Below are 57,671 nucleotides of genomic sequence, written 5' to 3' on the forward strand. Positions count from 1 at the left end.
GTTTTTGGCAGAATAAACACGGTGAGTACGGCATGGCCGCGCGCAAGACGTTGATCGATGATCTGCGTGATGAAATTCAAGCAGAAGGAGGCAGCGTGCTGTTGCTGTCTGGTGGTGATATTAATACCGGCGTTCCTGAATCTGATTTACAAGACGCTGAACCAGATTTCAAAGGCATGAGTAAGATTGGCTACGACGCGATGGCGCTAGGCAATCACGAATTTGATAATCCGCTAGATGTGCTATTCAAACAGCAAGATTGGGCTAACTTCCCAATGCTGTCAGCCAACATCTACGACAAAAAAACGGGCAAGCGTTTATTCCAACCTTACGCGATGTTCAATAAGCAAGGCATTAAAATTGCGGTTATTGGTCTGACAACAGAAGATACCGCGAAGTTGGGAAATCCTGAGTTTATCGGTCAAGTGGACTTCCGCGACCCGAAAGCGGAAGCGAAAGAGCTGATTGCAGAACTGAAAAAAACAGAAAATCCGGATCTGATTTTCGCTGTTACGCACATGGGTCACTACGAAAATGGCAACCGTGGCATCAATGCGCCGGGTGATGTAGCTTTGGCGCGTTACCTTAATGAAGGCGATTTGGACATGATTGTGGGTGGTCACTCACAAGAGCCCGTTTGTATGGAAGGTCCTAACGTTATCAAAAATAACTTTAAACCGGGTGATGAGTGTCAGCCAGACCAACAAAACGGTACTTACATTGTTCAGGCGCATGAGTGGGGTAAATATGTTGGCCGTGCCGATTACGAATTCCGTAACGGCGAACTATCAATGGTGAGCTACGATCTTATTCCGGTAAACTTGAAGAAAAAAATCAATGTGGATGGTCAATCACAACGTGTGTTTGTTCAAGATGAAATTACTCAAGACAAAGCGATGTTGGACTTCCTTCGTCCTTTCCAAGAAAAAGGCCAAAGCCAGCTGAATGTGAAAATTGCGGAATCAAACGGTAAGCTAGAGGGTGACCGTGATGTCGTGCGATTCCAACAGACGAATCTAGGTCGTTTAATTGCAACGGCTCATATGGAACGTGCAAAAGCTGATTTCGCAGTGATGAACTCAGGTGGTGTGCGTGATTCTATTGAAGCTGGTGAAATCACATACAAAGATGTGCTGACCGTGCAGCCATTTGGCAACATGGTTTCTTACGTCGATATGTCTGGCCAAGAAGTCTTGGATTACCTAAATATTGTTGCAACCAAGCCAGTTGATTCAGGTGCTTACGCGCAGTTTGCGGGTATCTCTATGCGTATTGAAAATGACAAAGTCACCAATGTATTTATCGGTAACAAGCAACTGCGTTTAGATGGTCGCTACCGCTTCACAGTACCAAGTTACAACGCTTCTGGTGGCGATGGTTACCCTAAAATTGATACGCACCCTGGCTACGTCAACACAGGTTTTACCGATGCAGAAGTCTTGAAAGACTATCTAGAAAGCCATAGCCCAATTGACGTTAACGAATACGCACCTTCTGGTGAGGTGATGTACCAAACAAACAATGTGGTCAATCAATAGAGTTTGATTGCGAAAAAGCGTTTGACTCAAACTCGCTGATATCATTAACTAAAAGCGCAGCTCCCATTGATGGGGGCTGCGTTTTTTATTTTTATAAGGAGAATCTTGATGACTCCGGCCATTAATCTTGCGAAAAAGAAAAAAGTTCCTCACACCATTCACCAGTATGAACATGACCCGAGAGCAGACAGCTATGGGTTAGAAGCGGCTGAAGTGTTGGGGCAAGATCCTAAAAAAGTATTCAAAACCCTGTTGTTTTGCCTTAATGGCGAGCCCAAAAACTTGGCAGTAGCCATCATTCCTGTGGATCAAAAACTGAATCTAAAATTGGTAGCCAAAGCAGCAAAGGGTAAAAAAGCCGACATGGCAGATCCAGACATCGCCCAAAAGACAACGGGTTATGTAGTTGGCGGCATTAGTCCACTTGGACAAAAGAAAGCGTTGCCAACCTTTCTACATGAAAGTGCAAAAGAACAAGAGACGATTTGTGTGAGCGCGGGTAAACGAGGCTTAGAAATTGAGCTTGCTCCGCAAGATCTTGTGGCTTTGACCAGAGGGCAGTTTGCCCCATTATGCTTGTAAGCCAGCTTGGGTTGAATGACCAACAAAGAAAAAGGACGCGAAAGCGTCCTTTATTGTTATTTTTTGAGGCTTAATGTGCCACTAGTGCGTTTTGCCGGTTTACTTGTCGTATTCGGATTGACGTAATGCTGCTTCGGTTTGCTCGGTGTTTGAGGCTTGTTTTGCGGTCTGCCATGCTCACCTTGTGGCTTCGCGCGTTCACCTTGAGGTTTCGCTTTGTAATGCTCTTTCGCAGGGCGTGAGCTTTCATCATCACGTTGACGGCGCTTTTGCTGGCCTTTTTTAGAGTTAGGTGCATGACGGAACTCGTCAGCGTTATTACCACGGAAGGTGCGCGTTTTTTGATTGCGACGAGCAGTCGAACCTTGGTTCTCTTCACGGCTATCAAACAGTTTCGCATCAGTCGCTTTACGAATATTACGACCTCGAGAATCTGTCTTTGACGCTTCCTCGGTACCAACTGAGCCATCGCACATTGCTAAAATTTCTGCGACTTCGTCATCGGTTAGGTAACGCCATTTACCATTTGGAATGCCATCTAGAGAGATGTTCATGATGCGTACGCGGCGAAGTTTAAATACTTCGTAGCCGAGTGCTTCACACATACGGCGTATCTGACGGTTTAGGCCTTGCGTCAAAACAATACGGAAAGAGAACTTGGTTTCTTTCGTAACTTTACAAGGGAGCGTTACGGTATCGAGGATTCGAACACCACTCGACATCTGTTTTAGGAATTCGTCCGTAATCGGCTTGTCGACACGCACCACGTATTCTTTTTCGTGGTTGTTACCAGCGCGCAGAATCTTGTTCACAATGTCGCCATCGTTAGTCAAGAAGATCAAACCATCCGAAGGTTTATCGAGTCGACCAATTGGGAAAATACGCTTTTTGTGACCGATGAAATCGACGATATTGCCGGGGATATCACGCTCAGTCGTACAGGTGATGCCTGTTGGCTTGTTGAGGGCGATATAAATCGGCTTTTCTTTTGAAGCGACAGGCTTGCCATCAACACAAACGTCGTCACCAGGTAGTACTTTAGTGCCCATTTCTGGCTGTTTGCCGTTAATGGTCACTCGACCTTCTTCGATCAGTTTATCGGCAGCGCGACGTGAGCAAAAGCCCGTTTCGCTGATGAATTTATTTAAGCGTTTCGCGTTGTCTTGTGACATATCGGTCTCCTAACGTTTCACAACGGCGGTGAATTTGATGACCCTTCCCGCGAGTGGGAAGGGGAAATAAGGTCGGGCATTCTAGCACCGAGGAGAAACTTAACCTAACCGTTTTTGATGACGTTCGCGGTTTTCTAGTTTCTTGTCTGCGCTTTTTCTTAGCAATACATAAACAGCACCACTGCCACCGTGAAAGCGTTGTGCACTGTGCACGCATTGCACTTCTTTTATTTGTTGTAACCAACTGCTGACGAAGCTTTTCATTAATGCTGGTGGATTCGAACGTTCTCCACGGCCGTGCACAATCACAACAGTACGAATATCCATGGAGATACATTGCTTTAAGAACTTCACTACTTCATCACGCGCTTCTTTCAGCGTTTTACGATGCAAGTCTAAACGGGCTTGGATAGGGTACTTGCCAAGGCGAAGTTTGCGAAATACACCATCTTGAACACCATCTCGTTTGAACTCGACGAAGTCATCGGGTTTGAGCATTTCTGCATGATCGAGAGAAAGGTATTCTGGGTCATCTTCGGTGAGCCAAATCGCTGCTTCGCGTTTGGCAATATGTGCATCAGTCACTTGGTGGACTTTTTTGTGTTCAGCAGTGTCTTGGTTGATTGGCTTAACATCGCCCATCATCTGTTGAAACAGTTCAAAATCGTCATCGTGAGACATAGTGGCAATCTCATAAGAACAGGATAGGTAGATAGGATTATATCAACGAGATGTGGCAGAAGATCAAATAAAAAACCGGAGCAGGCAAGTAACCGGCTCCGGTGCAAAGCGTTTCTAGAGCTAAGCGAGATCTAGTGAGGAGATTTGTCGTTCATGATCTTATAGATGAAGAAACCGCCGTAAAACAGCATCAGACCAAATGCCCCAAAGATTACTATCATTGACGATAGACCCACTGCATTACCAAATAGGAGATCAAGCCAAAAGTCCATATGTTTCCTCCAAGATATTCCCGACAGGCATAAAACTAAATGGCGGTGTTTTTTTGCACACTGATCTGGATCAATTATGTTGCTAAGGTTAATAAACTGTGTTTTATTGTGGGTTATCAATCACATTTTACGTGCTAGTGTTCAGTTATTCATCAAACGAATTAAGACATTACGTTTTTTTGCAAAAAGCACTTGCGTCTCCGATCAGAATCCGTAATATACGCATCGTTGACGGGGACAAGACCCCAGTTAAACATCTCGGTGAATAGCGCAGCTTGGTAGCGCATCTGGTTTGGGACCAGAGGGTCGGGGGTTCGAATCCCTCTTCACCGACCATTTTTAGAAAGCCTGCTCAATGAGCAGGCTTTCGTCGTTCTAGCGCTAGCAATTTTAGAGGTCAATGGTATAGAGCTAAATAGGGTTTGCCTGAAGTTAGAACATAGCTCTTCATCGACCATATTAAGAAAAAGGCTCTACAGAAATGTAGAGCCTTTTTCGCATGTGTAATGATGGTTTTGGCTGGGTTTTAAATATTGCACTTTGCTTTGCGTGTTTTACCAAGCGGGGTAATTTCAAATCCCCGTTGTGCGAGCAAATCGATAAGGTTGTCTTTCCCCACCAGATGCAGACTTCCAACCACAACGGTGTAGCGACCTGACTTTTTAGGCAGCACACTGCCAGTATCGAGTTTTTTCGCCCAATCACGGTTACGAGAATATAAGAACGCTTCGTTAAAATCTGCCGTCGCTTTGTCTGTTAAAGATGCCTCTTCCAGCATACTGCCATCACCACTTTTCCAGCTTTCTATCAAACACTGTACCAGCTTGTCACCACCTTCGTATTCGTCTATCGAGGACTGCAGCATTTCTTGCCCACCATTTGGCTGACCAGCAATAAGATCGATTTGAAACTGCACCGATTCTAACGAGAGGACTGGCAGGTGCTTTTTCTCAGCTAAACCAATTAGATGCATGTCTACACCTTTGTCCGATACGTAGCCAAGCTTATTGACTAGCGCGAGTTGGATGGTCAGAGCTGCGGTCCAAGGTGGCGCATTGAGAAGTTGCGCTTCTGCCATGCCTAGATCTTTGGCGATGTTCACTAACAGTTGGCGTTGAGTTTTGTCGAGTACGTCTTTAGAGAGAATCGAACTCACTGGGTACACCACACCTTCAGAGCTTCTTACATCGGCCTCAATAATTAAGCCCGAGCTTTGTTCCAAAAACTTAGTGATGTTTTTCGGAAGTGGATACATGCTTTTATCACCGACATGTACGGAGCCGATAATCATGTATTCCGTGTCGCCTTTTTTAGCTCGCCAGTGTTGAGGCTCAGCGTAGGACGAAAAGGAGGTAAAGATAACAATAAGAGATGACATCAGTGTCATTAGGCGAAACATAGTTTTTATCCTCGGCTGAATCTTATGGTGAGACTCTGATTTCAGCATCTACAACTCACGGGGGATATTACTTTATACCCAAATAAAGCTTAGACACCAGAGCTCACTTTAAAACTATTTTTTGCAACGATTGGATAGACCAACCAATCGACAAAAACGTCATTTCAAACAGTATTGACGAGTTTTGACACGATAAAAATGAGATTGACTTCACGAAAGCTAAATTGGTGAGTTTGTTATTAATGGTTCACAAAATAATCAGATGTGATCCGAATCCTACAAAGTCATACCAAATCAATTGGAATCGGTGATTTAGATCGCAACAAACTCGTCAAAATAAGTTGTTCGATTTTGACGTTGGTTGTAAGTGTATGAAATAAATACGTTTATATTTTTTCTTGGTGAGTGGAGTTTGAGCTGGATCACTTCTTACTTTTATTTATTTTACGCTTAGAAATAACTGCTTGTATGTTGAATGACATTGTTGAGCACCACAGATTTGGGTGCTTTTAAATTGCGTAATTGTCGTTTTGAACCACTGACTTTTTGGGGAAAGTAAGATGTTGAAACCTAGTTTGATTGCTGCTTCTGTTATTGCAACACTAGCAGGTTGTTCTGCTCTGCAAAGCTCTGAGCAACAAGTTGTAAATTCACTGGCTGATAACCTTGATATCCAGTATCAAGTGCTCACTAACCATGGTGCTAATGAGGGGCTGGCATGTCAGGATTTGGGCGCTGAGTGGGCATCTTGTAACAAGGTCAACATGACGCTAGTAAACCAAGGCGAAGCAGTTAACTCAAAAGATTGGGCGATCTACTTTCACAGCATTCGTTTGATCCTAGATGTCGACAATGAACAGTTTAAAATCTCTCGCGTAACGGGTGATCTACACAAACTTGAACCAACTGATAAGTTTGATGGTTTTGCAGCGGGTGAAGAGGTGGTTCTTCCTCTGATCGGTGAATACTGGCAGCTTTTTGAAACAGACTTTATGCCGGGTGCATTTGTTGCAGCGCCAAACGCTGAACCTAAAATGATCGCTTCTCTCAATACTGAAGATGTGGCTTCTTTTGTCACTGGTCTTGAGGGTAATAACCTAAAACGTACACCAGATGACAACAACATCTTTGCCAGTGCGGTATCGCGTTTCGAGAAGAACGACGACTTAGTTAAACAAGACGTCTCCACGACGTTGTTACCAACGCCAATGCACGTTGAGGCGGGCAAAGGCAAAGTCGATATTACAGAAGGTATTGCGCTGCCTAAAGACGTATTTGATGCGGCTCAGTTCGCAGCGATTCAAGATCGTGCAGAAGTGGTAGGTGTGGATGTTCGTGGTGATCTTCCTGTAAGCATCACTGTTGTTCCTGCAGACTTCACCGGTGAATTAGCAAAATCGGGTGCTTACGAAATGAGCATCAACGGCGACGGTATCGCGATTAAAGCATTTGATAAAGTGGGTGCTTTCTACGCGGTACAATCTATCTTTGGCCTGGTAGATAGCCAAAATGCTGATTCTCTACCACAACTGTCCATCCAAGACGCACCACGTTTTGACTACCGTGGCGTGATGGTGGATGTGGCTCGTAACTTCCACTCTAAAGATGCCATCCTTGCAACGCTAGACCAAATGGCGGCGTACAAGATGAACAAACTGCACCTTCACCTAACGGATGATGAGGGTTGGCGTCTTGAAATTCCGGGTCTGCCAGAGCTGACTGAAGTAGGTTCTAACCGCTGTTTTGACCTTGAAGAAAAAAGTTGCTTGTTGCCACAACTAGGTTCTGGCTTAACTTCTGACAACTTCGGTTCAGGTTACTTCAGCAAAGCAGATTACGTGGAAATCCTAAAGTATGCGAAAGCACGTAACATCGAAGTAATTCCTGAAATTGATATGCCAGCACACGCTCGAGCAGCAGTTATCTCAATGGAAGCACGTTACAACCGCCTAATCGAAGAAGGTAAAGAAGCGGAAGCGAACGAGTACCGTCTGATGGATCCTCAAGATACATCGAACGTAACAACGGTTCAGTTCTACAACAAGCAGAGCTTTATCAACCCATGTATGGAATCTTCCACTCGCTTCGTAGATAAAGTGATTTCAGAAGTGGCAGCAATGCACACGGAAGCAGGCGCGCCGCTAACAACATGGCACTTTGGTGGTGATGAAGCGAAGAACATTAAGTTAGGTGCGGGTTTCCAAGACGTTAACGCGCAAGACAAAGTTAGCTGGAAGGGCACGATTGATCTGTCGAAACAAGACAAGCCATTCGCGCAGTCTCCACAATGTCAGACGCTAATCGCAGACGGTACAGTAAGCGACTTTGGTCACCTTCCAAGTCATTTTGCAGAACAAGTGTCGAAGATCGTAGCAGAGAAGGGCATTCCAAGCTTCCAAGCATGGCAAGATGGCTTGAAGTACAGCGAAGGTGAGAAGGCATTTGCAACAGAAAACACACGCGTTAACTTCTGGGACGTTCTGTACTGGGGCGGTACTTCATCAGTGTACGAGTGGTCTAAGAAAGGTTACGACGTGATCGTTTCTAACCCAGATTACGTGTACATGGACATGCCATACGAAGTAGACCCGAAAGAGCGTGGTTACTACTGGGCAACGCGTGCAACAGATACTCGTAAGATGTTCGGTTTTGCACCAGAGAACATGCCTCAGAACGCGGAAACCTCAGTTGACCGCGATGGCAATGGCTTTACTGGTAAAGGTGAAATCGCAGCGAAACCTTTCTACGGTCTATCTGCACAGCTTTGGTCTGAAACCGTACGTAACGATGAACAGTTCGAGTACATGGTATTCCCTCGCGTACTTGCTGCGGCAGAGCGTGCATGGCACCGTGCTGAGTGGGAAAACGACTACAAAGTGGGTGTTGAATACTCGCAAAACTCGAACCTAGTAAACAAAGCCGCGCTAAACCAAGACTACAACCGCTTTGCAAACGTGCTTGGTCAACGTGAACTGGCTAAGTTAGAGAAATCTGGTATCGACTACCGCCTGCCTGTACCAGGTGCGAAAGTAGAAGATGGCAAGCTAGCAATGAACGTTCAGTTTCCTGGCGTGAAGCTTCAATACTCTCTAGACGGCAAAAACTGGCTGAATTACGCAGACAATGCTCGTCCAAATGTGAAAGGTGAAGTGTTCATCCGATCTGTATCGGCAACAGGTGAGAAAACAAGTCGTGTGACTAGCGTAAAATAATACGATTCTTGTAAGTTAATTTTTGGCAAAGCCTCAACGTATGTTGAGGCTTTCTTTATTTTTAAGGGAAATTAAGTGTGATCGAAGTCTTAATATTTTGCATTGATAAATAAGTTTTGGTGTTAAAGATAGAAATTAAATGTGAAGTGAGTCGGGTTATTTCGCCATTTATTAAATCGTTAGTTGTTTATGATCACATTTTATTTTTTTGACGAATTTTTATAAATCAACGCAAGTGTCTGTAATTACCAGTGTTTTTATTATGGTTATAGAGTCGGGTTTGAACGAGATCACTTTTTAAACGGATTTATTTTCCATTGCGAATTAATTATTTCAGTATGGCCACCGCCACGGAGGCACATTCCAAGGCTTGCGATGATCGGGAAAAGAAGCCCATGGAACCATCGCATAACGTGAATAATTAAAGGCAGTAATTATGAAAAACATCTTTGCACTGAGTGCTCTTTCACTCGCTTTCGCTTCTAGCGCTTTTGCTGGTTCTTCTTACGTAACGGGTAACGTTCAATTCCACGATGATGGTCGAATTCATGGCTCTGACGTGACGTCTACCCTTGAAGCTGGTCATACTTTTGATAACCAATTTGGTGGCTTTACGGTTTACACTGAGTTTGATGGTATTCAACTGGGTAAGTTGGAAACTGAAAATGGCGGTGCAGGTAATACGACTCCTGCAATTACCGTGGGTGGTGAGCAGTCATTCAACATTACCGATCATCTATGGGTTGCGGCGGGTTACCAACATCTGTTTTCTGCCGGTGAGAACGTGCAATATCGTCCACTGGTTAAGATCGGCTACAACTTCGATAACGGCATCTCATTAAGTAACCGTACTCGTGCTCACATCGACGCGACAGACGCAGATGCGGATACAGATTACCGCATGGATAACCGCATCGGTTACGTGATGAATGAAGATGTGACGCTGAGCTACAACAACGTTTACATGATTGAAGCAGAAACTATGGATCACGAGTTCCGTGCGACATGGACGCGTAAAGGTGTTCAGCCTTACTTTGAATTACGCTCTCAAGCTCATGGCGCAGAAAACGCGAGTGGCGACAGCCTAGTGAATAACGCTTTTGTATTTGGTGCTTCTTACGGCTTCTAATTTTATATTTGTCTTAACTGTCCATTAAGAAAAAGCCCAGCAATTGGTTTGCTGGGCTTTCTTATTACTTGTCGTTACCTTCGTGGCGGCGGTATTCGAAAACTTGGCCTTTTTCGTTAAAGGCGTAGACTGTGTAGCTGTCTTTTTTGTCGCCATATTCCATACCCGGAGAGCCCATTGGCATACCTGGTACAGTTAAACCTTTCGCATTACGTGGTGGATTTTCTAAGAACGCTTTAATGTCTTCGGCTGGAATGTGACCTTCGAACACATAGCCGTTGATCTCTGCCGTGTGGCAAGAGTAAAGCTGTTCGTTCTTGATGCCTAGATCGCGTTTGATGGCGTTCATGTCATCGTGCAATTTTTCTTCGACCGTAAAGCCGTTCTCTTCCATGTGTTTTGTCCATTCTCCACAACAGCCACAGTATGGCGATTTGTGGTTAATGACATCGGCTGCCAATACGTTGGCGGACACGGTCGTAAGCATTGCAAAGGTCAATAGTTTCAACTTCATAATACCCTCAAAAAGAAGTGGTTATTTTACTGAAAACAGTCGTAGTCGATTTGCATTACTAACGACAGTAATTGAAGACAGTGCCATTGCCGCTCCTGCGACAACAGGACTGAGCAAAAATCCAAATGCTGGGTAAAGCACGCCAGCGGCAACTGGAATACCCAACGAGTTGTAAACAAAGGCACCAAATAGGTTTTGCTTCATATTTTTAAGTGTAGCGCGAGACAGTTCAATCGCATGTACTACCGCCATTGGTGATGTGTTCAGGATGGTCATTTGCGAACTTTCAATGGCGACATCACTGCCGCTACCCATGGCAATACCAAGGTTGGCTAACGCGAGAGCAGGGGCGTCGTTAATGCCATCCCCCACCATTGCCACGACATGTCCTTGAGATTGAAGTTGCTCAATGTGCTGAGCTTTCTCATCTGGCATTACTTGGGCGATCACTTCATCAATACCAAGTTCTTGGCCGATAGCATTGGCAACGTGTTGGTTATCACCCGTCAGCATTACCGTTTTGATGCCTTGCGATTTTAATGCAGAGAGCGCTTGTTTCGCATCTGATTTGATCGGGTCGGCAATGGCAATCAGACCGATCAGTTCGCCGTTCAATGCCACAGCTACCGGAGTCCACGCATTTTGTGCGCATTCATCGATGTCTGGTTTCAGTGCGCTGGTCTCAACGTTTTCTGCTTGCATGAACTGCAGCGAACCAATAAGCAGCGGTTTATCTTGATACATCGCTAAAATGCCGCGTCCGCGAACGTTCTCAAACTTGTCTAATGAGACGTCTTTTGCGTTGTGTTGTTTGGCATAATCACACACCGCTTTTGCCAGTGGGTGCTCAGACTGACGCTCTGCCGCATACGCTAAAGCTAATAGTTCTTCTTGGCTGGTGGCGTGAGTAAACACTTGCTGAACGCTCGGTTTTCCTTGGGTAAGTGTGCCCGTTTTGTCGAATACAACCGTGTCGACTTTGCTTGCCAATTGCAGAGCATCGGCGTCTTTGATCAAAATGCCGAGTTCTGCGGCTTTACCCACTCCCACCGTGACAGAAAGTGGGGTTGCTAAGCCTAGAGCACAAGGGCAGGCGATGATCAGTACCGTTGTGGTGACCACAAGCATATAACTCGCTTTTGGCTCTGGGCCAACGGCAAACCAAACGATCGCGGCCAGTATTGCTATACCAACAACGACAGGGACAAACACCGATGAAATCTGGTCTGCCAATTTCGCGATGGCAGGCTTACTGCTTTGCGCTGTGCGCACCATGCGGATGATACGAGCCAGCATGGTATTTGCGCCAATGCCCGTTGCCTCAATGATTAAGGCTCCATCTGTGTTCAAAGTACCTGCGGAGACTTGAGCCTCTTGCGCTTTTAATACAGGAACAGGTTCACCAGTGAGCATAGATTCATCAATGTACGATTCACCTTGAATCACAACGCCATCAACAGGCACTTTCTCGCCTGGTTTGATACGCAGTTTCATGCCTAACGTGATTTGCTCAACCGTTATTTGTTGGTCGCCTTGTTCCGTGATTACCGTAGCTTGCTGAGGTTGTAAGTTAATCAACGCTTGTAAGGAACGCGTTGTGTTCGCCTTAGCTTTAGCTTCTATATAGTGACCAAGTGAAATCAAACCAATGATCATCGCGCTGGCTTCAAAATAGACATGACGAGAAGCCATTGGGAACCAGTCAGGAAAAATCACCACCAGCATCGAGTAAAACCATGCCGCACCCGTACCGAGTGCAACCAAGGTATCCATCGTTGCGCGTTTGTGAGTGGCCGCTAACCAAGCGTTACTGAAGAAGTGTTTACCCGCCGTGGCAAGAAGGAGCAAACATACGATACCGATCGCGCCCCAAGCCAATTGGTCGTTGGTGTTGCGAATCATCATATTACCGCCAGCAACGCCCCAAATCATTAAAGGGGCACCGACGACAAGGCCAGCAATAGCATCCAGTTTGAAGCGTTTTTGCTGCTGACGTTGTTGCTGCGCTTGTTTTTCTTGCTGGGTTGCGGCGTCTTGTAGAATTTCACCCTGATACCCGGCTTGTTTAACCGATTCTAAAATCTCGGCGTGCAAGTCGTCAGAATCGTTATCGACAAAGACCAACGCACTTTGCTCAGCCAGGTTGACTTGTGCTTTTTCAACGCCTTGGACTTGAGTCAGCGCTTTTTCAACAGAGGCAACACAGCTGGCACACGTCATCCCTTGAATCAGCATTTGTAATTGTGTCGCGCCTGCTGGTGGTAGCTCTTCAATTTTAACTTCAGGCTCACCGTGATGCTGCTGCTCAACTTGAGTTGGCGTTTCTGCCTTTTGGGGAGCTGATACATTTGTTTCTGTATTTGCTTCTGTGATCACTTCGGCACTTGCGCTATAGCCTAAGCTTGCCACCAAATCGATGACTTGCTCTTGTGTCAGCAGAGTATGAATGCGTAAGTGCGTTGTCGAAGCTTCGAAAGAGACAACATCTTGATTGGACTCCAATAAAGAAGAGAGTTTTTTAACGCAGCCACCGCAGCTTAGCCCCGATAGTTGGAGCTCATAATGGGTGCCAGCTTGGTAACCAAGGGATTCAATTGAGGCGACCACGTCAGATAAAGACGCATCCGTCTTTAATTCTACAGAGGTCGGAGACAAATTGATGATTTCAACATCGTGATTAGCGTGTAACGCTTTCTCTACTTTCCTTGCACAACCCATGCAGTTGAGCCCCGATAACGGTACAACGAACTGGTTCATAAACTTGTCCTCAATAATAGCGATGTAAAGAGCTTAAACCTTACATCAAGGGGAAGGTCAAGCATTTCATTGGCGAAACAATTTCGTCAAAACTGTCAGTAAAGCTCCGTTTCTTCCTCTGTTGTGTTGCGAGTGATCTCAAGGTTTTTTCTCTCCGAATATAAAGTTCCGTTAAAACTCCTAAAACATGAATGAAGTCGCTCACGAATTTGAAGCTTTTCTTATGTCAGAACAGCGTAAAAACTCACTTTTGACGTTTTTATGTTTTTATTTATCTATATAAGTGGTTGAAAAATAAGGATTGATATTGTTTTTGATCTTCTCATTTTGAACTTGCTCAGATTGCTGCTGGGAAAGTTTTTTACTGCGAAAAAAGTTTGTCATATTTGCCCCGTCCAAACATTGTTTCAAGTTCCTGCAATGTCCTAGTTAGCGAATTTGAAAATGGAAAAAACTAAAAATATAGGGGTTAAAAATGTCTTACCTAAAGAAAAGCCTACTTGCTACGGCAATCACAGGCATGATGTTCAGTGGTGCAGCTCTTGCTGATGGCGCAAACAGCGATGCTGCTAAAGAGTACCTAACAAAAGATTCTTTCTCTTATGAAGTTTACGGGATCATCGCAATGCAGGCCGCGTACCGCGATTACGATTCTGGCAGCAAAGCAACGGATGACGACCTAGGCGGCATGCAGCTAAACAACGAATCTCGTATCGGTTTCCGTGGTAAAAAACAATTTGCTAACTTCGGTCCTACCTTTATTTGGCAAATCGAAGGTGGTTACGTAGACCCTAGCTTTGGTGGCGAGGGTGCTGGTCTTGGTGAGCGTGATACATTCGTCGGTTTTGAAAGTGCTTCTTGGGGTCAAGTTCGTCTAGGTCGTGTTTTGACACCTATGTACGAGTTGGTTGACTGGCCAGCATCTAACCCAGGTCTAGGCGATGTTTACGACTGGGGTGGTGCAATCGGTGGTGCTAAGTACCAAGACCGTCAATCAAACACCATTCGTTGGGACTCTCCAATGTACGCAGACAAGTTCTCTCTAGATATCGCAGCGGGTGCTGGTGATAAAGCGGGTCTAGGTGCTGGTGATGATTACTGGGGCGGCATCGCGGCTCACTACAAGTTAGGTCCACTACAATTGGATGCTGCTTACGAAGGTAACCGTAACATTGAATCTGAAGGTCAAACTTGGGAAAACAACACGTACCTAGTTGGTGTTCAAGGTTGGTTTGATAACGGTATTTCGTTCTTCGCTCAATACAAATACATGGAAGCGGACGCAAGCAACGGCGTGAACGAGAAGCAAGATGCAATGTCTGCAGGTCTGATGTACACAACAGGTGACTGGCAGTACAAGCTAGGTTACGCAGCGAACTTCGACCTAGAACGTGACGGTAAGACAATTAACGATACAGCAGACGATGTACTATCTGCACAAGTTATGTACTTCGTAGACCCATCTGCAGTGCTTTACGTACGTGCTCGTACTCTAGACTTCGGTGACGGTGCGTCTCAACTAGATAAACCAGCAGAAGCGCGTTGGAAGTCAGCTGACTACGATGAGTTCTCTGTAGGTGTTGAATACTACTTCTAATAAAGAAGCAGCTTAAAGGGCGGAAACGCCCTTTTTGTCTTGATACTTATTCATATAAGCCATTGAAATGACTGGCCTGTAAGTTTCAGTGGCTTATCTAAATTGGTATAAAGTGAGAAACCATGATGAAAAAAACAACGACACTTCTTGGAATTTGCGCAATCCTTTCTGCGCCTGCCTTCGCTGCTCAGTTGACTCTGCAAAAGGAATTAGTGCCTCGCGTTATTAATGGTGAGTTCGTTTACCCTGAGTGGATCTCTGACAACAACAGTATCGAGCTAAAAGACGGTGAAAACCAGTTAGCGGTGACTGTTGGTCAAATTGTGTTTGAAGATGGAAAGCGCCGTAAGTTTGATTCGCAGCCTCTTTTATTAGAGTTTGATGCAGAAAAAGATGCTGAACTTTCTCTGACTTACAAAACCTTCCGAACCATTGAAGAAGCGAAAGCCTTCGAACTCGATCCAAAAGTGATACTAAAGGATAAGAACGGAAAAGAAGTGGATTTCTCTATGGTTCAGCTCCGTAAAGGTGGTTTGCAAGGTTTTCGTGATTACGAGCGAGAAGTGGCCGACTACAACAACGCAATGAACAAACAAGCGACTAAGAGCAGCATCGCGCAATCTCCGGCGGTGACGAAAACATTGAAAGAGTCGTTCAATGAACTCAGCCGTGAAGAGCAACAAGAGTTCATGCAATGGGCGATGCGTAACCTGAAGTAATTTCGTCTCGCGCTTAAACAATAAATAAGAGGGCAGTACCTATATTGGTGCTGCCCTGTTTGTATTTCTGGTGTCAAACCGATTGTAGAATTGACTTACGGTGGTAAAATGTCGCCACTTTTATCCTTGACATCACAACGAGAGCCCTCTCGTTGCTCATTACCCCTAAGGAACTCAAATGACGGTTAAAACTCGTTTTGCTCCTAGCCCAACTGGCTATCTACACGTTGGTGGTGCGCGTACTGCACTTTACTCTTGGCTATACGCTAAAAACCAAGGTGGCGAATTCGTTCTACGTATCGAAGATACAGACCTTGAACGTAACTCTCAGGAAGCCGTTGATGCGATTCTAGAAGGCATGGAATGGCTAGGCTTGGAGTGGGATGAAGGTCCTTACTACCAAACTCAACGTTTTGATCGTTACAACGAAATGGTTGATAAGCTTCTTGCTGAAGACAAAGCGTACAAGTGTTACGCGTCTAAAGAGCTGCTAGATGAAATCCGTGCAGAGCAAGAAGCAAACAAAGAAATGCCTCGTTACGATGCAAACCATCCAAAAATCAAAGCGGCAAACGAAGCGGCAAAAGACGGTGACCCATGTGTTATCCGTTTCCGTAACCCAAAAGAGGGTAGCGTAGTATTCGAAGACCAAATTCGTGGCCGTATCGAAATCCGCAACGATCAAATGGATGACCTAATCATTCGTCGTACAGACGGTTCACCTACTTACAACTTCTGTGTGGTAGTGGATGACTGGGACATGGGTATCACTCACGTTGTTCGTGGCGAAGACCACATCAACAACACGCCTCGTCAAATCAACATCTACGAAGCACTAGGTGCGCCAGTACCAACGTTTGCACACTGTGCAATGATCTTGGGTGATGACGGTGCGAAACTGTCTAAGCGTCATGGTGCAGTATCAGTAATGCAATACCGTGATATGGGTTACCTGCCTGCGGCACTAAACAACTACTTAGTGCGTCTAGGTTGGTCTCATGGCGACCAAGAAATCTTCTCTCAAGAAGAGATGATCAACTTGTTCAGCCTAAACGCAGTATCTAAGTCAGCCTCTGCTTTCAACACGGATAAACTGCAATGGTTGAACAACCACTACATCAAGAACTCAGATCCTGCGTACGTTGCAGAGCATCTACAATGGCATCTAGATCAGCAAAAACTCGACGTAACAAACGGCCCTGCGATCACTGACGTGATCAAGCTAGTCGGTGAGCGTTGTCATACTCTTGTTGAGCTTGCTGAGCAAATTCGTTACTTCTACGAAGATTTCTCTGAGTTTGAAGCGGGCGCAGCGAAGAAGCACCTACGTGGCGTAGCGAAAGAACCTCTAGAAGTAGCACTTGCGAAAGTGGAAGCGATCACAGAGTGGACGACAGAAAATCTACACCAAATGATCGCTGACGTATGTGCAGAGCTTGAAATTGGCATGGGTAAAATCGGTATGCCACTTCGTGTTGCAGTAACAGGCGGCGGTCAATCACCTTCTGTTGATGCTGTAATGGCGTTGATCGGCAAAGAACGTTGTGTTGCTCGCATCAAAATGGCGCTAGAGTTCATTGCTGAGCGTGAAGCAAACGCATAATTAGACTGAATAAATAGTCATTCTAAGCCGCGATATTTGTCGCGGCTTTTTTGTATCTGAAGGTTCACAGCACTATAAAGCTTAATTTTGATAAGGATATAAACAGCTCATTTTGCTTTTTAGTTGTTCAAAAATGGATAAGTTTTTGTAATCCATGCATGCCTAATATGAATGAAAATTGACCGTTCGCATTCAAAATATCTCTCTGATTTATATTTATAAATCCTAAAGTTCCCTAATTATTGTCTCAACATTGAGAAATAAACTTGCTTTAGCTGTCTGGTTTTAAAAAGTGACGCAAACGTTTGCGTGGTCGGTGGGGTGGGTCTTTGAGTGCTCAAGATCACATAATGTAGAACTTTTTGATGACACGAAATTGACAGTTTTGGGATTTGTCTCGTGATTTCTTAGCGTTATAGTTCAACCCGTCAGTGAGAACTCGATAACGATATGCATCACTGCACTGGAAATATACCCAAGTGACTTTCCATAAATTTTTTGCATGTGCATAAAGCGGAAGTTGCTTCGGTATCCACTCAAGGAATGAATAAAAAGAATTGAAATACAACGTCAGTGTTATTAGGCGGCGCATTTCGTCATCGAATTAAAAAAAAGTACTTCTTTAGAGGAATCAATAATGAAAAAACTAGCAGCGGTAATTTCAGCGTCTTTACTTATGGCTTCAGCAGCTCAAGCAGAAGTATACGTGGGCGGTAAAATGGGTAAATCTTGGTTGGAAGATGCTTGTGTAGCAGGTCAATCTTGTGACAAAGATGGCTCAACTCTTGGTGCTTTCGTTGGTTACGAATTCAATGACTACATTGCACTAGAAGCTGGTTTCGACAACGTTGGTGATTTCGATCAAACTTCTTTCGGTGGCCATGTAGAAGCAATCACTCTTGCTCCTAAATTCAGCCTACCAATCACTCAAGACATCGCACTTTACGGTAAAGTTGGTGGTGCTTACGTAATGTTCGACGGTAAAGATGATTACTCTTACCTAGGCGCAGCTGGTGTTGAATTCAACCTAAGCCAAAACGTTACAGCACGTGCGGAATACCAAACAATTACTGACATTAGCAACAACGTAAGCAAAGCAGCTGGTAACTCTGCAACTCTAGGTGTTTCTTTCAAATTCGGCGGCAGCGATGAGCCAGTAGTAGTTGAAGAAGAGCCTGTAGTTGAAGAAGTTGTTGTAGAAGAAGTTGTTGAGCCAGTAGTGGTTACTAAAACTTTCGAAACTCAAACTATCGGCACTGGTAGCTTTGACCTAAACAGCACAACACTTAAACCAGAAAGCGCTTCTAAACTAGACAACCTAGTTGCTTTCCTAAACGAGCACCCACAAGCGAAGGTTGAAGTAGTTGGTTACACAGATACTTCAGGCGCTGCAGCATACAACCAAAAAGTTTCTGAGAAACGTGCTGAGTCTGTAGCAAACGCGCTAGTTGAAAAAGGCATCGATGCATCACGCATCCAAGCTCGCGGTGAAGGTGAAAACAACCCAATCGCATCAAACGATACTCGTGAAGGTCGTCAACAAAACCGTCGTGTAGAAATCGTTGTACCTGAGTTCGAATACCAAGTTCAGCAATAAGCTCCTATCCGACCGTAGAATAGCAGCCTAAAGCTGAATGCCCCGAAGAGTTCGCTCTTCGGGGCTTTTTTTATCTGTTCATTTTGTATCGCTTAATTTGTGAATGGTGGACACAAAAAAGAGAACCGGTTGATGACGGGTTCTCTTTTTGCGTTCGATAGAGGTTCAACTCTCGAAATCATGTTTAGCAGTGAAGCGAAATGTGTCTGAAGCGCTTTTAAGTTGTGTAAGTACGAGAGTGGATTACTTCAGATCGATGCTGTTGAGTCGGCCCATAAAAGTGAGGATTTCTAAGTTCTCTTTGTGGGCTTCTAGTAGTGCCTTTTTCGTTTGCATGTAAGCGGCAAGTTTGCCGTATTTGTTAATCGAACGTACTACCGTCTTGTATTTGTATTCACCCTTATCGTTAAACTCGCGCCACTTCGCAATGTAACAAGTGTCTCGGTTGTCTGGGTTCTCTAGGGTAGGGTTAGGCTTATGAACGATTTTAGGCTCAACGCTGTGCGGCAGACGCGTCATTAAGTACGGGTCTTTTAATAGACGTCGCCAAAACTTGCCCCACATTTCTCTACCCAACTCATTTCTTAGTTTGATGGCTTTCTTCAAGCCCTTTTTCTCTCCAATACGAACAAAGCCCACTGAGCGATGCAAAACAGTATCGTCAGGAGTATGAATGTGGATCTTAAAGGCAGTCTTGCCTTTCGAAATAAAGCGGTGTCCAGTGTTAGTAATTAAATTGCTCTTAGACATAGTGCTAACTAATATTTTTATTAATAGTCGAGAGGGTAAGCAAAACTCATAAATAATTAAAGTAATAAAATACAAAACTGTAAATAGTAACTGTGAAGTAATTAAGGGCGACGGCGAGCGTTTTCAACCCGCATGAGGTTTGACCAGGAGAGGCAATATGCTGCTGGTGGGCGTTTGGATTATCGGGAAGAGAACGTTGTGTGCGGGAAATGAACCCGATAAACGCGTATAAAAAAGCCTTAGCTCAACGGTGAGCTAAGGCTATGATATGGCGCCCCCAGTAGGATTCGAACCTACGACCTGTCCCTTAGGAGGGGACTGCGCTATCCAGCTGTGCCATGAGGGCGTAATACCAATCACAGCAACTATTGGGTTATTGCTACAGGTTAAACAAATTCACAGCCATGCTACTGATTTCTTTAACCCTAGTGCTAACTTGTTAGTTACTTAGACAGGCATAATCAAATAAGATGCGTTGTCTATGATATTCAAAAGTAAGCATATCTCAAGGCTTAATGTGACCTTTTATAAGATCTTGTTCATTACATCGCCAATTTGAACGCTGGACGCTAAATTCGGTTGATCAATCGTCAATTCTGCTTCTTGTTCATAGATGCGGGAGACCGTCAAAGTGATCTCGCTTTGCGACACTTTATTACGCGGTAAACCCTTTTGATCGATGAATGATGCCGTGTGCCACAGTTGCAGTTTGTCACCTTCTTTTACGCCGTGCATGCGGCCCAGATCCATCGTGACGGTGTTGCCAAAAACGGCCACCACTTCCGGTAGGGTAATCTTGCAAGACAGTTCGGACTCGAGGTCTAACATGATGTTGCGGCTGACGCGTAGCATCATTTCGCCATAGGTCGATGCCCAGAAACGTGCACTACGAGTATCCACTTGGCTGGTTTTGGCGAATGGCCAACGCGCGACTTCGCGGTAGGCTTTGTTGAAGACTTCATGGCCTGTCTTGCCATCGAAGACTTTCATCTCTAAAGCAAACTGACGGTTAATGATGTCGTCTTTTAAGAGTTGAGATTCAATCGTTGCCGTTAAGTCAGTGATCACGCCGCCAATAATGTATTGTGCGCCGTTGTCTTGCGCAATCATTTGAGTGCGAGCTGGATAATTGCTGCTGATTGAGTAGTCCGTCGTGCCAACAGAGACGAAGCTGCGCGAGGTTTGATCCAATTGGCGATTAACGACTTTGCTGAAATCGTCACCCACTTGATAGATTTGCCCCATGACTGCTTGTTGGGGGGAGGCAACGTCAATGTTACCGACCAAAATAGTCTTTTTGTATTGATCCGTGTGGCAACCCGTTGCCGATGGATAAATGTCCACTCGGATCTTCATTTCCATTTTACCACCGCGTTTGCGCTCAGATTCCACGAGAATGTAGCGCACCTCATGGTTAGTAAACTGATATTCTTTGCGGTTTTCTTCCAATAGCGGCATCAAATTACTGATGCTGCCAATGTCTGCGCCCGAAAAGTTGACGGCTTTGAATAGAGCGTCTTCCAACGCATGGAGCCTTGCCGCATCTTCAGAAGAAACGATCGTGGCAACGCCTGTCACTTCGTACCAAGACGCCACTGCACGAAATGGCAGAAGCATAACGAAAGTGATTGAAAGTAGGCTAAATAATATTTTTTTCATTGGGTATGACCGTTCGGGTATAAATATTGCTATATCAATTTCAGTGAAGTTTGGTGGCGTTTTCTTAGTTCGACAAACAAAGAAAAGCAAAGACTGTTCCAATATTACCTTTACTCAGCAAGGAATTGTGAAAGAACAGTACCACCCAAGATTATCTGGAGAATCAAACCATGAAAAAGTGGCTTGTCGCCGCATCGATGATGACGCTTTTGACATCGTGCGCGTACTCACCGATTTATAATGGTAAAGAACCGTATTCAGGCAGCCAGTTCATGTTGATGGACAGTCCGCGTCATACGATGGACTTCTTTATTGAGAGCATGACAGAAGATTTGATGGTATCTAACGTTGCCGTTTCTGCACGTACACCAATTGCTATCACATCGTTTGTTGACCTGCAAAACATGGATGCGACCAACTGGTTGGGCAACTCTGTATCTGAAGGGTTTATCCATCAGTTCCAACGTCGCGGTTTTAAAGTCGTCGATTTTAAAACGACAGGATCTATCCAAGTGACGCAGCAAGGCGACTTTGCATTAAGCCGCGATTGGCAAGATTTGGCGCAAGAGCAGCAAATTCAGTATGTGTTAACGGGAACCATGCTTCGTCAAGAAGGTGGCGTATTGGTTAATGCTCGCGTTGTTGGTATGCAAAGCCGTGTTGTGGTTGCCACAGCGCAAGGGTTCTTGCCTGCAGACCGAATCGGCCGTGATTTGGATACGCTAAATAGCATCCGTACCCAAGATGGCGTGTTGATTCGTTCAGACCCAACCATTCGCCAGCCATACACTGTGATTCTCCGTCCATAGGATAGAACCATGAAGAAGTTATTATTTATTATTGCCACCTTGGTGCTTGTGGGATGTCAGCCATTACAACAGATGCGCCAAGATGAAATTTTAGTGGCGGTAGGTTATGCAAGCGTAAGCGAACAAACTGGCCGCACGGTAGAAGAAAAACGTGTGCGCGCGATGCGAGCATCAAAAATTGATGCGTATCGTGAGTTAGCAGAGCAAGTTTACGGCATGCGAGTAAGCGGTCGTGCCGAACTTGAAGATCAGCGTCTTGGCATTGAAAGCACGAGTGGCGCGGTCGATGGCGTGATTCGCGGTGCAGAGGTCGTGCGCAGTTACTTAGTTGAAGACAGTTACGTAACAGAGTTACGTTTGGATATCCGTAAGATGGATAAGCTACGCGATTACGGTGAAGTTCAACAAGTGCCTGAGAAGCGTCAGCAAACTTTGTTCTAAAACCACTTCACTAAACAGATAATCTTTTCGAGCGGCTGATTGGCAACAATTGGTCGCTTTTTTTATGGGTTGATTTGATGGCTTTGCCTAATGAGGAAGGAGAGGCTAGAGCGTTAGGCTTTAATATTGGTGCCTAGCGTTGAAATGGTGTGGGTTTTGCCGCCGGCACTGTAGGTCATACCGATCTTGCCGTGAGTGTGTTGAAGCATGTTATTGAGCTTGTTAAAACTCAATTGAGCACGGCTGAGGGATTCTCCATTCACGCGATTGACTTGTTGACAGTCCAGCACGATGGATTGGATTTGGGCTACAACCTGACTTAGGTGCTCATCTTCGGTAAGTTGATTGACATGCGGGTGAGAGGCAATTCGCTGATCAGTGGTTCTTAGCTGATCAATGAGTGTCATTTTTTGTTTGGCGATGCTTTCGATTTCAGAAGAGACACGCGCAGTAATCGCCTGTGTTTCCTGACGTAAAACAGTAGAAAGTGCCTTAGCATTTTCTAGTTGAAAGTTTACGAGATCGACTAATGCTGCCATAAATACTTACCTTGGGCCTAAGTCAGTTAGCTTTTGCCTTGCAATTCGTTTTCAAACTTGATCATATTGTCGGCCAGTTTTTCTGGGTCAACGCGGTATGAACCGTTTGCGATTGCTTCTTTGATTGCCGCTACTTTCGCACTGTCGTAAGCCGGAGAAGCTGCCATATCCTTTTGGAGTTTGCTGACGGCTTTACTTTGTTGGCTTAGCGATACAGCGTCTTGTTGAGCTGGCGCTTTTTTCGATTCAGTTGCGCTTGATGTCGCACTTGAATCGTTACGTGCAGGCGCGCGACTGGTCGTCGACATCATTTGCCCTGAACGTATATTATCTATACCTGCCATGTTTAACCTTTGCCTTGTATCGTAATACTGGTATCCAGACTATCGACCAACCAAACGATAACTTTAATCATTTTTTGCATTTTTATTGATCAATTTTCACAATGCGGTTGTGCTACCTAAATAAAGGTTAAAAGGTGACGGTAATTTCCGCAATGTCAGTCACTATGCCCTCTATTATACGTTGTGACTTGTCATTTTTCACTCTTACTTGATCGCCCGTGGCTCCATCTTGCAATGCTGTGCCTTGTGTTGTGATCGTCATGCCTGATTTTACGGCCTTTATTGTCACTTTTTCATTACGGCAAACCACGCAAACATCATTGCGCTCAACCACATCACCAAGGCGAACGCTACGTTTTAACTTTGCACCGACCACTTGTTCGAAGCTAGAAAAGCCATCTTTGCGAAAGCGTTGAAGCTCAATCATGGACGTTGTGACATCAGATGCGCTGATGATCTCACCTCGGCCAAGTTGTCGAGTTGCGACGATCATTGGTACTGAAGAGGAGACACGAACAGGGACATACACTTTCCAGTCATCGGCAGGGCATTCTACCAACACATTGATATTGCTGCGGGTGCTGCTGGTGGAAGAGGCCGAGGTGTCGAGTGGTTCAGGGCAGTCTGTTGCCTTGATTCGAGAGTCAATGTCTGCCGCATTCACAGTCAATTCACCTCCGGCTGGCTGCTCTACCGTAGCAAGAATATGTTGTTCTGCTGCCAATTTTATTTGTTCTATCTGATTATCTGTTGCCGAATGAACAAAAAAACTAAACATACTGAGCAAAATGCCGATAGACTTAGCGTACTTTGTAAATAGCGCTCTACATATTGTCATAGTCAATGTTGTCGAAGTTATAGTGAAATACGCCATACTGTCTCCCTGGTATCATGCTTGCCAGTGGTAGAGTATCATTTAAAAACAAAAAGTTTGAGATGGAGATGAGCATATGACGGGGATTCTTGACTCGGTGAATCAGCGTACGCAACTCGTCGGTCAGAACCGATTGGAATTATTGACCTTTCGACTGATGGGGCGACAGCGTTACGGCATCAACGTATTCAAAGTAAAAGAAGTACTTCAGTGCCCTAAGCTGACTTCTATGCCAAATCTACACCCTCTGGTAAAAGGTATTGCTCATATCCGTGGCCATACCGTGTCAGTAATTGATTTGAGCCTGGCAATTGGTGGCCGCCCAACCACCGATATTGATAAATGTTTTGTTGTTATCGCTGAATTTAACCGTACGATCCAAGCATTTTTGGTATCATCGGTTGAGCGTATTATCAACATGCACTGGGAAGCGATTTTGCCGCCGCCAGATGGCGCAGGTAAAGCGCACTACCTAACTGCTGTGACGAATATTGATAACGAACTTGTTGAAATCCTAGACGTGGAAAAAATCCTGGCTGAAATCGCGCCAGTTGATGAAACCATGGATTCAACCATCGGTGAAGAAATCGCACAAGCGGAGCAAGAAAAGCCTATCGTACGTCGTATTCTGATTGCTGATGACTCAACGGTTGCACGTAAGCAAGTTGAGCGCGCGATTACTTCGATTGGTTTCGAGGTCGTATCTGTCAAAGATGGCAAAGAAGCGTACAATAAGTTGCTTGAAATGGCTCAAGAAGGCAGCATTTACGATCAGATTTCTTTGGTGATTTCTGATATCGAAATGCCAGAAATGGATGGCTACACATTAACGGCTGAAATCCGCAGAAATGCAGATTTGAAAGATCTTTATGTTATCCTTCATTCCTCATTAAGTGGCGTTTTCAACCAAGCCATGGTTGAGCGCGTAGGTGCAAACACCTTCATTGCGAAATTTAACCCAGACGAATTGGGTAACGCGGTTAAATCTGCATTAACACAATAAAAGAGACATTAATGACTGCTATTACAATCAGTGATCAAGAGTATCGTGACTTTAGCCGTTTTCTAGAATCGCAATGTGGCATCGTATTAGGCGATAGCAAACAATACCTCGTGCGCAGCCGACTGAGTCCTCTAGTGACTAAGTTCAAGCTTGCGTCGTTGTCTGATTTGCTACGCGATGTTGTTGCTGGCCGCAATCGTGAACTGCGTATTGCTGCTGTGGATGCGATGACGACTAACGAAACATTGTGGTTTCGAGATACTTATCCGTTCACGGTTTTAGCTGACAAACTATTGCCAGAAGTTGCGGCAAATAAACGTCCAATTAAAATTTGGTCTGCGGCCAGTTCATCTGGTCAAGAACCTTATTCAATCGCGATGACAATTCTGGAAACGCAACAGCGTAAGCCAGGTTTGCTGCCAAGTGCTTCCATCACAGCGACGGACATTTCTGCAAGCATGCTCGAAATGTGTCGTGCAGGTGTGTATGACAACCTTGCTTTAGGTCGTGGCCTTTCGCCTGAGCGTCGCCGCACTTTCTTTGAAGATGCAGGCGATGGCCGTATGAAAGTGAAAGACAACGTTAAACGTTTGGTGAACTTCCGTCCTCAAAACTTGATGGATAGTTACGCACTGATGGGTAAATTCGACATCATTTTCTGTCGTAACGTGCTGATTTACTTCTCTCCAGAGATGAAATCTAAAGTGCTTAACCAAATGGCGAGTAGTTTAAACCCTGGTGGTTACCTATTGCTGGGTGCGTCAGAGTCGTTAACCGGTCTGACTGATAAATTTGAAATGGTGCGCTGTAATCCAGGTATCATTTACAAGCTTAAATAGCGGTATCTCTTATTTGAAAACAAAGCCTGACCTCGTGTCAGGCTTTTCTTTTTCTGCATCCTTTCTTTTGTCTACATGAGATGAGCTTTCGAGTTTCCCCTCGCTAATCTGTTGTCGGACTTTGCCCAGTTCCCTCTGCAGGGTGTATCTTTATTCAAGTAAGCGAAGTGATACGACATTCCAGTTACTTTGGCTTGCTTATTGCAATCTAAAACGTCAATAGCTGATAGGTGCTTTAGCGTTTCCGGTTTTTGGCACGCTAATTGCTATTTAGTTATTAATAACGGTCAGTTCTTAATTGTAGAGGCAAACATGGCTATATCTTTTGACAAGGCACTAGGCATCCACCAGCACACGGTGGGCGTACGTGAGCGCAATGCAGAGGTGATTTCCACCAACATCGCGCAAGCAAACACGCCTGGTTACAAAGCAAGAGGTCTAGACTTTGCCAAGGAGTTACAAGCGGCAACATCTGGGGCAAGCATTGGTCTTAGCCGAACAGATGGTCGGCATATTCCTGCCACTACAACGTTGATGGGGGACAAACTGTATCGTCTTCCTACGCAACCAGACACGGGTGATGGCAACACCGTTGACTTGGATTTAGAGCGTAACTTGTTTATGCAAAACCAAATCAGACACCAAGCATCACTCGACTTTCTAGGCGGCAAATTCAAGAACTTAACCAAGGCAATCAAAGGGGATTAATTTAGATGAGCTTATTTAACGTTTTCAATGTGACAGGTTCCGCAATGAGCGCTGAGTCTGTTCGTCTGAATACTACCTCGAGCAACTTGGCGAATGCCGACAGTGTCAGCAGCTCTGCGAAAGACACCTACAAAGCGCGTCATGCTGTATTTGGTGCTGAGTTAAGTAACGCCATGCGTGGCGGTGATACTGTGCCAGTGAAAGTTCTGGGAATTGTAGAAAGTGATAAGCCGCTTAGTGCGGAGTACAACCCTGATCATCCCCTTGCAAACGACGAAGGTTACATCTACAAGCCAAACGTCAATGTAATGGAAGAAATGGCCAACATGATTTCGGCTTCTCGCGCATACCAAACGAATGTGCAGGTTGCTGATTCTAGTAAACAAATGCTGCTGCGTACGCTGCAGATGGGTCAATAAGGATAAGGAGGTAGCGTATGGCCGGAATTAACAACGTTGGTCAAAGCGGCTTGTCCTATATCGACCAGCTTAAAAGTCTTCAAGAGAACAAAAAAGCGGAAGGGAGCACAGGTAAGCAGGACCTAAAACAGGAAGACTTCTTATCGTTGCTCACGAAGCAATTGTCTCAACAGGACCCTTTTAAGCCGGTAAGTAATGACCAGATGATTGCGCAAATGGCGTCATTTGCGACCGTAGATGGTATTGGCAAGATGAACACTCAGTTTGAGAGTTTGAACTCGTCAATGACATCGAACCAAGCGTTGCAAGCTTCCTCTTTGGTAGGGCGCGACGTATTGGTCCCAGGTGCGGCGGGTGTGAAGCAAGACGATGCGCCTATGGCGGCAATGGTTAAGCTTTCGAAATCTCTCGACAACTTGTTTGTTCGTGTAGAAGACGAAGCAGGCCAATTGGTTCGTACTTTTGAGGTAGGTGCGAAACCAGCCGGCGACACACGCGTACTTTGGGATGGTAATGATGAAAGCGGTAATCCATTGCCTGCTGGCAAATACAAAGTGAAAGCGTCTGGCTTAGTGGATGGGGAGTCACAAGAGTTCCCAGTGTCTACTTATGCCAACGTAAACAGCGTATTGCTGGGCAAAGGTGACGGAAACGTATTACTCAATCTGGCTGGTTTTGAATCACCAGTTCGACTTGCAGAAGTACTGGAAGTCGGCAAAGCGTAATCCATAACACGCTAGATTAGGAGATTTTGGAATGTCATATGTATCTTTAAGCGGTTTGTCCGCGGCTCAACTGGATTTAAATACAACCAGTAACAACATTGCGAACGCCAACACGTACGGCTTTAAAGAGTCTCGTGCGGAATTTGCTGATGTTTACTCAAACTCTTTGTTTACTAACGCTAAAACCACTCCGGGTGGCGGTGCACAAGCAAGCCAAGTGGCACAACAGTTCCACGAAGGCTCAAGCATTTACACCAACAACCCAATGGATTTGCGTGTATCGGGTACTGGCTTCTTCGCGGTAGCGAAAGATCGTCTTATCCCACAACAAAATGAAATGACACGTAACGGTGCATTCCATTTGAACAAAGAAAACTACATGGTAACCGCGAACGATGAGTTCCTACTTGGTTATCAAGTAAACCCAGAGTCTGGTGAGGTTTCATCTTACGAGCCACAACCAATCAATATTCCTGCGGAATTTGGTAAGCCAAAACAAACAGCGAACATTGAAGTGGGCGTGAACTTACCTGCTAATGGTGATTTGAAAGATCCAACTCAGTTTGATTTTTCAGACCCAGATACATACAACCGTTCAACCTCTTCGACCATTTATGACTCGATGGGTCAATCTTACAAGTTAACAACGTACTACTTGAAAGATCAGACTCAGCCAAACACGTGGAACACTTACTACACAGTAACAGACAAGAGTGGTGAGAAGCCGTTAAACGTTGCTGGTGGTGATGCGCAAACACCAACAGGTCATATTGGTCACACCATGAAGTTCAACAACGATGGTACGTTGGCAAGCCTAAACAGCGGTAACCCGATTACTTCTGTTGCATTGGGTGATCCTGCAACAAACACCACGCCGCTTGATATGAATGGTGCAGATCCTGCTCAGACGCTTAACTTTGGTCTGGGTGCTGCGACACAATTTGCCGCCCCATTTGAGCTGACTAAGTTCGATGAAGATGGTGCGACAACGGGTTTCCTAACCAAAGTTGACTTTGATGAAAACGGCAGCGTATTGGGTACTTACTCAAACGGTGAAAACGTAACATTGGGTCGTGTGGCGCTAGTTCGTGTTCCTAACGAGCAAGGTCTGGATAAGAAGGGCGGTACGCAATGGGATTCAACTCAGTTCTCTGGTGACAAGATTTGGGGTGAATCAAACAAAGGCTCTTTCGGTACTATCAACAACGGTATGCTGGAACAGTCAAACATTGATATGACTCAGGAGCTGGTGGATCTGATCTCTGCTCAGCGTAACTTCCAAGCAAACTCACGTTCGCTAGAAGTACATAACCAGCTACAACAAAATATCCTGCAGATTCGATAATCTGCATCATCAAGTTAAGCGTGCTTTCGCCGCTTGGCTTGATAACATCATGACATTCATCTGATGCTTAGCCTGAAAACACCTCAGTTCAGGCTAAGCATGCTTTGATCTCTGGTTTGCCGCTGTTGCCGCTACATGGATCAAAATCTTGCCTCCCTTTGCAGTTTCCCTTCATTGAATATCCTTCTTGATTGTCTTTAATTTCATTCAAGTTTTTGATAAATAAGTCTATTTTTATCTTGGCATAACTATTGCTTTTACTCCGAAGTACAGAGACTTTTTTGGAGTAAATTATGGATCGCGCACTGTTTCTCGCAATGAGTGGCGCCAAGCAAAATATGCAGGCTTTGCAATTGCGCGCTAACAACTTGGCTAACGTCAGCACGACGGGGTTTCGTGCGGATTTAGCACAGGCTCGCTCAATGCAAGCGTATGGCGATGGTTTGCCGTCGCGCGTGTTTAGCATGACAGAGCGTCCGGGACATAATTTTGCTCAAGGCAGCGTGATCACGACTGGTCGCGATTTAGACATTACCGTCGAAGGCAGCGGTTGGATTTCTGTATTGGATCACACTGGAAAAGAAGGTTTGACCCGTAACGGTAACCTCAAAATTGACCAAAATGGCATGCTAACCAACGCAAGCGGTCATGCCGTTTTGGGGGAGAACGATGCGCCAATCACCCTGCCAATCCCACTCTCCAAAATCGAAATCGGTCGTGATGGCACCATCTCTGTACTTCCACAAGGTGCGCCGGCTGAAGAATTACAAATCGTTGATCGTATCAAGCTTGTGAAAACTGACGATCAAAGCTTATTTAAAGACACCAATGGCTTATTTCGCCATAAAACTCCAAACCAGCCTTACGAAGCAGACGGCACTATCAGCATTCAAACTGGTGCGATTGAAGGTAGTAACGTGAATGCCGTAGGTGAAATGACCGCGCTCATTGACCTTCAACGTCAATTCGAAATGCAGGTCAAAATGATGAGCACCGCTGAAGAGATGGATAAATCTTCAGATTCATTGCTTCGTATGAGTTAACAGAGTTAGAGGTTCACTATGCATCCAGCACTATGGGTAAGTAAAACAGGTCTAGACGCCCAACAAACCAACATCGCTACGATTTCGAACAACTTGGCGAACGCCTCGACCGTGGGCTACAAAAAAAGCCGTGCGGTCTTTGAAGATTTGTTCTATCAAAACATCAACCAGCCGGGCGGTCAGTCTTCTCAAAACACCGAGCTGCCAAGTGGCTTGATGCTTGGTGCTGGTTCTAAAGTGGTTGCAACGCAAAAAGTGCACACGCACGGTAATGCGCAAACCACCACCAACGCATTGGACATGATGGTGGAAGGCGATGGTTTCTTCCAAGTGACTCTGCCTGACGGCAACATCGGTTACACCCGTAACGGCCAGTTCACGCTAAATGGTGAAGGCACGCTAGTGACATCTGGTTCTGGTTACCCAGTAGAACCTGAAATTGTGATTCCTGAAGATGCGATTTCTATCACTGTCGGTACGGACGGTGAAGTATCTGTGCGCGTACGTGGTCAGCAAGACAACCAAGTCGTTGGCCAGTTGACTATTACAGACTTTGTTAACCCAGGTGGCCTAGAGCCAATCGGTCAGAACCTTTACTTGCCAACAGGCGCAAGTGGCGACCCGCAAGAAGGTGTTCCGGGTTTGGACGGTTTAGGTGAAATTCGCCAATCAATGCTAGAAGCCTCCAACGTAAACGTGACAGAAGAATTGGTCAACATGATCGAAGCTCAGCGCGTGTACGAAATGAACTCTAAAGTGATCTCATCTGTCGATAAGATGATGAGCTTCGTTAACCAGCAGTTGTAACGGCGAAAGTTAGCCATTAAGGAGCTCATAATGAAACGTATCTGTTTACTTGCGCTGATCACAACTATGTCTGGCTGTGCGATGTTAGAACCCATCGAAACGGATGAAGTGACGCAAGCGACTACCGTTGTGGATGCGGTTGAAGGCGATAAGTCGAAAGACGAGAGTAGCGGCATCGTTGATACACTGCGTGGCCGAAATGATCCGGTTGCTGGTGATCCAGCGTGGGCTCCAATCCATCCAAAACAAAAGCCTGAGCATTATGCTGCGGCGACGGGTTCTCTGTTTAGCCCAGAGCACATTACCGATTTGTATGACGACTCTAAACCTCGTGGTATTGGCGACATCATCACAGTCACGTTAGATGAAACCACCAGTGCGACGAAGAGCGCTAACGCGGACTTGTCGAAAACCAACGAAGCGCAAATGGATCCGTTACAAGTGGGCGGTGAAGAGCTGAAAGTAGGCGGCAAGTACAACTTCTCGTATGACTTAAACAACACCAACACCTTTGCTGGTGACTCTTCTGCGAAGCAGAGTAACAGCATCAGTGGTTACATTACGGTCGAAGTGATCGAAGTGCTGGCAAACGGCAACCTCGTGATCCGTGGTGAGAAGTGGATGACGCTAAATACGGGTGACGAGTACATTCGCTTAAGCGGCACAATTCGTCCTGATGACATCAACTTCGACAACACAATTGCGTCAAATCGTGTGTCTAACGCAAGAATTCAATACTCAGGAACCGGTCTGTCGCAAGATATGCAAGAGCCTGGCTTCTTGGCACGATTCTTTAATGTAGCGCTATAAGACGCCGCACTGACGGCAAATTGACTGCAAGAGATTAAGTAAGCATGAAAAGAATCGTTTTATTACTGATGAGCGTTGCTCTGTTTTCTACAGCCGCCCAAGCCGCACGAATCAAAGACGTCGCGCAAGTGGCAGGCGTGCGAAGCAACCAACTCGTGGGTTATGGTTTGGTTTCAGGCTTACCAGGTACGGGCGAAGCGAACCCATTTACTGAGCAAAGTTTCGCAGCCATGCTGCAAAATTTCGGCATTCAGCTGCCGCCGGGTACCAAGCCAAAAATCAAAAACGTTGCCGCGGTTATGGTCACGGCAGAGTTGCCGCCATTTTCTAAGCCGGGTCAACAAGTGGACGTGACTGTATCGTCAATCGGCAGTGCGAAAAGCCTACGTGGTGGTACGCTTCTACAAACGTTCCTTAAAGGTCTAGACGGTCAAGTTTACGCTGTTGCACAAGGTAACTTAGTGGTGAGCGGTTTCAGTGCTGAAGGCGCTGACGGTTCAAAAATTGTTGGTAACAACCCAACTGTTGGTCTTATCTCTAGTGGTGCGACGGTAGAGCGCGAAATTCCAAACCCATTCGGTCGTGGTGATTACATTACTTTCAACTTGCTTGAATCTGATTTCACGACCGCACAACGCATGGCGGATGCGGTAAACAACTTCCTTGGCCCACAAATGGCTAGTGCAGTCGATGCGACGTCGGTACGCGTGCGTGCCCCGCGTGATGTCAGCCAGCGTGTGGCGTTTTTGTCCGCGATTGAAAACCTAGAGTTTGACCCAGCTGATGGCGCGGCGAAGATCATTGTTAACTCCCGTACTGGCACGATTGTCGTTGGCAAACACGTGCGTCTTAAGCCTGCGGCAGTGACGCATGGTGGCATGACTGTCGCCATCAAAGAAAATCTAAACGTTAGCCAACCAAACAGCTTCTCTGGCGGCCAAACGGTCGTGGTGCCCGATTCAGATATCGAAGTGACGGAAGAAAAAGGCAAAATGTTCAAATTCGAGCCGGGTTTGACGCTGGATGACCTCGTACGTGCGGTGAATGAAGTGGGCGCAGCACCTTCTGATTTGATGGCCATCTTACAAGCATTGAAACAAGCTGGTGCCATCGAAGGCCAGTTGATCATCATTTAATGGTTAGGAGGTTGCGATGATGAAGAATCCTAACGATATCGGTTTTATTCACGATATTAGCTCACTCGATAGCCTGCGTCAGAAAGCGGTGAAAGAGGGCAAAGATGGCGAGCAAGAAGCACTGCATGCGGCTGCTCGTCAGTTTGAGTCTATCTTTACATCCATGATGCTGAAGTCGATGCGCGAAGCGAACGAAGGCTTCGAGTCGAACATCATGAATAGCCAAAATGAGAAGTTTTACCGCCAGATGCTTGATGAGCAGATGGCGAGTGAACTGAGCGCAAATGGCTCTATGGGCTTGGCAGATATGATTGTGGCACAGCTGACGGCTGGCCAAGGCAATGATAAGAGCGAAACGGCAATGCGCGATGCGGCAAACAGCGCCGTAGAATATCGTCGCGTGGACCCTAAAAAAGCGCGTGAAATTGAAAAGCGATTGATTGAGTCCGGCGAACTTTCCCGTACCAGCCATACTCCCGCTAAGTTTGATTCGCCAGAATCCTTTGTGAACTCCATGAAGCCATACGCTGAAAAGGCGGCGAAAGCGTTGGGTGTAGAACCATCATTGCTTCTTGCTCAAGCAGCTCTGGAAACTGGCTGGGGACAAAAAGTGGTGCAAAATGCTCGTGGTAGCAGTAACAACTTGTTCAACATCAAAGCAGACAGAAGCTGGCAAGGTGACAAAGTCACCACGCAAACATTGGAATTTCATGACAATACGCCAGTGAAAGAGACGGCAGCGTTTCGTTCTTACTCGAACTATCAAGATAGTTTCAACGACTACGTCCGTTTCTTAAATGACAACCCACGTTACGAGACGGCATTGCAGCAACGTGGAGATTCTGAATCCTTTATTCGCGGTATTCATCGAGCAGGTTATGCGACGGATCCAACCTACGCCGACAAAGTTCTGCAAGTGAAGCAGAAAATCGAAAGTATGTAACCTTTTGGGGTTGCCGCGTACGCGAATCATTGAGGCTTGCCATCGTGCAAGCCTTTATTTTACCTGTATTTACTACTCTAAATTCCACTTGGCACACCTTTTGCTTTTACTTGTCTAGGTGATCGGTATTTACCGATCTTATTTCGTTTTTGGGGGCAGGTATGGCGTCAGATCTTCTGAATGTAGGTACTCAAAGTGTGCTTACTGCTCAGAGGCAGTTAAATACTACTGGTCATAACATTTCTAATGTTAATACAGAAGGTTACAGCCGTCAGTCAGTGATTCAGGGTACCAACGATCCACGCATGTTTGGTGGTTCGACCTACGGCATGGGCGTGCATGTGGAAAATGTTCGCCGCTCGTGGGACCAATTTGCCGTTAATGAACTCAACCTGTCCTCTACAAGCAATGCGAATAAAACGGATACCCAAGATAACTTAGACATGCTTTCTAGCATGTTGAGCTCTGTTGCATCGAAGAAGATCCCAGAAAACCTCAACGAGTGGTTTGATGCTGTGAAAACCATGGCAGACACACCAAACGATTTAGGTGCGCGTAAAGTTGTGTTGGAAAAGGCAAAAATCTTTTCAGATACATTAAACGACTTTCACGAAACGGTGCGACTGCAGTCAGACGTAACCAATAAAAAATTGGACATGGGCATTGAGCGCATTAACCAATTGGCGCTAGAAATTCGTGACATTCACCGCTTGATGATGCGCACTCCTGGTCCACATAACGATTTGATGGATCAGCATGAAAAGCTGATTACCGAGCTGTCGGAATACACTAAGGTCACCGTGACCCCACGTAAAAACGCTGAAGGTTTCAACGTGCACATCGGCAATGGTCATACCTTGGTGTCGGGCACAGAGGCAAGCCAATTAAAAATGATTGATGGCTACCCAGACGTGCACCAACGACGTCTGGCGATGGTCGAAGGCGATGGTATTAAAGCGATTAAGGCCGACGACATGGACGGCAAAATCGGCGCGCTACTCGACATGCGTGACAAACACATTCCGCAGCTGCTGGATGAAATGGGGCGCTTAGCTACCGGATTCTCTTACAAGGTCAACCAACTGCAATCGCAAGGTTTGGATCTCAACGGCAAAATCGGTAAAGACGTTTTCACCGATGTGAATTCTGAGCTGGTGGCTAAATCACGAGTGTTTACCGCACCAAACTCGAAAGCGGACGTTGCCGTTTATGTCGATGATATTTCGGCGTTGAAAGGTGGCGAATATGCGCTGCGCTTCGATGGTGATCGCTACAGCGTGACAACACCGAAAGGCGAGCAAGTTCAGATAGATATAGACCAGTCGGATTCTACCTTCGTATTGGATGGCATGAGAGTGCAAATCGGCGAAGGCCTTGCCGCTGGCGAACGAGTGCTGCTGCGTCCTACTCGCAGTGGTGCTGCCATCATCAAGATGGAAACCAACGACGCTAAATCCATTGCCGCACAAAGTTATGAAGCGTCTACGACGTTTGCTCAAGGCAGTGCAAAATTCAATATTCGTGAAGCGGGTGATGTAAAAGAGTTTGAAGTGACGGTCCAGCCACCCGATGAAAAGCACGACAAAGCGTGGCTAAAGATTACCGATAACAAAGGTAACTTACTGTCTGATAAATACTCTTATCCGTTAGACAAAGATGATCCGCTGATTGAAATCTCAGTGCCGAAAAGTCATCCGCTATACAAAAATGGCGATGCAACCATCTTTGAACTCACAGAAGGCGCACTGCTGAACGACAAATTTACGGCCAACTTGGTGCCGTCAGAAGGTGGTAACGGCAACTTGAGAAAGATGCAGCAATTACAAACCAACAAAATGATGGATGGTAAATCGAGCACCTTGATTGACGTTTACCACAATCTTAATACTGACGTGGGTTTGAAATCGGCAACGGCTAACCGCTTAGCATCGGTTGCGCGTTTAGAGCATGAAGCCGCACAAGAGCGTGTAGCATCGATTGCGGGTGTGAACCTCGATGAAGAGGCCGCCAACATGATGAAGTTTCAACAAGCTTACATGGCTTCATCACGCGTGATGCAGGCGGCAAATGACACCTTCAACACCATTTTGCAACTGAGGTAAGGAGAAGAGATAAGTGTTAACTCGAATTTCTAGTTTCCATAACTATCAGTCTGTACAAAATGACTTGCGTCGCCAAGAGAACAAGATCCATCACAACCAAGAGCAACTTGCCTCAGGTAAGAAGCTGCTTAAACCAAGTGATGATCCGCTGGCTGCGCATTACATTCAGAATATTGGCCAGCAGCAAGAGCAGTTAAAGCAATATTTAAGCTCGATTGTGTTGGTGCGTAACCGTTTAGAAAACCACGAAGTGAACATCGCGAACGCAGAAAGTTTCGCTGATGAATCGAAACGTCTCACAATGGAAATGATCAACGGTGCGTTCTCTGCCGAAGACCGACAAGCGAAAAAACGCGAGTTGGAAGAAATTGCAAATAACTTCCTTAACTTAGTGAATGCGCAAGATGAATCGGGCAACTACGTGTTTGCGGGGACAAAGCCGAAAAGCCAGCCATTTTATCGTGATAAAGATGGCAGCGTGCAATACGCTGGTGATGATTACCAACGCAAAATGAAAGTGTCCAGCATGCTGGATATGCCGATGAACGATCCTGGTAGCAAACTGTTCATGGAAATCCCAAACCCGTTTGGTGATTACCAGCCTAGTTACGATTTACAAAGCGGCTCTGACTTACTGCTAAGTAAAGCAACCAATGTGGATGCGAAGGACACCGCCTCTTATCGCGTGACGTTTGTTGATATGAATAACGGCAAGTTTGGCTACCAATTGGAGCGAAACGGCAAAGTGGTGGACGCTGACGAATTTTCGCCAGAAAAAGGCATCGAGTACAAAGGACTTAAAGTGCATGTGAAAGGGCAAATTACCCCTGGAGACAGCATCGGCATCGAAAAACGTGAGTCCTTCAGTATTTTCGATACCTTTAAGGAAGCGATGTCTTGGTCGGATAAATCCGTTTCCGATACATCAGCGACCGCGAAGTTGCACCAAATGACTGAGGAATTTCAAGCCGCGTTCATCCATTTGAACAAAGCTCGAACCGACGTGGGTGCAAGGCTGAGCACGCTCGATATTCAAGAGCAAAACCACGAAGACTTTAACTTGTCTTTGGCAAAAGCAAAGAGCAATTTTGAGGATTTGGATTACTCCAAAGCTGTGATCGAGTTCAGTGAGAACTCGCGTGCATTGCAGGCCTCGCAACAAGCTTTTGGCAAAACAAAAGACCTGACATTGTTTAACTACATTTAATGATTTGACGGCCAGCGGCGAATAACGACAACGAGAGATTTTGATGCCTTATGTGCCAAGCCTTAAGTGCGAGAAATTTCAAATGTCGTTGAGGTGAGTGAGCGGCATGTTTTTACCGAATGCGGCAAAGGCACCAGTGGCAATGTGAGCGGCAAGCTTCTCTTGGTGTGAAAATATCTTCATCTCATAGAGAAAGAGGTCGAAAACAGCGAGTGTGTTATCTAACTTATTGTTTATTTATCTATTTTAATTTGGAATCGATATCTTAAATAAGTTGGCACACAAATTGTATTGAATAATGTCAGAACAGATTTCGAGATTCTAAACCCTGCGTTAAAGGCAGATTTAGCAAGTAATTTTTACGGTCAGTGCTTATCCAAATGAGAGTAAAGCTGGCCGCTTCGCAAAAGCTTGCGAACTCAAAAGGAGAGCAAAATGGCTGTAACAGTTAGTACTAACGTCTCCGCGATGACCGCGCAGCGTTACTTAAATAAAGCGACCAACGAGCTGAATACCTCGATGGAGCGTCTATCATCAGGTCACAAAATTAACAGTGCAAAAGACGATGCAGCAGGTCTGCAGATCTCTAACCGTCTAACGGCACAGTCTCGTGGTCTTGATGTGGCAATGCGTAACGCGAACGATGGTATCTCTATCGCTCAAACGGCTGAAGGTGCGATGAACGAAGCAACGTCAGTGATGCAGCGTATGCGTGACTTGGCTATCCAGTCATCAAACGGTACTAACTCTCCAGCTGAGCGTCAGGCAATCAACGAAGAATCAATGGCGTTGGTTGACGAACTGAACCGTATCGCAGAAACCACATCATTCGGTGGCCGTCGTCTATTGAACGGCTCATTCGGTGAAGCGGCATTCCAAATCGGTGCGAGCTCTGGTGAAGCGATGATCATGGGTCTAACCAGTATTCGTGCAGATGACACTCGTATGGGCGGTGTGACATTCTTCTCTGAAGTAGGAAAAGGTAAAGATTGGGGTGTTGATCCAACTAAAGCCGATCTAAAAATCACGCTTCCTGGCATGGGTGAAGACGAAGATGGTAATGTTGATGATCTAGAAATCAATATCAACGCGAAAGCGGGTGATGACATCGAAGAGCTAGCAACGTACATCAATGGTCAATCAGACATGATCAACGCGTCTGTAAGCGAAGATGGCAAGCTGCAAATTTTTGTTGCTCATCCAAACGTTCAGGGTGACATCTCGATCTCTGGTGGTCTTGCTTCTGAGCTAGGCCTAAGTGATGAGCCAGTAAGAACATCAGTACAAGATATTGATATGACAACGGTTCAAGGATCTCAGAACGCGATTTCTGTACTGGACTCTGCACTGAAATACGTGGATTCACAACGTGCGGATCTTGGTGCGAAACAAAACCGTCTGAGCCACAGCATCAACAACTTGGCAAATATCCAAGAAAACGTTGACGCGTCGAACAGCCGAATTAAAGACACGGACTTTGCGAAAGAAACAACGCAAATGACCAAAGCACAAATTTTGCAACAAGCAGGTACTTCGATTCTTGCTCAAGCGAAACAGTTGCCAAACTCTGCAATGTCACTATTGCAGTAGTTTATACCAATTACAGTGAATAAGAGTTCAGAAATAGCGTAGATTCAATGCTTGAGAACGAGGCAAAGTTTTTCGATAAGTAGTCATTCTACAGTCAAAAACTTTAACGTAGTTATCGAGCATTTTAGCAAGCTAGGGTGAGCAGTTATTTACTACGATTGGTATCCTCTAGCCTGTATTCAATACATTCAGACGTGGATGGGAATGCGGGCTTTTGGCAAGCAACTTTATAACAAAATGAATGGCTCTCTCATCTCTCACCTGCCAATCATTTTCAATGTAGAGTTGCACCCGGTATGCCGGAAATGTGTTCATTTCTCTTGATCTCCACATAGGCTCTGGCGACCAACCTAGCCCCAGTTCTCTCAAAGGAAAAGGGGCTTTTTCTTTTCTGCATTTTCCTTCTTTTATTTTCTCTATTCATTTCCTTATCTCTTATTTTTGATGCTTTTTTGTACAATTTAGCCCTCTCGGCTCAATTTGTAGAAACTTGAGCACTTTTTCTGACTTTTCTTCAATTTTTTTAGCCAAATCTCGCAATGTTATTTTTTTAAATTTTTTTCTAAAGCTTCTGAATTTGGTGTCGTTAATAGAAGTAACTTTGAGAGAACTACTTGGTTTTCCGAGACGTCGGAAACCGCTACATCGGAAAATCAATTGGAGAAATCACCATGGCAGTGAATGTAAACACTAACGTATCAGCGATGACCGCTCAGCGTTACCTAAACAACGCAAACTCAGCACAACAAACCTCAATGGAGCGTTTGTCTTCAGGTTTCAAAATCAACAGCGCAAAAGATGACGCTGCGGGTCTACAAATCTCGAACCGTTTGAACGTACAAAGCCGTGGCCTGGATGTGGCTGTTCGCAACGCGAACGACGGTATCTCTATTGCACAAACGGCTGAAGGTGCAATGAACGAGACCACCAACATCCTACAACGTATGCGTGACCTGTCTCTACAATCAGCAAACGGCTCAAACTCGAAAGCAGAGCGCGTTGCGATTCAAGAAGAAGTGACAGCACTAAACGACGAACTAAACCGTATCGCAGAAACCACATCTTTTGGTGGTAACAAGCTACTAAACGGCACACATGGCGCGAAATCGTTCCAAATCGGTGCTGATAACGGTGAAGCAGTAATGCTTGAGCTTAAAGACATGCGCTCAGACAACAAAATGATGGGCGGTGTGAGCTACCAAGCTGAAAGCGGTAAAGGTAAAGACTGGAACGTTGCACAAGGCAAAAACGACCTAAAAATCAGCCTAACTGACAGCTTTGGTCAAGAGCAAGAAATCAACATCAACGCGAAAGCGGGCGATGACATCGAAGAGCTAGCAACGTACATCAACGGTCAAACAGACCTAGTGAAAGCGTCAGTAGACCAAGATGGCAAACTGCAAATCTTTGCTGGTAACAACAAAGTAGAAGGCGAAGTGTCATTCTCTGGCGGTCTGTCTGGTGAACTAGGCCTAGGCGACGTCAAGAAAAACGTTACGGTTGATACTATCGACGTAACTTCAGTTGGCGGCGCACAAGAATCAGTAGCAATCATTGATGCGGCACTGAAATACGTAGACAGCCACCGTGCAGAGCTGGGTGCATTCCAGAACCGTTTCAACCATGCAATCAGCAACTTGGACAACATTAACGAGAACGTGAACGCGTCGAAGAGCCGTATCAAAGATACCGACTTCGCGAAAGAAACGACGGCAATGACCAAGTCACAAATTCTATCGCAAGCGTCAAGCTCAATCCTTGCGCAAGCGAAACAAGCGCCAAACTCAGCGCTAAGTCTTCTAGGTTAATCTACCTAACACGACAAGACACAAAAGCCAGGCTCATCCCTGGCTTTTTGCTTATCGGCTATACCGATTTAGATGCGTCCTAACAGGATGTTCGACAAGGCATTCATATCGATTAGATGGTCTCTTTAAATACCAATGTTGCCGCGATGATGACGCAGCGACATCTTAGCCAAGCAGCCGATCAAAACGTTGAGTCACAGAGAAACCTGTCTTCGGGATATCGGATTAACTCAGCAAGCGACGATGCTGCAGGTCTACAAATATCGAATACTCTCCATGTTCAAACGAGAGGGATTGATGTCGCCTTAAGGAATGCTCACGATGCCTATTCTGTCGCTCAAACCGCAGAAGGCGCGTTGCATGAGAGCAGTGATATTCTGAAACGGTTACGCTCTCTCGGGCTTCAGGCCGCAAATGGCAGCCATGAACAGGATGATCGTACAAGTCTTCAACAAGAAGTTATTGCACTACAAGATGAATTGGATCGTGTGGCAATCACGACGACATTCGCGGATAAAAACCTCTTCAATGGCTCTTATGGTTCTCAGAGTTTTCATATTGGCGCCAATGCGAACTCTATATCATTGACGCTCAGAAACATGCGTACGCACATACCTGAAATGGGCGGGCAACATTATCTGGGTGACAGTTTAGACAAAGACTGGCGGGTGACGAGAGATAACCAACAGTTCGCGTTTGAATATCAAGACAATGAAGGCCAAGCGCAATCTAAAGTATTAACACTCAAAGTAGGCGATAACCTTGAAGAAGTGGCAACCTACATTAATGCCCAGCAATCGGTAGCCGATGCTTCCGTAACGCAAGATCATCAACTGCAGTTTTTTACCTCGACACTGAATGCGCCAGAAGGCATCACATGGAAAGGCAATTTTGCCGATGAGATGGATATAGGTTCCGGTGAGTTGGTGACCGTTGATGATCTCGATATGTCGACAGTAGGAGGCGCTCAGCTTGCCATTGGTGTGGTGGATGCGGCGATAAAGTATGTTGATTCTCATCGCAGTGAAATCGGTGGATTTCAGAATCGTGTGAGTGGCACGATCGATAATTTAAACTCCATTAACCGGAGTGTTTCGGAATCAAAAGGGCGAATTCGAGATACAGACTTTGCTCGGGAGTCGACAGTAATGGTGCGCTCTCAGGTGCTGCAGGATGCGACAACTGCATTACTCGCTCAAGCGAAGCAAAGGCCGAGCTCAGCACTAGGCTTGCTCAGTTGAACGTGTTTCAGCGATGCGCATCGGTCAGAAAAAAGTCAGATAATAAAAAACGCTGCCATTGGCAGCGTTTTTTCGTGTTCGGATAAGTAAAAATTACTTAGTTACACGTAGAACTGGAGTTTCACCAACAGTTACAGAACCAGAAAGCTTGTTCAGCTCTTTGATTTCGTCCATGTTAGAGATAACAACTGGAGTTAGTGTTGACTTCGCTTTCTCTTCTAGAAGAGCTAGATCGAATTCAATTACAGTGTCGCCAGCTTTAACAGTTTGACCTTCTTCAGCGATACGCGTGAAGCCTTCGCCTTTAAGTTCAACTGTATCGATACCGAAGTGAACGAAAAGCTCAACACCGTCGTCAGACTCGATAGAGAATGCGTGGTTAGTTTCGAAGATCTTACCGATAGTACCGTTTACAGGAGCTACCATTTTGTTGCCTGCTGGCTTGATAGCAATACCGTCACCAACGATTTTCTCAGCGAAAACAACATCTGGCACATCTTCAATGTTTACGATTTCACCAGATAGTGGTGCGATGATTTCGATTGCACCAGCGTCAGCGCTGTCATCAGATACAAGCTTCTTAAGTTTGTCAAACAGACCCATTGTGTCATGCTCCTAAGGTTTGGTTTTATTCTGTCGAATTATAGTATACCAATATAGCCCATTAGACGACTTTTTTCGCCGTCTAATGGCCATTAAGTATTGAATAACTTGGTACTACTGATTATTGAGTTTTCTCAGCAATGAACTTTTCAACTACTGCTTCAATTTCTGCTGCAGTAGGTAGAGAAAGCGCTTCTTCAGCCATTGCTTTCACTTCTGCGAAGTTAGAGTTACGAATAACTTTCTTCACTTTAGGGATAGAGATACCGCTCATTGAGAACTCATCCAGACCCATACCTAGAAGTAGAAGTGTTGCACGCTCATCGCCTGCAAGCTCACCACACATACCAGTCCACTTACCTTCAGCGTGAGAAGCGTCGATAACTTGCTTGATCACGGTTAGTACAGCTGGTGATAGTGGGTTGTAAAGATGAGAGATCATCTCGTTACCACGGTCTACCGCTAGAGTGTACTGAGTAAGGTCGTTGGTACCGATAGAGAAGAAAGATACTTCCTTCGCTAGGTGGTGTGCGATCGCTGCTGCTGCAGGTGTTTCAACCATTACACCGATTTCGATGTTTTCGTCGAATGCAAGACCTTCAGCACGTAGCTCTGCTTTGTACTCTTCGATTGCGTTCTTAAGCTCGCGGATTTCTTCAACAGAGATGATCATTGGGAACATGATACGTAGCTTACCGTGTGCAGACGCACGTAGGATGCCACGTAGTTGATCACGAAGGATTTCACGACGATCCAAGCTGATACGTACTGCACGCCAACCTAGGAACGGGTTCATCTCTTGAGGTAGATCCATGTACGGTAGATCTTTATCGCCGCCGATATCCATAGTACGGATGATCACAGCTTGACCGTTCATTGCTTCTGCAACTTCTTTGTACGCTTGGTACTGTTCTTCTTCAGTTGGTAGCGCAGTACGGTCCATAAATAGGAATTCAGTACGGTACAGACCAACGCCTTCACCACCGTTACGGATGATACCGTCGCAGTCTTTCACTGTACCGATGTTGCCGCAAACTTCTACGCGGTGACCATCTGTTGTTTCTGCGTGTAGGTCTTTAAGTTTTGCTAGCTCTTCTTTCTCAGCTAGGAATGCAGCTTTAACTGCTTTCGCTTCTTCTACTTCAGCTTCTGATGGATTAACAACGATCTTGTTGTTCATCGCGTCAAGAATAAGCATGTCGCCATTCTTAACTTTCTTAGTGATGTCGTTAGTACCAACGATAGCAGGAAGCTCAAGAGAGCGAGCCATGATAGAAGTGTGTGAAGTACGACCACCGATGTCACAAGCAAAACCCAGCACGTAGTCTAGGTTGATTTGAGCTGTTTCAGATGGCGTTAGGTCGTAAGCAACTAGGATAACTTCTTCATTGATGTCGCTTAGCGAAACGATGTTGATGCCTAGTGCGTTCTTCACGAAACGAGAACCGATATCACGGATGTCAGTTGCACGTTCTTTTAGGTATTCGTCATCTAGAGACTCAAGAGCACATGCTTGCTCTTCGATCACTGAGTGGATAGCGTGATCAGCAGTCATCTTGTCGTTTTTGATAAGTGCTAGGATTTCCTCTTCTAGCTCTTCGTCTTCAAGAAGCATGATATGACCTTCAAAGATCGCTTCTTTTTCTTCGCCAAAAGTTTCAAGCGCTTTTTGCTTGATAGTTTCTAGCTGAGCTGCAGATTTGTTACGAGCGTCAAAGAAACGTGCAACTTCTGCTTCTACTTGATCATCAGAAATAGTGTTTGTGTTTAGGACAATTTCATCTTCTTGAAGTAGTAGTGCTTTACCGATTGCAATACCAGGAGATGCTAGGATGCCTGAAATCATAGCCTTACCTTAAGTTTGGTCAACTTTATAAAACGGGAGAATAATGGGTGCGCTAACGAATAGTTTTAGCTTAGTTTTGAGCCTATTTCCAACGAAGCCATTTTGCTTTCACAAAATGGCTTCTGGAGTAGGAGACCGGATTAGTGTAGTTGGTCCATTAGAGCAACTAGGTGGTCTACAGCTTGCTGAGCTTGTGGGCCTTCAGCAGAAATAGTAACAAGAGTACCTTTTACTAGGCCTAGTGTTTGTAGTTTGAATAGGCTCTTAGCGCTAGCGCTTTTACCGTTAGAAGTCACAGTGATGTCCGCGTCGAATGCTTTAGCTTCTTTAACGAACTGTGCAGCTGGACGAGTGTGAAGACCGTTTTCTGCTGTGATTTCTACTTGCTTCTCGTACATGTGATATACCCCAATAAATGTATTTTTTTGTTAGTTTGTGACTAGATTTAGCTTAACTGCTTTATATCTTGTGCGCTAGCACGGGAGAGTTCAAAGCGTGTCAGTTCTGATACTAGTCAAAAGTTTGGTAACTACGCAACTGTTTGCGTGCGCAATTACTTTGAAACCTTTTTGTGTTCTGCTTCTTTATTTTGAAGCTAGAAATAAAACACCCTGATATTACCAAAGGTAGGGCAGGGATCAACAAAAAAGCCCCTGAACGGGGCTTTTTTAGACGAAAAATTGATTTGACCACATATTATTGTTGGTTCTCTTTTTCGGTAAAGATACCAGCAAATAGCGCCGTACTTAGGTAGCGTTCACCAGAGCTTGGCAGAATTGTTACGATGGTTTTTCCTTCAAATTCAGGTAGTTCTGCAATTCGGTTCGCAGCAACGACAGCGGCGCCTGAAGAGATGCCCGCAAGGATGCCTTCTTCTTCCATTAGTCGACGAGCCATCTCAATTGCTTCTTCAGAAGTCACTGGCTCAACTCGGTCGATAATGTCCAAATCTAGGTTTCCAGGAATGAAACCTGCACCGATACCTTGGATTTTGTGTGGTGCTGGTTGAATTTCTTCGCCTGCTAGTGCTTGCGCGATTACTGGTGATTCTGCAGGTTCTACAGCAACAGAAGTGATCGCTTTACCTTTCTCACCTTTAATGTAACGGCTTGTACCAGTGATAGTGCCACCCGTACCAACGCCTGCTACTAGCACATCGATTTCACCGTCTGTCGCATCCCAGATTTCAGGGCCAGTTGTTTTCTCGTGAATTTGCGGGTTAGCAGGGTTGTTGAACTGTTGTAGAAGAAGGTATTTTTCAGGATTGCTTGCTACGATCTCTTCTGCTTTAGCAATTGCGCCTTTCATGCCTTTCGCTGCTTCAGTTAGCTCAAGGTTTGCGCCTAGTGCTTTAAGTAGCTTGCGGCGCTCAAGGCTCATTGATTCAGGCATAGTTAGAGTCAATTTGTAACCGCGAGCGGCTGCTACGAACGCTAATGCGATACCTGTGTTACCACTGGTTGGTTCTACCAGCTCTACGCCTGGCTTTAAAGTGCCAGCTTTTTCTGCTTCCCAAATCATGTTTGCACCGATACGGCACTTAACACTGAAGCTTGGGTTGCGTGCTTCAATTTTCGCTAGAACGTTACCTTTGCTCACTTTGTTTAGGCGAACTAGGGGCGTATTACCAATGGTAAGAGAGTTATCTTCGTAGATTTTGCTCATAGTGATGTTCCTTCATTACACGTTGTGTGAATATGGATAGAAGAATATGCGGTATAAAAAAAAGGGAAAAGGATTAAAAAGTTATATCTTATTAGGTTGGCCGAGAATTTAGTAAAAAGAAAGGGAAGCGCATCGAACAGCCTTCCCTTTCACTAAATTTGACCTAGCGCTGATGTTTAAACTCTGCCACCCACATGGCGGTCGCACCGCATATTGCAACAGGCATGACGATAAGGTTCAAAATTGGAATCGTTGTGAATAATGAAACCAACACACCAAAGCCATAGGCTTTACCTTGCTTTTGTTTCAATTTGTAACGCATGCCGTTGAACGGAATTTTGTGGTTATCGAACGGGTAATCACAATATTGAATCGCGAGCATCCACGCGGTAAAGATAAACCATAAAACCGGGCCAACAGTTTGCCCTAGTGCCGGGATAAGTAAGAGCAAAAACAAGCCAATTGCTTTAGGCAGTATATAAAGCAGTTTTCTCCATTCGCGAGCAAGTACGCGAGGCACATCTTTTAGAACAGCCGTAAAGCCGTCGTCATTAATTTTTTTTCCGGTTAGCGTCTCTTCAACTTTTTCTGCTAACAGCCCGTTGAAGGGAGCGGCAATAAAGTTGGCTAACGTGCTAAAGAAATAAGAGAAGGTGGCCAGTATCGTTAGAGCAAGTAGGGGCCACAAGATATACGTGAGCCAAGAGAGAAACTCTGGTAACTGTCCAATCCAACCTTCAATCCACATGTTCAAGTGGGAGAATAGATAGAAGATAGCCCCACCCACGAGAATAATATTTGCTAAAAGTGGTAACACGACAAAACGTCTTATCTCTGGAGAGAGCGCCAATTGAATTCCGTATAGGAAGTAACCGAATCCGGTTCGTTGCTGATTGTTAATCTTCATATCCAATATTTTCGTGTGAGTGAGAACTCATTGTACCTGTCGATGATTTTCTTTCAATGCCCTAACAATTAGGGTCTTGCAAAGTGGAATCGTGGCAAGAATCACAACAAAAAACGGAACTTCTTGCATTAAGTTGTTCTAAACCTACATATAGTTTTGGTAAAGTAAACGTATCATTCAGATTTATTGCACTTGGGTTGCTGCTCAAGGAATTGCGAGTAGTAAAAACAGGTATATTGAGAGTAAATAATGCAGGAATTGCGATTCGTACTCATTGTTGTTGGCGCATTAGCCATCGCGGCATTGCTGTTTCATGGTTTGTGGAGCAGTAAGAAAGAAGGCAAAGCAAAATTTGGCAACAAGCCACTTGGTAAGCTGGATGTTGACCAAGGAGATAAAGATTCGGTTGAGCAAGAGCGCAGTTTCGCTCCTGCCCCTGAAGACGATTTCGAAATCATCCGTAAAGATCGCAAAGAACCAGACTTTGGGATGGAAAATACGTTTGATAGTAAGTTTGAGGCAGATCCTTTGCTTGGAGGTGTGGCAGAAGAAAAGCCTTCTGTAAAAGAAGAAGCTGAGGAAATCCCTTCTTTTGTCGCGATGAAAAACGATGTTGAAGATGTAGCAATTCAGCCGTCTGAAGTCGAAGAGCCAATGCAAGAGGTGATTGAAGAAGAGATCATGCCTTCTGCATTTGATGCGTCTAAACAAGAGATGGAAATGGTTGAAGAAGTGGCTCCTGCCGTTGTTGAACAACCAGAAGAGCCAAAGCCAGAGCCGGAAATGCAAGTGATCGTGTTGAATGTTCATTGTGCGGGCGAAGAACCATTTATTGGCACGGAACTTTTTGACAGTATGCAGCAAAATGGTCTTATCTATGGCGAGATGCATATCTTCCATCGTCATGTTGATTTATCTGGTAACGGTAAAGTGCTGTTCAGTGTGGCTAACATGATGCATCCGGGCACACTTGAGCATGGTGATCCCGCAGAGTTTTCGACGAAAGGCATTTCCTTCTTTATGACGTTGCCTTGCTATGGCGAAGCTGAGCAAAACTTCAACTTGATGTTGAGAACTGCGCAGCAGATTGCGGATGATATGGGAGGGAATGTTCTCGATGACAAGAGAAACTTAATGACTCCTGACCGTTTAGCTGCTTATCGACGCCAAATAGTTGAGTTTAATGCGGCTAACGCATAATCTTACTACCCAATTATAAAAGGGCTCCGATTGGAGCCCTTTTTCATGGATTCCCAACCTCATCGATTGACAATATACGGGGCTTTACTATGTCTGAATCAGTACATCAACGGCTAGAAGAACTCAAAGAGTCGTTGCACTACCACGCCGTTCGCTACTACGTGGAAGATAATCCAGAGATTCCAGATGCAGAATACGATCGCCTAATGCGTGAACTGCTAGAAATTGAAGCTCAACATCCTGATTTAGTGACGGTTGATTCGCCAAGTCAGCGAGTGGGTGGTAAGCCGCTTTCTGAATTTAGTCAGGTGACACACGAAGTCCCAATGTTGTCATTGGATAACGCATTCGACGACAGTGAACTCGACAGCTTTCATAAACGTGCTCAAGACCGAATCGGTGGAGAAAGCATTAAGCAGTATTGTTGTGAACCAAAGCTAGATGGCTTAGCCGTGAGTCTGTTGTATGAAAACGGTATTTTAGTTCAAGCGGCAACGCGTGGTGATGGTACTACGGGTGAAAACATCACTGAAAACGTGCGCACCATTAATGCCATTCCTCTGAAGCTGAGGGGTGATGACTGGCCAGCTCGTCTTGAGGTTCGTGGTGAAGTGTTTATGCCGAAAGCGGGCTTTGAAAAGTTGAATGAGCTTGCGCGTCAGAAGGGCGAAAAAGTGTTTGTGAACCCTCGCAATGCAGCAGCAGGCAGTCTACGTCAATTAGATTCGCGTATTACGGCTTCGCGCCCACTTAGCTTCTACGCATACAGTGTTGGAGTTGTGCAAGGGGCTGATTTGGCAGCCAGTCACTATGAGCGTTTTCTACAGATAAAATCTTGGGGACTGCCAATGTGTCCAGAGACCAAGCGAGTCGACAGTTTGGCAGACGTAAAAACTTATTATCAAGACATTCTGCAGCGTCGTGATGCATTACCTTACGAAATTGACGGAGTCGTGATCAAAATTGACGATATTGCCGTTCAAGAGCGCCTGGGTTTTGTTGCTCGCGCTCCACGTTGGGCGATCGCATACAAATTCCCGGCTCAAGAAGAAATCACAACATTGAATGAAGTTGAGTTCCAAGTTGGCCGAACGGGAGCGATCACTCCGGTTGCTAAGTTAGAGCCCGTGTTTGTTGGTGGCGTGACGGTGAGTAACGCAACGCTGCATAATGCGGATGAAATTGAGCGCCTTCAAGTAAAGATTGGTGATCAGGTCGTGATTCGTCGTGCTGGCGATGTGATTCCTCAAGTGGTTTCTGTCATCAAAGAGCGTCGACCAGAAACGGCGCGAGATATTATTTTCCCAACTCAGTGTCCTGTTTGTGGTTCGCACGTAGAGCGTATCGAAGGGGAGGCGGTGACTCGATGTACTGGCGGTTTGGTCTGTCAAGCTCAACGTAAGCAAGCGCTCAAGCACTTCGTCTCACGTAAAGCGTTGGATGTTGATGGTTTAGGTGACAAAGTTATCGAGCAATTGGTCGATCGTGAAATGGTAGAAACCCCTGCCGATCTGTTCAAGCTTTCGGCTGGCGTGTTAACCGTATTGGAGCGCATGGGGCCAAAATCTGCTCAAAACATTGTTAATGCGTTAGAAAAATCGAAGTTAACAACCTTGCCACGTTTCTTATACTCGCTAGGTATTCGAGAAGTGGGCGAGGCAACGGCGGCAAACCTAGCTCAACACTTTAAATCACTGGAAGCGATTCAAGCTGCAACGGAAGAGCAACTTATTGCTGTTCAAGATATTGGTGTGGTAGTTGCGAAGCACATTACGACTTTCTTTGAAGAAGAGAAAAACCAAGCTGTTGTTCAAGATCTCCTTGTGCAAGGTATCCACTGGCCAGAAGTTAGTGCACCTGAGCAAGGCGCAGAACTGCCACTAGAAGGTAAAACTGTCGTGCTAACGGGTACACTATCTCAACTTGGACGTACTGAAGCAAAAGAGGCGTTGCAATCTTTGGGTGCAAAAGTCACTGGCAGTGTTTCCAAGAAAACCGATATTTTATTTGCTGGTGAAAATGCAGGTTCTAAGCTCACTAAGGCTCAAGAATTGGGCATCGAGATAAAAACTGAGCAAGACTTGCTTGAATTGATAAATTAAGCACTATCAAAAAAGATAAAAAATAACTAAAAGCCCCACAGGCAAAGCTTGTGGGGCTTTTTCTTTACGCATATTAAGTGTGTTTGTATGTCTTGGTTTTGTGTTTTCTGCGTTTCAGTGATCAGGATCTCCCCTTCGAATATCCGAATTTATTTGTATTCAAGTCTGCGATGCACTTCATGTTGAATGTTTGTGTGTTGATTTAAGTGTTTGAATTTAAATGTATATATTCAATGTTTCGGTGTTAGTGTTAAAAATAAGATCTGGATCAATAACTTATATGGAACTTTGGCGTGGCTCATATTTTTTTAGAAAAAAAATAAGTTCCGTTTGGATGTTTTTAGATGCGAAGTTAGTCTTAATGGCGTGGATACACGGTGTGTATGCAGGAACTAAAAAAAACCAAATTAGAAATAATGAGGTTTAATCAGGAATTTACTTCTCTCCTTCGGCGGCCAACTAAAGGTGAGATAGAAAAATACAGCTATATCCATTTTTAGGAGTTTTTCCATGGACAAATTTTTTAAGGTTTCAGCGTTAACTGCAGCAATGTTTGGTGTTGTTGCTGTTGCTCCAGCTACTGCATCGACTGAAAGTGCAGCGGGTGGTGAATACGTAGAGAAAGTGAACGAATTTATGCATGACTCTAGTCTTAATGCAATGTTCTTAGTTGACACTCGTTCACGTACACGTACTACAGGTAAACCTGGTGGTGAGAACGGTGACCGTTGGAGCCGTCTAAACTACTCTTCTTACAACGCTATCCTAGACTTCACTTCTGGCTACCACGATGGTTGGGTTGGTGCAGATGTTGCGGCTTACTACTCTGGTGATCTTTACAACGACAGCCTTTACAACTCAAACGAAGGCTACCTATGTAACGAAATCTCAACCTGTAACAACCTAGACTGGGGTGCAGGTGACGGCCAACAACTTAAAGTTTACAAAGCTGCGCTTAAATTTAAAGCAAACGAAAACTTTAACGCTCGTGTAGGTATGCTACAAGCTGGTGGTAACGGTACTATTGGTAACGTATGGAGCTTTGTACCTGGTACTTACCGTGGCTTCGAACTAAACGCTAAGCTAGGCGACTTCAACCTAAGCTACTTCGGTGCAGACCAATTCACAGCACCTTGGCTACTTCACGAAGATGACTACGCACCAGCGCTTTGGTCTGACACTTCATGGAGCTACCTACACTCTCTAGGTCTAAACGGTAACCTAACTGACAGCTTGTTCTTCCAAGTTGGTCTTGGTCAAGCGACTGGCGTTAAATACGCAAATGGTATCGACTGGGGCGCAGGTCAAGTGACTAGCTACCACAACGAAACTGACAACACATCTTACAAAGCTTACTTGAAGTACACAGTAAGTGACCGTACAACTCTTGCATTTGACTTCTACGGTGTTGATGACGATGTGAAATACGATGGTCTAGGTTTCCACACTGGTCTATCTTTGAACCAGTCTTTCGGCAAGCTAGCATGGATGTCTGAACTACGTTACACAGACACAGACAACCGTTCTGACTTCGTTCCACGTACTATCCATACTTACGGTATGAACAACGGTACTTGGTCTCAGTGGTGGGATGCTCTATCTGACTGGAACAAAGCGGGCGAGCTAGCATGGTACAACCGTCTATCTTACAACCAAGGTAACGGCTGGAACTACTACCTAGGCTTTGGTTACGGTTCTGGTGCTGACTCAGCTGCAAGCGGTGCATCTGGTGACTGGGATTACGAAAGCGAGTACGCATTCAACGCAACAGTATCTTACTCTCTACAGAGTGGTGCGCTTAAAGGCTCTACAATCCGTCTACACGGTACAATCCTAGAGCGTGACGAGTACGCTGGTGCTGGCGACGCGGACGAGACAGACCTACGTCTACAAGTTCTTATCCCTTACAGCTTCCACTAATCAATTAGTGAATAATCAAAAAGGAGCCTAATGGCTCCTTTTTCTATTTTACTTCTCTGCCGTCATACATTTTGCAATATAACGGTGGCAGCATGTGGACATTACCATTTGGTAATTCACATTTCACTTCAGGTGCTAATGTTCTTCCTCCTGAAGCGCCATTTGCTTGAATAGTAAATGGAATTGTAGCTGAACATATTAATAGTATTCCGGCTAATAATTTCATAACGATCACCCTCTACGTTTAAGACTTTATTACGCCTGTTACCCAAAGTTTGTGTATTTGGCGTGCTAAGTGCTCAAACAAAAACATGTCTCACTACCTTAATACCGCTCACACATACCGCAGTAAATGGTGTCTCCCATTGTGTGCCCAACCGTGCTGGAACAAGCTCTACCTTTGGTGTGGTGAGGACCAACTCAGTTATCAATAAAACGGTAGGAAAGACTTTTCTACTTACCTAAAATATAAGCATTTACCTTTATGCTTATGGATTAAGTATGTATAGGGAGTTGGAAAGATCAAAAATTAATTCAACACTGTTTTATTTTTTATATTGAAATTAGATTGAAAATGACAGGAAGCAGTGAACTATCTTTTTGATTAATTCTTAGTTGATGAATATCAATAGGATTTACAAGATGGAATTTAATAATATTTATATTACTTATTTTTTAAGGACAAATTGAATAACACGATGAAATAAAAAGAATTGAGAGAAAAGAAAGTAATGAAGCAGTCTTTACTTCATTACTTTGACATAAATTACTCAGAAATAGGCTCCACAATGAGGATTATTCCATCGATCGCGACGATTTTTACACGAGTACCAGCTCGGATATTTTGCTCACACTGTGCAGACCAGGTGGTATCGGCGATGCGAATTCTGTTTAACCCAATTGAAAAATCTTCCTCAAGTATCACGCTGCGGCCAATCAACTGCTTGTACTTTTGGTTGAGATCTCTTGTTTGATCATCTTGTTTGTCTCTTGACCACTGGCGTCGCCACCATAACCAAGTTGTCAGCAAACTGAAAGTCGCGAAAGATAACCATTGAAGTTGCCAGCCGAAAGGGAGCACTGCCAATAACGCTCCCACGAATAACGCCGATAACCCCAACCACAGAAAGTAACCCGCTGTACCAAGTAGCTCAACGGCAAGCAGCACAAAGCCGAATGCAAGCCAGTGCCAAAATGTTATGCCATCAAGCAGGTTGAACAAGTCCATAACTGGGTCCTAATCTTTATTTTGTTGTTTAAACATTTCTGCGATGCCCGCAACAGAGCCCATGAGTCCGGTTGCTTCCAAAGGTAGCATAATGATTTTTCCGTTTTCAGCTTGACCAATACTCTTGAGAGCTTCTGTGTAGCCTTGCGCGATGAAGTAATTAACGGCTTGCATATCGCCTTTTGCGATGGCTTCGGAAACCATGTAAGTCGCTTTTGCTTCCGCTTGAGCAGCACGCTCACGCGCTTCAGCATGGAGGATAGCAGACTGTTTTTCACCTTCTGCTTTTAAAATCTGCGATTGTTTGTGACCTTCTGCTTTGAGGATTTCTGCCTGACGGACACCTTCAGCCTCGAGAATTTCAGCACGTTTATTACGCTCTGCTTTCATCTGGGCGTTCATTGCAGCAGTTAGATCGGCTGGTGGCTGAACATCTTTTATTTCAATACGCGTGACTTTTACACCCCAAGGGTTTGTTGCTTGGTCCACGATCGCTAGCAGCTTGGTATTGATCATGTCACGTTGGCTCAGCATTTCATCGAGTTCCATCGAGCCAAGTACGGTACGAATATTCGTTAGCGTTAGATTACGAATCGCGTGTTCTAAATCGTTTACTTCGTAAGCCGCCTTAGCCGCATCGATAACTTGAACGAAACCAACTGCATCGATCACCACGTTTGCGTTATCTTTTGAAATGACCTCTTGTGCTGGAATATCAAGCACACGTTCCATCATATTTACTTTTTGACCAATTTTATCAACGAATGGAATGATCAAGTTTAAGCCCGGCTTTAATGTGTGGGTGTAGCGTCCAAAGCGTTCAACTGTCCAGTTGTTTCCTTGTGGAACCGTTTTGATGGCTGAAGACAAGATAACGACAGCGAGGACGACGAAAATACCGATAGTGATCAGTGAATCGATAGGCATGATTTATTCCCTTGAGTGCATAATAACTGATTCATTTTCACGCATTTTTGGGTTGTAGACAATCGAAGATATTGAGAAGAAACGATAGCGGGGCGATTTTAGGTAAAACAAAGGCCGGATTTCCGGCCTTTATTGTCTTATTTTTAGAAGAACTCTGGGTTTAGTACAAGATGGAGTACAGCTGGCGACGATATTTACTTGCAATAGCGTTGCCTTGTCCTAAGGCGCTTAGGATATCCATAAAGGTCTTCTTCACTTCGCCATCTTGCGCGCCTAGGTTTACTTTTAAAATGTTCCAAAGTAGCTCTAGCGCTTCTTCATCACGACCCACTTGGTTGTATTGTACTGCTAGCTCACATGCCAATTCGAAATTGTCTGGGTTAGCTGCCAACTCTTGTTCCAAGCGCTTTAATTCTGGACTTTCAGCCGCTTGCTGATGCAGTTCCAGTTTCGCGATTAAGCTTTTGTAAGAGTTGTCTTGATACTCCAGTGGGATGGTTGCTAACAACTCTTGTGCTAATTCGAATTGTTTGGTTTCTAGCAAACAATCGGCTTTCGCTAATTTTACATCACCGCGTGATTGCAGTTCATCTGACAGCGTTTGAATGACGTTCAGAGCTTGTGCATGTTCGCCTTGTTGAAGCAGTTCGCTTACTTGCTTCAATAGTTGCTCGTCAGGGCTTGGCAAATGTTTTTGTAGCATTGCGCCAATCGCTTCGATTGGTTGAGGCCCTCCTAAGCCATCGACCGCTTGTCCATTAACAAACAACGCGATTGTTGGCAGTACTTGCACACCAAATTGGGAAGCAAGCGCTGGTTGATCTTCACAGTTCAGCAGAGCCAATGTAAAAGCACCATTGTACTGTTGAGTGAGAGCTTGCAACTCAGGTAGCACTTGTGCGCTTTCTGGTTGAGCGTTGGCCCAAAAATGAATCAGAACGGGCGTGTTCATTGATCCTTCAAGCACTTCTCTAAAATTCTGTTCTGTTAACTCAACGATAAATGGGGATTGCATCTGAGTGTCCTTGCTTTTAATTCAGGTCGATGTCTGTAGATATGGAGCTAATTGAATGGAAAATCAAGCGGGTCGAGCATATTAGGAAAAACGCTGCCGAAGCAGCGTTATCCTATTTGCAAGCGAAAGTGCAATTAAATTGGTAGTTCTCGCACGTTAGATAGCAGAGCATGGCATCGTGCAAGGTGTGGTATCAAAATAGGATGAACATCGTCAACACTACACCCACACTAAGCCAGTTCAGCTGATTTAATGTCATTGTTGCCTCGCATTCGTACAAAACATACTGGGTGGCGATACCAAATCTTTTTAAGTTCAAAATCTTAAGAGGAAGTCTTAATTGATAAACTTAATAAGAAATTGATTCGAGCGCGTGAGGTTTTTTTAACCTACGTGCTCATAATGACATCACATTGTTACGATGAAATTACATTACGACAAAATATTTCTATGCAGCTTGTCGCAAAATTTTATCGAGGACACGAGTGGGTAATAATCGTTTCAAAATCGCAAACAACTTGGTTGGTGTCGTAATGCGATAGCGAATTTTAGGTTTATTGCTGGTTAGTGCGTGAAGAACGGGTTCGATACAAGCTTCTGCCGGCAGCACGAATCGATTATTCGATTTATCGTTATCTAAACGCTTTTTCTGTCCTTCATACGCGATACGGTGAGGGCTTGAATCTACGTCAATCCATTGCTCAAAAGCGTGCAGAGCGTTGTGTCTAAATTGCGTTTCAATGGGGCCGGGCTCTATCAACGCCACTTTGATGTTGGTATCAGCAAGTTCGAGCCGTAATGTATCTGTCCACCCTTCTAGGGCAAACTTTGAGGCGTTGTACGCCCCACGATACTTCATTGCGGCAAAACCCAAGACGGAACTGTTTTGAATAATGCGTCCTTCACCCTGAGCACGCATAGTGGGTAGCACCTCTTGAACCAATTGGTGCCAACCAAAAAAGTTGGTTTGAAATTGCGCTTTCAATGCTTCGGTAGGCAGATCTTCTAATGCACCGGGCTGACCATATGCGCCGTTATTGAACAGGGCATAAAGCTGGCCTTGAGCCAATTCAATCGCTTGTTTTGCGCCACTAGTGATGCTTATTGGGTCGTCGAGGTCGAGCTGGATACAGGTTAACCCTTCTGATTGGAGTCGTTGAACGTCATCAAGCTTTCTACAAGAGGCGATGACGTTAAAGCCTTGTTTATGGAGTGCATGAGCACAAACGTACCCGATGCCCGTTGAGCAACCCGTAATGAGGATGGATTTATTCATGTGTTAGCTTAATGCGAGAGACAGATAAGCTTTATCATTCAACAGCTTCTATCTTGAAGCAAGTGCTTCAGTGCTGGTTCTATTCTTGAATAACTAAATTTAAAGCCGAGCTCGGTGAGTTTCTTAGGTTTGGCTCGCATACTGTCAAACAACAAACATGCTGATTCTCCCATCGCCAATGCCATGACCCATTTAGGTGTGAATAGAATATGAGGACGTTTGAGTGTTTTCGCTAACGTGCGGCTAAATATCCGGTTAGTCACAGGGTGAGGAGCGCACATGTTGAAGGCACCATGCGCGTGAGGGGTTTCAAGCAGGTACATAATGGCACGAACCATATCGAGGATATGAATCCAAGGCATGTATTGATTGCCATTGCCAAGCGGTCCGCCTAACCCCAATTTGTAAGGCAAGAGCATTTTCGCGAGTGCTCCGCCATTAAGCCCGAGTACGACGCCTGTCCGGAGAAAGCAAACGCGGGTTTGTTCGGACTCGGCTCGTTTGGCGATTTGTTCCCACTTGGCGCAAACCATATGCGGGAAATCGTCGTTATTCACATGAAGACACTCATCGAACGGATGATCCTGCTGGTCGCCGTAATAACCGACAGCAGATCCACTAAGAAACACAGAAGGCGGTTCGGTACTGGCGTGAATCAGCTCAACAATTTGCTCGGTAATTTTCCAGCGACTGTCGCAAATTTTCTCTTTTTGCTGCTCCGTCCAACGCTTGTCTGCGATTGGTTCTCCTGCGAGGTTGATGACGGCATCTATGTTGTTGAGATCGGCGAGTTCATCAAGAGAAGCAAGGTACTCGATATTACCTAAATCAGCGTACTGCAAGTGCTGTTTGGCTTGGTCTGGCGATCGGGTCAGTAACACTATCTGATGAGTGGTGAGCAGTTTGAGTAACTCAGACCCTATAAACCCAGTTCCACCTGTAAGTAATATCTTCATAGCATCTCTTTGAATGTCAATATATTAGAACATTATAGTCGTTTTGCGCCTCGCTTGATCAGTTCAGCGCTGCTTATCATGCGTTCTTCCATCTTTCAGATAAATTTTCGTG

General features: G+C 45.1%; 51 protein-coding genes and 2 tRNA genes (1 of these 53 cut by a window edge). 30 read left to right on the top strand and 23 right to left on the bottom strand.

Going from position 1 to position 57,671, the window contains the following annotated elements; genetic code table 11:
• On the top strand, positions 1–1,538 hold the 3' portion of the coding sequence (gene ushA, locus DYB02_RS05050) for a bifunctional UDP-sugar hydrolase/5'-nucleotidase UshA (RefSeq protein ID WP_029805333.1). Its footprint begins 145 nt before the window's first position; the window shows 1,538 of its 1,683 coding nt (coding positions 146–1,683); its start codon lies off the left edge, out of view; the stop codon is at positions 1,536–1,538.
• 108 nt (positions 1,539–1,646) lie between these two features.
• Entirely contained in the window at positions 1,647–2,120 is a 474-nt protein-coding gene (gene ybaK / locus DYB02_RS05055) for a Cys-tRNA(Pro) deacylase (RefSeq protein ID WP_029806780.1), read from the top strand.
• A gap of 56 nt (positions 2,121–2,176) precedes the next feature.
• Here the strand turns inward: ybaK and rluF are convergent, their stop codons facing one another.
• The 3 genes from rluF to DYB02_RS05070 all read right to left on the bottom strand — a co-directional run bounded on the left by rluF (position 2,177) and on the right by DYB02_RS05070 (position 4,245).
• Positions 2,177–3,292: a 23S rRNA pseudouridine(2604) synthase RluF gene (gene rluF, locus DYB02_RS05060; protein WP_021822595.1), complete on the bottom strand. Its 1,116-nt coding sequence runs from the start codon at positions 3,290–3,292 to the stop codon at positions 2,177–2,179.
• 99 nt (positions 3,293–3,391) lie between these two features.
• Positions 3,392–3,973 (bottom strand): DNA endonuclease SmrA, encoded by a 582-nt coding sequence (gene smrA, locus DYB02_RS05065; RefSeq protein ID WP_005481355.1) that lies wholly within the window; start codon positions 3,971–3,973, stop codon positions 3,392–3,394.
• 131 nt (positions 3,974–4,104) lie between these two features.
• Positions 4,105–4,245, bottom strand: coding sequence for a DUF3149 domain-containing protein (locus DYB02_RS05070; protein ID WP_005489851.1), 141 nt, complete (start codon positions 4,243–4,245; stop codon positions 4,105–4,107).
• 259 nt (positions 4,246–4,504) lie between these two features.
• Here DYB02_RS05070 and DYB02_RS05075 point away from each other — a divergent pair.
• A tRNA-Pro gene (locus tag DYB02_RS05075) sits at positions 4,505–4,581 on the top strand.
• Positions 4,582–4,771: 190 nt separating this feature from the next.
• On the opposite strand, the gene DYB02_RS05080 is transcribed toward DYB02_RS05075, so the two are convergent.
• Positions 4,772–5,644, bottom strand: coding sequence for a TraB/GumN family protein (locus tag DYB02_RS05080; protein WP_029846757.1), 873 nt, complete (start codon positions 5,642–5,644; stop codon positions 4,772–4,774).
• 560 nt (positions 5,645–6,204) lie between these two features.
• On the opposite strand from DYB02_RS05080, the gene DYB02_RS05090 reads away from it, so the two are divergent.
• Together DYB02_RS05090 and DYB02_RS05095 are read left to right on the top strand one after the other, a co-directional pair.
• Positions 6,205–8,856 (top strand): beta-N-acetylhexosaminidase, encoded by a 2,652-nt coding sequence (locus tag DYB02_RS05090; protein ID WP_029806390.1) that lies wholly within the window; start codon positions 6,205–6,207, stop codon positions 8,854–8,856.
• 436 nt (positions 8,857–9,292) lie between these two features.
• Complete coding sequence (locus DYB02_RS05095; RefSeq protein ID WP_005453980.1) at positions 9,293–9,985, top strand: oligogalacturonate-specific porin KdgM family protein; 693 nt, start codon at positions 9,293–9,295, stop codon at positions 9,983–9,985.
• 64 nt (positions 9,986–10,049) lie between these two features.
• Here the strand turns inward: DYB02_RS05095 and DYB02_RS05100 are convergent, their stop codons facing one another.
• Positions 10,050–10,499, bottom strand: a complete 450-nt coding sequence (locus tag DYB02_RS05100) for a DUF411 domain-containing protein (RefSeq protein WP_029806199.1) — start codon at positions 10,497–10,499, stop codon at positions 10,050–10,052.
• A gap of 21 nt (positions 10,500–10,520) precedes the next feature.
• The gene (locus DYB02_RS05105) at positions 10,521–13,256 is read right to left on the bottom strand and encodes a heavy metal translocating P-type ATPase (protein ID WP_029806197.1); all 2,736 of its coding nucleotides are present in this window, start codon (positions 13,254–13,256) and stop codon (positions 10,521–10,523) included.
• A gap of 475 nt (positions 13,257–13,731) precedes the next feature.
• Between DYB02_RS05105 and chiP the strand changes: the two genes are divergently transcribed.
• The 4 genes from chiP to DYB02_RS05135 all read left to right on the top strand — a co-directional run bounded on the left by chiP (position 13,732) and on the right by DYB02_RS05135 (position 18,772).
• Positions 13,732–14,853 (top strand): chitoporin, encoded by a 1,122-nt coding sequence (chiP, locus tag DYB02_RS05115; protein ID WP_005454008.1) that lies wholly within the window; start codon positions 13,732–13,734, stop codon positions 14,851–14,853.
• Between the two features lie 122 nt (positions 14,854–14,975).
• Entirely contained in the window at positions 14,976–15,572 is a 597-nt protein-coding gene (locus DYB02_RS05120; protein ID WP_020840215.1) for a YccT family protein, read from the top strand.
• Between the two features lie 178 nt (positions 15,573–15,750).
• Positions 15,751–17,175, top strand: a complete 1,425-nt coding sequence (gene gltX / locus DYB02_RS05125) for a glutamate--tRNA ligase (protein WP_005482241.1) — start codon at positions 15,751–15,753, stop codon at positions 17,173–17,175.
• A gap of 637 nt (positions 17,176–17,812) precedes the next feature.
• Positions 17,813–18,772, top strand: coding sequence for an OmpA family protein (locus DYB02_RS05135; protein ID WP_029806962.1), 960 nt, complete (start codon positions 17,813–17,815; stop codon positions 18,770–18,772).
• A gap of 243 nt (positions 18,773–19,015) precedes the next feature.
• On the opposite strand, the gene DYB02_RS05145 is transcribed toward DYB02_RS05135, so the two are convergent.
• The 3 genes from DYB02_RS05145 to DYB02_RS05155 all read right to left on the bottom strand — a co-directional run bounded on the left by DYB02_RS05145 (position 19,016) and on the right by DYB02_RS05155 (position 21,181).
• Entirely contained in the window at positions 19,016–19,522 is a 507-nt protein-coding gene (locus DYB02_RS05145) for a hypothetical protein (protein ID WP_005482262.1), read from the bottom strand.
• Between the two features lie 269 nt (positions 19,523–19,791).
• A tRNA-Arg gene (locus DYB02_RS05150) sits at positions 19,792–19,868 on the bottom strand.
• Between the two features lie 179 nt (positions 19,869–20,047).
• Positions 20,048–21,181, bottom strand: coding sequence for a flagellar assembly protein FlgT (locus DYB02_RS05155; protein ID WP_005496141.1), 1,134 nt, complete (start codon positions 21,179–21,181; stop codon positions 20,048–20,050).
• A 170-nt stretch (positions 21,182–21,351) separates the two neighbouring features.
• Between DYB02_RS05155 and DYB02_RS05160 the strand changes: the two genes are divergently transcribed.
• Positions 21,352–21,990 carry a FlgO family outer membrane protein gene (locus DYB02_RS05160; protein ID WP_005382013.1) on the top strand — a complete coding sequence of 213 codons (639 nt, stop codon included), beginning with the start codon at positions 21,352–21,354 and terminating at the stop codon, positions 21,988–21,990.
• A gap of 9 nt (positions 21,991–21,999) precedes the next feature.
• On the top strand, positions 22,000–22,431 hold the full coding sequence (gene flgP / locus DYB02_RS05165) for a flagellar assembly lipoprotein FlgP (RefSeq protein ID WP_005453982.1): 432 nt from the start codon (positions 22,000–22,002) through the stop codon (positions 22,429–22,431).
• A 113-nt stretch (positions 22,432–22,544) separates the two neighbouring features.
• On the opposite strand, the gene DYB02_RS05170 is transcribed toward flgP, so the two are convergent.
• From DYB02_RS05170 to flgA, 3 genes are all read right to left on the bottom strand, one after another.
• Complete coding sequence (locus DYB02_RS05170; RefSeq protein ID WP_029804575.1) at positions 22,545–22,970, bottom strand: flagella synthesis protein FlgN; 426 nt, start codon at positions 22,968–22,970, stop codon at positions 22,545–22,547.
• Positions 22,971–22,996: 26 nt separating this feature from the next.
• On the bottom strand, positions 22,997–23,314 hold the full coding sequence (gene flgM / locus DYB02_RS05175) for a flagellar biosynthesis anti-sigma factor FlgM (RefSeq protein ID WP_005453996.1): 318 nt from the start codon (positions 23,312–23,314) through the stop codon (positions 22,997–22,999).
• 127 nt (positions 23,315–23,441) lie between these two features.
• Positions 23,442–24,188 (bottom strand): flagellar basal body P-ring formation chaperone FlgA, encoded by a 747-nt coding sequence (gene flgA, locus DYB02_RS05180; RefSeq protein ID WP_005486752.1) that lies wholly within the window; start codon positions 24,186–24,188, stop codon positions 23,442–23,444.
• A gap of 76 nt (positions 24,189–24,264) precedes the next feature.
• On the opposite strand from flgA, the gene DYB02_RS05185 reads away from it, so the two are divergent.
• The 16 genes from DYB02_RS05185 to DYB02_RS05275 all read left to right on the top strand — a co-directional run bounded on the left by DYB02_RS05185 (position 24,265) and on the right by DYB02_RS05275 (position 41,914).
• Positions 24,265–25,191: a chemotaxis protein CheV gene (locus DYB02_RS05185; protein WP_005462297.1), complete on the top strand. Its 927-nt coding sequence runs from the start codon at positions 24,265–24,267 to the stop codon at positions 25,189–25,191.
• Positions 25,192–25,202: 11 nt separating this feature from the next.
• Positions 25,203–26,030 (top strand): protein-glutamate O-methyltransferase, encoded by an 828-nt coding sequence (locus tag DYB02_RS05190; protein ID WP_017448766.1) that lies wholly within the window; start codon positions 25,203–25,205, stop codon positions 26,028–26,030.
• A gap of 312 nt (positions 26,031–26,342) precedes the next feature.
• Positions 26,343–26,738, top strand: a complete 396-nt coding sequence (flgB, locus tag DYB02_RS05195) for a flagellar basal body rod protein FlgB (RefSeq protein WP_005462294.1) — start codon at positions 26,343–26,345, stop codon at positions 26,736–26,738.
• 5 nt (positions 26,739–26,743) lie between these two features.
• Complete coding sequence (gene flgC / locus DYB02_RS05200) at positions 26,744–27,157, top strand: flagellar basal body rod protein FlgC (RefSeq protein WP_005462293.1); 414 nt, start codon at positions 26,744–26,746, stop codon at positions 27,155–27,157.
• 17 nt (positions 27,158–27,174) lie between these two features.
• Positions 27,175–27,882, top strand: coding sequence for a flagellar hook assembly protein FlgD (gene flgD / locus DYB02_RS05205; RefSeq protein WP_005462292.1), 708 nt, complete (start codon positions 27,175–27,177; stop codon positions 27,880–27,882).
• 31 nt (positions 27,883–27,913) lie between these two features.
• Positions 27,914–29,227: a flagellar hook protein FlgE gene (gene flgE / locus DYB02_RS05210; RefSeq protein WP_005462291.1), complete on the top strand. Its 1,314-nt coding sequence runs from the start codon at positions 27,914–27,916 to the stop codon at positions 29,225–29,227.
• A 293-nt stretch (positions 29,228–29,520) separates the two neighbouring features.
• Complete coding sequence (locus DYB02_RS05220) at positions 29,521–30,270, top strand: flagellar basal body rod protein FlgF (protein ID WP_005462290.1); 750 nt, start codon at positions 29,521–29,523, stop codon at positions 30,268–30,270.
• Positions 30,271–30,288: 18 nt separating this feature from the next.
• Positions 30,289–31,077, top strand: coding sequence for a flagellar basal-body rod protein FlgG (gene flgG / locus DYB02_RS05225; protein WP_005382032.1), 789 nt, complete (start codon positions 30,289–30,291; stop codon positions 31,075–31,077).
• 30 nt (positions 31,078–31,107) lie between these two features.
• Positions 31,108–31,887 carry a flagellar basal body L-ring protein FlgH gene (gene flgH / locus DYB02_RS05230; RefSeq protein WP_005462288.1) on the top strand — a complete coding sequence of 260 codons (780 nt, stop codon included), beginning with the start codon at positions 31,108–31,110 and terminating at the stop codon, positions 31,885–31,887.
• Positions 31,888–31,931: 44 nt separating this feature from the next.
• Positions 31,932–33,023, top strand: coding sequence for a flagellar basal body P-ring protein FlgI (locus tag DYB02_RS05235; RefSeq protein ID WP_005454020.1), 1,092 nt, complete (start codon positions 31,932–31,934; stop codon positions 33,021–33,023).
• Between the two features lie 16 nt (positions 33,024–33,039).
• Positions 33,040–33,966 (top strand): flagellar assembly peptidoglycan hydrolase FlgJ, encoded by a 927-nt coding sequence (gene flgJ / locus DYB02_RS05240; protein ID WP_005454015.1) that lies wholly within the window; start codon positions 33,040–33,042, stop codon positions 33,964–33,966.
• A 161-nt stretch (positions 33,967–34,127) separates the two neighbouring features.
• Positions 34,128–36,068: a flagellar hook-associated protein FlgK gene (flgK, locus tag DYB02_RS05245; RefSeq protein ID WP_029804573.1), complete on the top strand. Its 1,941-nt coding sequence runs from the start codon at positions 34,128–34,130 to the stop codon at positions 36,066–36,068.
• A 13-nt stretch (positions 36,069–36,081) separates the two neighbouring features.
• The gene (flgL, locus tag DYB02_RS05250) at positions 36,082–37,275 is read left to right on the top strand and encodes a flagellar hook-associated protein FlgL (RefSeq protein ID WP_005482245.1); all 1,194 of its coding nucleotides are present in this window, start codon (positions 36,082–36,084) and stop codon (positions 37,273–37,275) included.
• A 435-nt stretch (positions 37,276–37,710) separates the two neighbouring features.
• Positions 37,711–38,865: a flagellin gene (locus DYB02_RS05260; RefSeq protein ID WP_005462278.1), complete on the top strand. Its 1,155-nt coding sequence runs from the start codon at positions 37,711–37,713 to the stop codon at positions 38,863–38,865.
• Between the two features lie 671 nt (positions 38,866–39,536).
• Complete coding sequence (locus DYB02_RS05270; protein WP_015297116.1) at positions 39,537–40,673, top strand: flagellin; 1,137 nt, start codon at positions 39,537–39,539, stop codon at positions 40,671–40,673.
• Positions 40,674–40,789: 116 nt separating this feature from the next.
• A complete protein-coding gene (locus DYB02_RS05275; protein WP_029807157.1) occupies positions 40,790–41,914 on the top strand; it encodes a flagellin in 1,125 nt (374 codons plus the stop codon).
• A gap of 93 nt (positions 41,915–42,007) precedes the next feature.
• On the opposite strand, the gene crr is transcribed toward DYB02_RS05275, so the two are convergent.
• From crr to cysZ, 5 genes are all read right to left on the bottom strand, one after another.
• Complete coding sequence (crr, locus tag DYB02_RS05285; RefSeq protein ID WP_005382041.1) at positions 42,008–42,517, bottom strand: PTS glucose transporter subunit IIA; 510 nt, start codon at positions 42,515–42,517, stop codon at positions 42,008–42,010.
• 121 nt (positions 42,518–42,638) lie between these two features.
• A complete protein-coding gene (ptsI, locus tag DYB02_RS05290) occupies positions 42,639–44,363 on the bottom strand; it encodes a phosphoenolpyruvate-protein phosphotransferase PtsI (protein WP_005489822.1) in 1,725 nt (574 codons plus the stop codon).
• 140 nt (positions 44,364–44,503) lie between these two features.
• Positions 44,504–44,761 carry an HPr family phosphocarrier protein gene (locus tag DYB02_RS05295; RefSeq protein ID WP_005436894.1) on the bottom strand — a complete coding sequence of 86 codons (258 nt, stop codon included), beginning with the start codon at positions 44,759–44,761 and terminating at the stop codon, positions 44,504–44,506.
• A 298-nt stretch (positions 44,762–45,059) separates the two neighbouring features.
• Positions 45,060–46,028, bottom strand: coding sequence for a cysteine synthase A (gene cysK / locus DYB02_RS05305; RefSeq protein WP_005489833.1), 969 nt, complete (start codon positions 46,026–46,028; stop codon positions 45,060–45,062).
• A gap of 163 nt (positions 46,029–46,191) precedes the next feature.
• Positions 46,192–46,935, bottom strand: coding sequence for a sulfate transporter CysZ (cysZ, locus tag DYB02_RS05310; RefSeq protein ID WP_029806031.1), 744 nt, complete (start codon positions 46,933–46,935; stop codon positions 46,192–46,194).
• A 249-nt stretch (positions 46,936–47,184) separates the two neighbouring features.
• Between cysZ and zipA the strand changes: the two genes are divergently transcribed.
• The 3 genes from zipA to DYB02_RS05335 all read left to right on the top strand — a co-directional run bounded on the left by zipA (position 47,185) and on the right by DYB02_RS05335 (position 52,157).
• Positions 47,185–48,135: a cell division protein ZipA gene (zipA, locus tag DYB02_RS05315; protein ID WP_021823445.1), complete on the top strand. Its 951-nt coding sequence runs from the start codon at positions 47,185–47,187 to the stop codon at positions 48,133–48,135.
• Positions 48,136–48,224: 89 nt separating this feature from the next.
• Positions 48,225–50,237: an NAD-dependent DNA ligase LigA gene (ligA, locus tag DYB02_RS05320; RefSeq protein ID WP_029845682.1), complete on the top strand. Its 2,013-nt coding sequence runs from the start codon at positions 48,225–48,227 to the stop codon at positions 50,235–50,237.
• 510 nt (positions 50,238–50,747) lie between these two features.
• Positions 50,748–52,157: an OprD family porin gene (locus tag DYB02_RS05335; RefSeq protein WP_005454568.1), complete on the top strand. Its 1,410-nt coding sequence runs from the start codon at positions 50,748–50,750 to the stop codon at positions 52,155–52,157.
• A gap of 43 nt (positions 52,158–52,200) precedes the next feature.
• On the opposite strand, the gene DYB02_RS25625 is transcribed toward DYB02_RS05335, so the two are convergent.
• The 6 genes from DYB02_RS25625 to DYB02_RS05370 all read right to left on the bottom strand — a co-directional run bounded on the left by DYB02_RS25625 (position 52,201) and on the right by DYB02_RS05370 (position 57,559).
• Positions 52,201–52,383, bottom strand: a complete 183-nt coding sequence (locus DYB02_RS25625; protein ID WP_071651861.1) for a hypothetical protein — start codon at positions 52,381–52,383, stop codon at positions 52,201–52,203.
• 540 nt (positions 52,384–52,923) lie between these two features.
• Positions 52,924–53,385: an NfeD family protein gene (locus tag DYB02_RS05345; RefSeq protein ID WP_025552202.1), complete on the bottom strand. Its 462-nt coding sequence runs from the start codon at positions 53,383–53,385 to the stop codon at positions 52,924–52,926.
• Between the two features lie 9 nt (positions 53,386–53,394).
• Complete coding sequence (locus DYB02_RS05350; protein ID WP_005454552.1) at positions 53,395–54,312, bottom strand: SPFH domain-containing protein; 918 nt, start codon at positions 54,310–54,312, stop codon at positions 53,395–53,397.
• Positions 54,313–54,472: 160 nt separating this feature from the next.
• Complete coding sequence (locus tag DYB02_RS05355) at positions 54,473–55,327, bottom strand: thioredoxin family protein (protein WP_005454528.1); 855 nt, start codon at positions 55,325–55,327, stop codon at positions 54,473–54,475.
• A 448-nt stretch (positions 55,328–55,775) separates the two neighbouring features.
• A complete protein-coding gene (locus DYB02_RS05365; RefSeq protein ID WP_029804708.1) occupies positions 55,776–56,603 on the bottom strand; it encodes an SDR family oxidoreductase in 828 nt (275 codons plus the stop codon).
• Positions 56,604–56,641: 38 nt separating this feature from the next.
• Positions 56,642–57,559, bottom strand: coding sequence for a TIGR01777 family oxidoreductase (locus DYB02_RS05370; RefSeq protein WP_020840238.1), 918 nt, complete (start codon positions 57,557–57,559; stop codon positions 56,642–56,644).
• Positions 57,560–57,671 lie beyond the last annotated feature (112 nt).

Source organism: Vibrio parahaemolyticus (assembly GCF_900460535.1).
In the GTDB taxonomy this organism is placed as follows: domain Bacteria; phylum Pseudomonadota; class Gammaproteobacteria; order Enterobacterales; family Vibrionaceae; genus Vibrio; species Vibrio parahaemolyticus.

Excerpts from the sequence above, each read along its gene's own strand:
- ybaK (WP_029806780.1), top strand. The coding sequence starts at position 1,647 with ATGACTCCGGCCATTAATCTTGCGAAAAAGAAAAAAGTTCCTCACACC.
- rluF (WP_021822595.1), bottom strand. The coding sequence starts at position 3,292 with ATGTCACAAGACAACGCGAAACGCTTAAATAAATTCATCAGCGAAACG.
- smrA (WP_005481355.1), bottom strand. The coding sequence starts at position 3,973 with ATGTCTCACGATGACGATTTTGAACTGTTTCAACAGATGATGGGCGAT.
- DYB02_RS05070 (WP_005489851.1), bottom strand. The coding sequence starts at position 4,245 with ATGGACTTTTGGCTTGATCTCCTATTTGGTAATGCAGTGGGTCTATCG.
- DYB02_RS05080 (WP_029846757.1), bottom strand. The coding sequence starts at position 5,644 with ATGTTTCGCCTAATGACACTGATGTCATCTCTTATTGTTATCTTTACC.
- DYB02_RS05090 (WP_029806390.1), top strand. The coding sequence starts at position 6,205 with ATGTTGAAACCTAGTTTGATTGCTGCTTCTGTTATTGCAACACTAGCA.
- DYB02_RS05095 (WP_005453980.1), top strand. The coding sequence starts at position 9,293 with ATGAAAAACATCTTTGCACTGAGTGCTCTTTCACTCGCTTTCGCTTCT.
- DYB02_RS05100 (WP_029806199.1), bottom strand. The coding sequence starts at position 10,499 with ATGAAGTTGAAACTATTGACCTTTGCAATGCTTACGACCGTGTCCGCC.
- DYB02_RS05105 (WP_029806197.1), bottom strand. The coding sequence starts at position 13,256 with ATGAACCAGTTCGTTGTACCGTTATCGGGGCTCAACTGCATGGGTTGT.
- chiP (WP_005454008.1), top strand. The coding sequence starts at position 13,732 with ATGTCTTACCTAAAGAAAAGCCTACTTGCTACGGCAATCACAGGCATG.
- DYB02_RS05120 (WP_020840215.1), top strand. The coding sequence starts at position 14,976 with ATGATGAAAAAAACAACGACACTTCTTGGAATTTGCGCAATCCTTTCT.
- gltX (WP_005482241.1), top strand. The coding sequence starts at position 15,751 with ATGACGGTTAAAACTCGTTTTGCTCCTAGCCCAACTGGCTATCTACAC.
- DYB02_RS05135 (WP_029806962.1), top strand. The coding sequence starts at position 17,813 with ATGAAAAAACTAGCAGCGGTAATTTCAGCGTCTTTACTTATGGCTTCA.
- DYB02_RS05145 (WP_005482262.1), bottom strand. The coding sequence starts at position 19,522 with ATGTCTAAGAGCAATTTAATTACTAACACTGGACACCGCTTTATTTCG.
- DYB02_RS05155 (WP_005496141.1), bottom strand. The coding sequence starts at position 21,181 with ATGAAAAAAATATTATTTAGCCTACTTTCAATCACTTTCGTTATGCTT.
- DYB02_RS05160 (WP_005382013.1), top strand. The coding sequence starts at position 21,352 with ATGAAAAAGTGGCTTGTCGCCGCATCGATGATGACGCTTTTGACATCG.
- flgP (WP_005453982.1), top strand. The coding sequence starts at position 22,000 with ATGAAGAAGTTATTATTTATTATTGCCACCTTGGTGCTTGTGGGATGT.
- DYB02_RS05170 (WP_029804575.1), bottom strand. The coding sequence starts at position 22,970 with ATGGCAGCATTAGTCGATCTCGTAAACTTTCAACTAGAAAATGCTAAG.
- flgM (WP_005453996.1), bottom strand. The coding sequence starts at position 23,314 with ATGGCAGGTATAGATAATATACGTTCAGGGCAAATGATGTCGACGACC.
- flgA (WP_005486752.1), bottom strand. The coding sequence starts at position 24,188 with ATGGCGTATTTCACTATAACTTCGACAACATTGACTATGACAATATGT.
- DYB02_RS05185 (WP_005462297.1), top strand. The coding sequence starts at position 24,265 with ATGACGGGGATTCTTGACTCGGTGAATCAGCGTACGCAACTCGTCGGT.
- DYB02_RS05190 (WP_017448766.1), top strand. The coding sequence starts at position 25,203 with ATGACTGCTATTACAATCAGTGATCAAGAGTATCGTGACTTTAGCCGT.
- flgB (WP_005462294.1), top strand. The coding sequence starts at position 26,343 with ATGGCTATATCTTTTGACAAGGCACTAGGCATCCACCAGCACACGGTG.
- flgC (WP_005462293.1), top strand. The coding sequence starts at position 26,744 with ATGAGCTTATTTAACGTTTTCAATGTGACAGGTTCCGCAATGAGCGCT.
- flgD (WP_005462292.1), top strand. The coding sequence starts at position 27,175 with ATGGCCGGAATTAACAACGTTGGTCAAAGCGGCTTGTCCTATATCGAC.
- flgE (WP_005462291.1), top strand. The coding sequence starts at position 27,914 with ATGTCATATGTATCTTTAAGCGGTTTGTCCGCGGCTCAACTGGATTTA.
- DYB02_RS05220 (WP_005462290.1), top strand. The coding sequence starts at position 29,521 with ATGGATCGCGCACTGTTTCTCGCAATGAGTGGCGCCAAGCAAAATATG.
- flgG (WP_005382032.1), top strand. The coding sequence starts at position 30,289 with ATGCATCCAGCACTATGGGTAAGTAAAACAGGTCTAGACGCCCAACAA.
- flgH (WP_005462288.1), top strand. The coding sequence starts at position 31,108 with ATGAAACGTATCTGTTTACTTGCGCTGATCACAACTATGTCTGGCTGT.
- DYB02_RS05235 (WP_005454020.1), top strand. The coding sequence starts at position 31,932 with ATGAAAAGAATCGTTTTATTACTGATGAGCGTTGCTCTGTTTTCTACA.
- flgJ (WP_005454015.1), top strand. The coding sequence starts at position 33,040 with ATGATGAAGAATCCTAACGATATCGGTTTTATTCACGATATTAGCTCA.
- flgK (WP_029804573.1), top strand. The coding sequence starts at position 34,128 with ATGGCGTCAGATCTTCTGAATGTAGGTACTCAAAGTGTGCTTACTGCT.
- DYB02_RS05260 (WP_005462278.1), top strand. The coding sequence starts at position 37,711 with ATGGCTGTAACAGTTAGTACTAACGTCTCCGCGATGACCGCGCAGCGT.
- DYB02_RS05270 (WP_015297116.1), top strand. The coding sequence starts at position 39,537 with ATGGCAGTGAATGTAAACACTAACGTATCAGCGATGACCGCTCAGCGT.
- DYB02_RS05275 (WP_029807157.1), top strand. The coding sequence starts at position 40,790 with ATGGTCTCTTTAAATACCAATGTTGCCGCGATGATGACGCAGCGACAT.
- crr (WP_005382041.1), bottom strand. The coding sequence starts at position 42,517 with ATGGGTCTGTTTGACAAACTTAAGAAGCTTGTATCTGATGACAGCGCT.
- ptsI (WP_005489822.1), bottom strand. The coding sequence starts at position 44,363 with ATGATTTCAGGCATCCTAGCATCTCCTGGTATTGCAATCGGTAAAGCA.
- DYB02_RS05295 (WP_005436894.1), bottom strand. The coding sequence starts at position 44,761 with ATGTACGAGAAGCAAGTAGAAATCACAGCAGAAAACGGTCTTCACACT.
- cysK (WP_005489833.1), bottom strand. The coding sequence starts at position 46,028 with ATGAGCAAAATCTACGAAGATAACTCTCTTACCATTGGTAATACGCCC.
- cysZ (WP_029806031.1), bottom strand. The coding sequence starts at position 46,935 with ATGAAGATTAACAATCAGCAACGAACCGGATTCGGTTACTTCCTATAC.
- zipA (WP_021823445.1), top strand. The coding sequence starts at position 47,185 with ATGCAGGAATTGCGATTCGTACTCATTGTTGTTGGCGCATTAGCCATC.
- ligA (WP_029845682.1), top strand. The coding sequence starts at position 48,225 with ATGTCTGAATCAGTACATCAACGGCTAGAAGAACTCAAAGAGTCGTTG.
- DYB02_RS05335 (WP_005454568.1), top strand. The coding sequence starts at position 50,748 with ATGGACAAATTTTTTAAGGTTTCAGCGTTAACTGCAGCAATGTTTGGT.
- DYB02_RS25625 (WP_071651861.1), bottom strand. The coding sequence starts at position 52,383 with ATGAAATTATTAGCCGGAATACTATTAATATGTTCAGCTACAATTCCA.
- DYB02_RS05345 (WP_025552202.1), bottom strand. The coding sequence starts at position 53,385 with ATGGACTTGTTCAACCTGCTTGATGGCATAACATTTTGGCACTGGCTT.
- DYB02_RS05350 (WP_005454552.1), bottom strand. The coding sequence starts at position 54,312 with ATGCCTATCGATTCACTGATCACTATCGGTATTTTCGTCGTCCTCGCT.
- DYB02_RS05355 (WP_005454528.1), bottom strand. The coding sequence starts at position 55,327 with ATGCAATCCCCATTTATCGTTGAGTTAACAGAACAGAATTTTAGAGAA.
- DYB02_RS05365 (WP_029804708.1), bottom strand. The coding sequence starts at position 56,603 with ATGAATAAATCCATCCTCATTACGGGTTGCTCAACGGGCATCGGGTAC.
- DYB02_RS05370 (WP_020840238.1), bottom strand. The coding sequence starts at position 57,559 with ATGAAGATATTACTTACAGGTGGAACTGGGTTTATAGGGTCTGAGTTA.